We start from the raw sequence: 55,801 nt of genomic DNA, 5'->3' as shown, positions 1-55,801 counted from the left end.
TGGCGAGGGCGTCTGCCATTGTCACGGCACCGTAGCCAGCCAGTGCGGGTCCGTTCTTTGTCCGTGGGATGACGCCGTAGCCTTCTCCGCGGGGTAGGTGGATCAGCATCGTGAACCGTGTCGTCCGCTCGACCAGGGTGCCGATCGCCGATCGCTGCAAACCAATCACCAAGTCCCCTTCCCAGTGCCCGGGAACGGCGCGATCGGCGACTTCAGGAGGGCGCTTGCTGATGAGCGTCTCCTCAGTGACATGAGCCCAGGACTGCCGCGTCGACCGGGCTCTTGGTACGCGCAGGGCACGACCCGTGCGCAGGTGCAGAACGAGTTCGCGTTTGAGCGCTCCGCGGCCCTGAATATATAGCGCCTGGTAAATCGCCTCATGGGAGATCCGCATGGACTCATCATCCGGGAAATCGGCCTTGAGCCGGTTCGAGATCTGCTCCGGACTCCACGCCGTCACCCACTCGCGGTCGCCCCGATGCGGCTTGTTCCTGCCCTTCCACTCAGGCGCACCAGGGCCGGCGACGATACGACCGTCAGGCGCCCGGACAACACCGGCAAGCTTGTCCTGCACGTACTGATGCAGCCGCTCATTCGTTACAAGTTTGGCGGTCTTCGGCCGTTGGGCGAACCGTTCTGCCTTCCATTGCGCGACCGACGCACGGTAGTCAAGCTTCCCAGCGCGAGTAGCTGCGTTCCGGCGCAGCTCCCTGGAAATCGTTGACGGGCTCCGCTTCAGTTCCTGGGCGATTTTCCTCACGCCGGTGCCCTGCGCATTCAATAGCGCGATCTCCTCACGTTCTTCGAACGAAAGGTACCGGCCTTTGAGCGGGGCAAGCAGGAACGTCGGCATGCCGCCACGATCCCGGAACCAGCGGGTTCCGGCCGCCTGCGACACGCCAACCAATATCGCCGCCCGCTCGCTCGTACACCCCGTCGCGATCTCACGCCAGAACGCCCGCTCGGTATCCCGCCTTAATGACGGCTTCCCCGGCGATTTCATGACAGGCCTGCCCGTCGCCACTTTCATCCAACCTGCTGGCCTGCCCATCGCTACCTCCGAAATCGAGGTGTTGCGACGACCGGTTGAATCCGTCCTGCGTTCGGCGCTCAAAGTGCTCTCCGACTCCCATCCGGGGCCTTGGGGCCTTGGGTGGCGGGGCGGCCCCGAACACTGTCGCGGTGGCGTGGAGTGACGGTTCGGCACTGGGGCCGGTAGGGGGCGAAGTGTCAGCAATGATCGCTTCCTTGGCGGAGCAGATCGCGTGGGATGTCCGGGCAATGACGCGCAAACCGGATCTGTTTGCGGCATCGCTGGCTGCCTATGACCGGCTTCGCCCTCTTGATCCAATGATCCATCATGCCGGCTGTCGCCGGCGGTGAGCACTTGATCCTCCCCGCGAATCTTGAGGCAATCCAGCGCTCCATGCACCTTGACACAGCTAGCCTCGCCACGGCTGTTGCCGAATCCGAACAAGCAAGACGGCGGAACCTGGCCATCTTCAGTACCGCTGACATCGTGCTCCTGCCGGTAGCCGTCGTTCCTGCCTGCGACGTGGCCGGGAAGCTGGACATTGACGGCCAGTCCATTTTCGGCTGGGACATCATGGGCCAGTGCCGGGCCGTGACCGAGCTCGGCGCACCTGTTGTTTCGCTGCCGGGGGCGGTGTCAGCCGAGGGGCTGCCCCTCTCCGTGCAGGTTGTCGCGGCCCCTGGTGCGGATGCGCTCGCGCTGGACTTTGCCGAATGGCCCCAGAGCTTCCCCGCCGTGGGCCCGCTCAGCGGCCCAATCCTTCGGTTGAGCTCGAGTACCAGTGGGAGCTTAGGGGCGGACGGGTGTGGCTGCCCCGTGTCCCACCACCGTTGTCCAGGGGGCAGCCGATCCACGACGTCACGACGCCAGCGGTGACATAGGGGGCGGCGGCTGCAAAGGCTTTTGCCGCCTCAAGTGCCTTTTCGCCGGTGAAGATCAGCAAACTTTGAAGGGTCCTTCGCCAACTGCCCTGCCCAGCAGGAGCTCGCCGCGTTCGACTGCTTCCCACCCCGCCCTCAGGTGGTCTGCCCGTACTGTTCGCGGCTTTCGAGGTAGTTGTCGGCGTAAGTGTATTCGAGCACGGCGTGCATGCCTGTCTCCATATCGTTCAGTGGTTTCGTTCGTTGTAGACGTAGCCTACCCAGCGGGACTTAGCCGGAAACCGCGGCCACTTCAACCTGGACCCTGCATCCCGGAACTTCTGCACTTGGGCGGGGTCGGCGCCGTCGTCTGTCACCAACGCCGGCAGCGCCGGGCGGGCCCAGGCATGAAGCGATCGCACAGCCCAAGGCTTTGAAGAATCGGCCAAAACAACAAATGGACCGGCCGCGCCTTGCCGTGAGCTCCTTGAGCCGGGTCTGGGCGTGGTCGGCCTCGCAGATGCCATCCTCGGCGGTGACGGCGTCGGCGCCCAGGAACACCCGGTCAAAGCTCATCCGCTCCAGCGCCGCCTCGGCCAGCGGCCCCACAAAACTCTGCGCCCCGGTCCAGTCCATGTTCTTCCTGGCCGGCGCCATCGCCGGGCCCGTGATCGGCCGGTGGAGCGACTTCATCGGCCGCCGCGCCGCCCTGCTGCTGGTTCTCGGCATCATGGGCGCCGGCACAATTCTCTGCATCACCGCGCCCACGCTGGAACTGCTCATCACCGGCCGTTTTCTGCAGGGCGTCTCCAGCGCGGTCTTCGCCCTGGCCTACATCGTCCTCAGCGAGAACCTGCAGGCAAAGGTCTTCGGCACCTCCGTGGGCATCATCGCCGCCATCAACGGGGGAGTGGGCGGCGTGGACGGCTACGTGGGCGGGCTCATGGCCGAGACCCTCGGCTTCCGGTCCATCTTCGTCGTCGTGCTTGTCCTCACCGCCATTGCCGCTTTTTGTATTTTCCGCCTGGTGCCCGCCGGACGGCCTGGTGGGGTGCGCGGCGCCATGGACTGGTGGGGCGCCGGCTCCCTCTCGCTGTTCCTGGTGTTCCTGACGTACTTCGTGTCCGACGGTGCGGCCGCCGGCTGGACGTCGCCCACCGCCCTGGCCCTGCTGGCCGGCACCGTTTTGTCATTTGCGGGATTCTGGTTCATCGAGAAGCGCCGCAGCCACCCGCTCATCGCCGTGCATCACCTGCGCTCCCGCCAGGTCTGGCCGGTCATCGCCACCACCGTCCTCACCCTCGCCGGCATCTTCGCGGTCATCAACTTCACCGTGGTGCTGCTGAGCCAGGACCCCGACGGCGGCTTCGGGCTTTCCGCCTCCGTCTCGGCGCTGCTGTTCCTCACCCCCGCCGCGCTGATTGGCGTCTTCGCCGCACCTTTGGCGGGGTGGCTGGCTGACCGGCGCGGATGGGTGCGTACGTTGCGGCTGGGGACGTCGCTGAGCCTGGTGTGTGCAGTGGCGACCGCGCTGTTTTCTTCCAGCCCCGTGGCGGTGTTCATCGCCGTTGCCTGCCTGGGCATTTTCTACAACGGTTTCTTCCTGACCGCCATCAACGGGCTCTCGGTGCTTTTGTCGCCGAAGGAGGCGCCGGCTGCCTTGCCCGGCATCAACGGTGCGTCGTTCGGGATCGGGGCGAGCCTCGGCGTCGTGCTCGTGGCGCCGTTCGCCGCGCAGGCCACGGCCGCCGGGTACGCCACCGCCCTCTGGATCTCGGTGGGCATCACCGCCGCCGCGTTCATCGTCAGCCTCTTCGTCGCCGCCCCCAAGGGCGAGACGGTCTAACCCCGCTATCTGTTTCGAAGGAATCTATTATGACTGCCCCCGTTTACCTGGACTGCGACACCGGCATCGACGACGCCCTCGCCCTGGCCTACCTGCTCGCCGCCCCCGCCGCCGACCTGGTGGGGATCGGGGCCGTCAGCGGCAACGTCAGTGCCGCCGTCGGTGCACGCAACACCCTGGACCTGCTGGCTTTGGCCGGGTCTGCTGATGTGCCGGTGGCTGTTGGTGCCCATGATCCGCGGGCCGGTTCCTTTGGCGGCGGGTCACCGTGGGTGCACGGGGATAACGGGATCGGGGAGGTCTCCCTTGAGCCTTCTGCCGCTGCTGTTGTGGGGGAGTCCGCGGCCGAGATGCTGGTGCGGTTGGCTCATTCTTATCCCGGTGCTTTGCGGGTGGTGGCGATCGGGCCGCTGACCAATATCGCCGAGGCGTTGCGGCTGGAGCCTGCGCTGCCGTCTTTGGTGGAGTCGGTGACCGTGATGGGCGGGGCCGCGCTGGCGCCGGGGAACATCACACCGGTGGCCGAGGCGAACACCTGGCACGACCCCGAGGCCGCCGCCCTGGTGCTGGCCGCCGACTGGGACGTGACCCTGGTGCCGCTGGACGTGACCATGGCGTCTGTGCTGGAGGAGTCACACCGGCAGACTCTGCTTTCTTCTGCGGGGGCGGTGCCGCGGGCGCTGGGGGAGATGCTGGGCTACTACTTCCGGTTCTACGAGGGCATCTACGGCCGGCCCTGCTCCGCCATGCACGATCCGCTGGCGGCGGCGCTCGCTGTTGGCGCTGTTCAGCCCGCTTTGGCACCCGTGGTGCGTGCCGCCGTCGACACCTCTTCCGGGCCCAGCCGCGGGCAGACCGTATGCGACATGCGCGGGTTGTACGCGGGGTACCCGGAGGTGAAGGGCGCGCGGTGCCGGGTGGTCCTCTCGCTCGAGGAGGACTTCGCCCCGCACCTGGTGGAGACGCTGCTGACCCCGGTGGTTGAGCCTGTGCCCACCGGGAGCTGACGCCGTCGAGCCCAAGCCTCTCGAACCCACCCACCATCGAGAGTTTTTGTCCAGATATGCAGGCTCCATGCCGCCCAACCCTGCATATTTTCTCAAAAACTCCGCGGTGGAGGACTTAGAAGTTAGTTCTGCGAGCCGATAACCGAATACGCGATCAGCACCATGTGGGTTCATACCGCGGCGCGCCGCAGCAGGAAAATCCGTCCATGGCGGGTTAGGCTCATCGGTGGATAAACCGGCAAAAAGCACCGATGAGCCTAACCCGCCATGGAGTTAAAAGACGTAACCCCGGCGATATGGCTAACCAGTGATCGTTCCGGGGTCTTCGTAAGTAACTATAGGTAAGGGCATGGGGGATCGCAACTTCGGCACGGCTCGTGAATATGAGGAGCTCCGCGAACTCCTTACCGCCGAGCGCATGGGCTCATACTTCCAGGCTTCAGCCGGGGACCTCCTTGGGGCCTTCGCACTATACGAATGGAACATGTCCGCCTCAGCGGCGACCATGCACACCGTGGGCATGGTCGAGGTGTTAGTCAGGAACGCGCTCGACCGGCAGTTGACTACTTGGTCGGCAAGCAAACGGCCGGGAACGGATTGGCTCGATCTTCCGGTACTTGGCGACCGGGCGCGGAAAGATATCGCCGAAGCGCGACGACGGGCATCGCAACGTAATGGCACCCCCACTCACGGGAAGGTCATCGCTGAATTATCTCTGGGATTCTGGCGCTACCTGGTAGCGTCCAGGTATCTGACGGCGCTCTGGATTCCCGCCGCTCAGTACGCCTTCCCCAACGGCCCGGCAGATCCGCGGGGCCGCCGAGTCCTTACTGAGAAGTCGCTCAAGAACCTCCACTTCTTGCGCAACCGGGCGGCACATCACGAGCCCATCCATAGACGCGACCTGACAGGGGACTTGCGAACAAGTGCGGAGATTGCCGGATGGATAAGCCCGACTGCGAGGGACTGGGTGCTCGCTCGTTCTACTTTGACGGACGTTATGGATGCACGGAGGAAGCTGCCAGCCGTGTAAGGCCAGCGGAGACATGGGTTTTTCCTCACTGCTATCAACGGGCTCTCGGTGCTGCTGCCAGCCAAAGAGGTCCCCGCAGCCGCTGCCCGCCAGGGTGTCCGGAACCAGTTAGGCGTGCATCACTGACCGGTGTAAAGGTGGACGGGTGAATGCCGACATCAACTTCTATTTCGATCCGGTCTGCCCCTTTGCCTGGATGACCAGCAAGTGGGTGCGGCAGGTGCAGGCGCAGCGCGGGTACACCGTGGACTGGCGGTTCATCTCGTTGCGGCTCATCAACGCCAGCGTCGACTATGACGCCCATTTCCCGCCTGAGTACGAGGCCGGGCACACGGCCGGGCTCCGGCTGCTGCGGGTGGCGGCCCGGGCACGGGCGGAGCATGGCCGCGAGTCGATCACCCGTTTGTATGAGGCGTTCGGGACGCACATCTTCGAAGTTGCCCCCGACACGGGAAACCAGCTCACCGCAGGTGAGGTGCGTGAGCAGCGCGGGACGCGCGAGTTCGTTGAGCCGATCCTCGCCGAGGCCGGCTTGCCCCTGTCGCTGGCGGGAGCCCTGGACGACGAGTCCTGGGACCAGGAGATCCGGCAGGAGACGGATGAAGCGCTTGGGCTGACGGGGAAGGACATGGGCACGCCCATCATCCATTTCGAGCCGCCAACCGGGGTGGCCTTCTTCGGGCCGGTGATCAGCCGGCTGCCAGACGAAGAGTCGGCCGCCGAGCTGTGGGACCACGTGGTGGGGCTGGCACGCTTCCCTGGTTTCGCCGAGCTTAAGCGAAGCCTGCGTGAGCAGCCGCAGCTACCCGCCTTTGGAGTCACCGACGGTACGGTCGGCCGGCAGGAGGACTGGCACGGCGGCAGCCGGCGGCAGAAGAAGTGACTCCCAGTAAGGATGGACCCATGAACCAGAGCAGCACCCGCCAATACGAGGAGTCCGTTACGGTCCGGGCATCTGCCGAGACGGTCTACGACTTGGTCTCGGACATCGCCCGAACCGGCGAGTGGAGCCCGGTCTGTAGAGCATGCTGGTGGGACGACGAGAACAGCGCCGGCCAAGTCGGTGCCTGGTTCACGGGCCGCAACGAACTGCCCCACCGGACCTGGGAGACGCGGTCGCAGGTGGTGGCCGCGGAGCGCGGCCGCGAGTTCGCCTGGGTGGTGGGCGGCAAGTTCGTCCGCTGGAGCTTCACCATGGCTCCGGCTGATACCGGGACGACGCTGACCGAGTCGTGGGAATTCCTGCCGGACCGGATAGCCATGTTCGAGGAGAAGTTCGGTGACAAGGCCCCCGAGCAGATCACTGACCGCACCCAGCAGGCGCTCCACGGCATCCCGGTAACGCTCGCCACGATCAAGCAGATCGCCGAGTCCATCGCTGCTGATCAGGAGGCCCGGTCCTAGGACTGGAACTGCTGCATCACCGAGAGGTGACCGGCGCGTGCCGCGACCAGGCATTTGGCCAGGTAGAAGGGATGGCTGCCGTTCCGGACGTACTGGGTCAGGACCAGCACCGAGTCGGACGGGCGCAGATCCAGCAGCTTCGCCCGGCTGGGTCCCACCTGGCTGAGGCTGATCTGGCACTCGCCCGGCCCGGCCAGCCTGCCCAGCTGTTTGTTGAGCGCGGCAAGCAGGGTGGTGCCGCCGTCGTCCTCTATTTCGAGTGGCGCGGCGGCGCCCTTGCCGAAGCTGACCGGCTGGGCGGTGACGTTTTCCTGCAGGTGGGCGATAGCCTCGCCGTCGCGGATCAGGACGGATTCCCAAAGCCAGCAGTCACTGCCGGGCTCGACGCCGATGCCGGGGGCGACGAATTCGGAGGCAGCTTGCCGGACCACCTGGGTGCGTTTGACCTCCGCCTGCTGTCCGGGGCTGCCGAGGACGTCCTCGAACGGCTGGATGCGCTCGATGCCGATGCGGGGGAGCGTGTCCGAGACGAAGCGCCCGACGCCGCGCCGCGCCCTGATGAGGCCGTCCTCCTCGAGCAGCATGAGGGCTTCGCGGACCACGGTGCGGCTGACTTTCATGTCCGTGCCGAGTTCGGTTTCGGTGGGGATCATGGAGCCGGGGGTGAGGAGGCCGTTGCGGATGGCTTCGGCGATCCGCGAGTACACCGCGACGCGCAGGGGTGCGCCGGGCTGGGCGGCCACCGGCTGGGACAGGAACCGGGCGGCGTCCTGGTGCACGTTATGCCTCGCTTGGTGGTGGTTGGTCCGGGGATTCCAGCCTAGCAAGTGCTACCCGTTTGTTGGACAAGCACTGGTGGTTCGCGAACTCCATCATCAGCCGTTGCGCCCACGGACGCCGGCAGCACAGACTTGAACCCCAGCGCCGGTGCTCCGGCCCGGCCTGCTGAAGTGACAGAAAATAGCGTGGCGAGAGGAAGACAAAGCCATGGGAGCGCACGTACAAAGTGGGGACGTGGCCATCTGGACGGAGCAAATGGGCAAAGGGCCGGATGTACTGCTGATCGGCGGCCTCGGAGATACGGTCGAGTCGTGGCAGTTCCAGTTGGATGGTTTGTCTGGGGACTACCGGCTCACTGCCTTCGACAACCGGGGCGCGGGCCGCACCGCCAATCCGGATGGCGTGCTGTCCGTTGATGTGCTGGCGGACGATGCAGCCGAAGTCCTCAGGGCGCTCGGCATCGGTTCTGCCCACGTGGCCGGTTTTTCCGGCGGAAGCGTCATTGCCCAGGAGTTGGCCCTGCGTCACCCCGGACTCGTCCGAAGCCTGGTTCTGCAGAGCACATGGACGGCCATGGATCCATACCTCAAAACCTGGTCACACTTCATGAAGTCGCTGGTACGGGAGGCGTCCAGCGAGCGGTTATTTCTCGAAGGGCTTTTCCTCAGCGTTTACACACCGCGTGCGCACAACGACGGCACGGTGAACCAGGTCATTGAGGAGGTGTTCGCGTTCCCGCACAAGCAGAGAAGCGAGGATGTGGAAGCTTTTATCGATGCCTTGATCGATCACGACACGAGCGAACGGCTTCCCCAATTGAACGTCCCCACGCTGGTGCTGGCAGGCGGCATCGATGTCATTACCCGTCCCGAGCTCTGCCGTGCCGTGGCGGACAAGATTCCCGGCGCGGTATTCGAAGTTATGGAAGGCGAAGCGCACCAGCCATTCCAAGAGGTTCCAGACCGCTGGAACGAACGCGTGCGGGCCTTCTGGCGGGGTCTCGACGCCGGCGCGTGACCTTCACTTCTCCAGCATTGGCAGCTCCGATGGATTTACCGTTTTCGCCAGATCAGGAGAGTAGAGCGCAACTGCTGGCCGATCGGTGAGGGTGAGCCGGTCATCCTCCGACCGCAGCCACCTCAACCGTAACCCCGGCGTCCCGGAACTTCTGCACCTGCCCGGGGTCGGCGCCGTCGTCCGTCACCAAAGTCCAAGGGAGTGCCAGCCGGGCCCAGGCATGGAACGGCCGGAGGCCGAGCTTCGAAGAGTCCGCCAGCACGTAGACCTCCCGGCCGCGCCGGGCCATGAGTTCCTTGAGCCGGGTCTGGGCGTGGTCGGCTTCGCAGATGCCGTCCTCGGCGGTCACGGCGTCGGCACCCAGGAACACCCGATCAAAGCTCATCCGCTCCAGCGCCGCTTCGGCCAGGGGTCCCACAAAGCTCTGCGAGACACTCCGCAGCCGGCCGCCCAGGCAGTCCACCTCGATGCCCTCGGAATCGGCAAGTTCCTGCAAAGTGTTGATGCCCGGCGTGGTCACGGAGAGCTTCTCAAACCCGCGCAGTTCGTGGGCCAAAGCGCCTGCGGTGGAGCCGGCGTCGAGCAGGATGTTCTCCCCGGGCCGGATCACGGCCGCCGCCCAGCGGGCGATCGCGTGCTTCTGCTCGAACGCCTCGCCGGTGCGCTGCCTCAGCGACGCCTCCGGGTGCGCGCCCAGGGCCATGGCCCCGCCGTAGGTGCGGGCCAGCCGGCCCTGGCCGTTCAGCAAAGCCAGGTCGCGGCGGATGGTGGACGCCGTCACTTCAAACCGGGCCGAGAGTTCCTCCACGGATGCCAGACCCGTGGTAACGGCAAGGTGATAGATCTCCTCGCGCCGCGCGTTTGCGCTGAGCATTCCCGGTCTCCTTCCCGTGGCAGTGGTAACCATGCTAGTTCCGGCCCCCGCCCAGTCCCCGCAGCAACGCCTACACGGCGACGGAGGGCCGGGTGGCCATCTCCGCTGCCTGGTGCAGCGCCTCCACCATGGACCGGGAATCGGCGATCGCCTTGCCGGCAATGTCGAAAGCGGTGCCGTGGTCCACGGACGTGCGGATCACCGGCAGGCCCACCGTGATGTTCACGCCGGCCTCGATGCCCAGCACCTTCACCGGCCCGTGGCCCTGGTCGTGGTACATGGCCACCACCAGGTCGTAATCGCCCCGGCCGGCCAGGAAGAACAGCGTGTCCGCCGGCAGCGGCCCCACCGCGTTGATCCCGGCAGCCTGCGCCGCCTTCACGCCGGGCTCGATCTTTTCCGCTTCCTCACCCTGGCCGAATAGGCCGTTCTCGCCGGCGTGCGGGTTGATGGCGCAGACGCCGATCTTCGGGTTGGGGATGCCCGCGCGGACCAGCGCCTCGTGGCCTCGGAGGATGGTGCGCTCCACCAGGTCCGGGTTGATCTTGCGGATGGCATCCATCAGACCGATGTGCGTGGTCACGTGGATCACCCGGATCTTGGGCGTGGAGAGCATCATGGACACTTCCTCCGTGCCCGTCAGGTGCGCCAGCAGCTCGGTGTGCCCGGGGAAGATGTGCCCGGCGGAGTGCAGCGCCTCCTTGTTCAGCGGCGCGGTGCAGATGGCCTGCACCTTCCCGGCCATCGCCAGCTCGCTGGCCACCCGGATGTACTCGTACGCGGCGTGCCCGGCCACAGGGGAGAGCTGGCCCCACGGCAGGTCCTCCGGCAGCAGCGCCAGGTCGATCACGTTCACCCGGCCCGGCGCGAACACCGCGTCCTCCACGTTTTCGATGCTCTGGATGTCCGCCTCGATCCCCAGGACGTCCGCGGCCTGGCGCAGGCGCAGCGCGTCGCCGATCACCACGGGCCGGCACTCGGCGTTGCTCTGCGGATCCAGCACGGCGGCCACCACCACCTCCGGCCCCACCCCGGCGCCGTCGCCCATGGTCACGGCCACGTAGGGGAGGGCGGTCTGCTCGGTCTTGCTTGCTTCGGTTGTCATGAGTACTCCAGATTGTTCGGAAGTCTTGCTGGGAAGGTTGCTGGTGGGAGCTTGCGCGGATCGGCCGCGGCGCTCCCGGATTTCGTCGTAAAGCTGTAGGAGGGCCAGGTCATCGCCGAAGCTGCCGGGCTTGGTGCCTACCAGCGTCCCGTCATCGGCGCGGCTGAGCACCGCCCCGTGCTGAACGGCTGCGAGCGGCACCAGGCTCTGGTGCCCGACGGCGTCCAGGACTTCCCGGGCGGTCTCACCGCCGGTGAGGATCAGGTCTGCTTCCAGTCCCTTTGCTGCCTTGGCGGCGAAGGAGGACAGCGCCTGCACGATGCTGGCGGCGCGTGCCGGATCCACTTTTCCTGCCGCCAGGGTGACAGCCACGTCGGTGCCCGCACCCAGCGCCACCCTTGCTTCTTGCAGCTGCGGACCGTACGCACCAGAGGCGCCGGCGTACTGCGGGTGCAGCCTGATGACTTCGAAGCCGCAGGCTTCCAGCTGGGCCAACTGCGCCTGCGCAGTTGTGGAAGCGGAGCCGACGACGGCGAGCACCGGCCTCGCGGTTTCATGCGGTTCCGCTGTGCTTGCGTCCGTCGGTGTCACACGTTGCGCATTTCGCGCAACTTGCGCAGTCAGGCGCTGCGCGAGGACATCTGCGGTTCCGCCCGTACCCACGAGCACGATGCGGCGGTCGCCAGCCTGGAAGTCCAGTTCCAGCAGGGCGTCCACCACCTGCTCCAGGTCCTGCACGGTTTCGCCGTCGGTCGCCACCAGCTGAGGCCGGTCAGATGCCAGCGCTGCTGCCAGTTTGGAGGGAAGCGAACCGGACCGGACCCCGGCCAGGTTCAGGGTCCGCACCGAGGCCGGATCTTCCGGGCGCAGCAGCGACGGAATGTCGGCGGGCGGGGCCGAAAGCTCTGCCCGCCACAGGTCCGTCTCCGCCAGGGGAGTGCCGGCCACCAGCGGCCGCCCGTCCACGACGGAGCGCTGCAGCTCGGGGAGTGCGCCTGCAACTACAGCATGGAAACCAAGGCTTGTCAGGGCAACCACTTCGGCGCGCACGTTCCCCCGCCACAGGGAGTCCATCTTCTTGAACATCACCTGCGCACCCCAGGCTTCGGGGGCGGAAAAGGCTTCCTTCACCAGCGCCTGGGCGGCTGACTCGGGAAGCCCGCGCGAATGCGTATCGGCGACCACAACGTCGGAAGCGGGCCTTACGAAGGAGGTCTCGCCGTCGTGCGTTCCCGAAGTAGTACCTGTGCCCAGCAGAACCTGCGAGGAGAGCCCGTGCCGGACAAAGCAGTAGCCGACCTCGGCGGCGCCGGAGAAATCGTCGGCCTGCACAAATACGGAAGCCACGTTGCTCCTCTCGTCCGTAGTCGGTTGGATTCCCGCCATGTAGCGGGAAGCTCCCCATCATCATGACACGGTTGCGCGAATCACGCTAGAGGGGTTGCGCAATTTGCGCAGGAGTGGCAAAGTGATGGACACAACATTCGGCGCAGCCACTCCGGCCGGCAGCCGTCCCCCGATCTACCGAGAGGTCAACGATGACCGTTCTTCCTCAAGGAAGTGAGATTTCCCGCCGCCGCCTGCTGCAGTTCGGCGCGGCCGCAGGGTTTCTGCTGGGCACCGGCAGCCTCGCTGGCTGCGCCGGCCCCACCGGCCTTCCCGGACCCAGCACCCTGACCCTGGCACTGAACCGCTCCCTGGTCAGCCTGGACAACAAGCTCAACCAGTTTGACGCCGCCGTCACCGTGCAGCGCGCCGTCCGCCAGGGCCTCACCGCCATCGGCCCCGAAACCAAGCCCGTGCTGGTCCTGGCCGAACGCTTCGAGATGACCGGCCCCACCGAATGGACCGTCCGGTTCCGTGAGGGCATCCGCTACTCGGACGGCAGCCCCGTCAAAGTGGAGGACGTTGCCACCGCACTGAAGATGTACCAGCAGGTTCAAGGCTCCTTCGTGGCCGGCTTCTTCCCCGAATTCCCCGAGGTGGTGCCGGTGGATGACCGCACCTTCAAGATGGTGTCAAAGAAGCCCATCCCCATCCTGGACTCGCTCATGAGCATGATCCTGATTACGCCCGCCGCGCAGAACAAGCCGGAGGAACTGCAGGAAGGCGTGGGCACCGGCCCGTACCTCGTCACCAAGTTCAACCGCGGTGCCGGCACCTACAGCCTGGCCCGCAACGAGAACTACTGGGGTCCGGCGCCGCAGGTGGACAACGTGGAAGTCCGGTTCCTCCCCGAGGAATCCAGCCGAGTGATTGCCCTTCGCAGCGGCGAGGTGGACGTCATCGACTCCATCACGCCCGACTCCAGCGAACAGCTCGCCGGCCTCCCCGGCGTCGAGCTCCAGGAAGCGTCCAGCCTCCGCCTGAACCAGATCTTCTTCAACTTCCGCAAGCCCGCCGGCCACCCGCTGGCCGATCCCCGCGTCCGCCAGGCACTGAGCATGGCCATCGACGGCGAGTCCCTGGTCCGCGACGTGCTGGTGGACTCCGTTACCCAGGCCGAGGGCGTCACACCCTCCAGCCTCACCGGCTACTACAAGACCGGCGAGTACGTCTACGATCCCGAGAAGGCCAAGGCCACCCTCGCCGAGCTCGGCGTCAAGGACCTCACCCTGAAGATCATCTGGGAAACCGGCGAGTTCGCCTCCGACACCTCTGTGATGGAGGCCCTGGTGGAGATGTTCGGCAAGATTGGCGTCAAGGCCGAGCTGCAGCAGTTCGAACCCGGCGGCAACATCCTGGCCTGGCGCCAGGGCAAGCAGGGCGACTGGGACCTCCTCGGCAACGGCTACCCCAGCCCCACGGGCCTGGCCATCACCATGCTGCAGGGCATGTACGCCGGCACCCCGGAAAAGGAAGCCACCCGCGACACCTACCAGGGCTACGTGATCCCCGAGGTCACCGCCAAGATCCAGGCCGCCTCCGCCGAAGCGGACCCGGCCCGCCGGACCGAACTGCTCAACGAAGCCCAGCAGGCAGTGTGGGACACCTGGCCCTGCGCCTGGGCATTCGTCCCCAAGTCAGTCCTCGCCCACCGGGAGCGGGTGTCCAACATCAACCTGGCACCCACCAACTCCTACCCCCTCGTTGATGTCCGGCTGGAGGCCTAAGCCATGACGAACTACATCCTCAAGCGCCTGGGACAGGGCCTGCTCACCGTGTTCCTCACGGTGTCCACCGTGTTCATCCTGATCCGCATGGCCCCGGGCGATCCCGCCGTCTCCTACGCCGGCCCGCTGGCCAGCAACGAACAGCTCGCGAAGGTGCGGGAGCAGTTCGGCCTGGACCGGCCCGTGCTGGAGCAGTACTGGATCTTCCTCCAGCAGCTGTTCACCGGCAACCTGGGCCAGTCCTACTCCTTCCAGGCCCCCGCCATGCAGGTGGTCTTCGAACGGATGCCCTACACCCTGACCCTGGCCACGTCCGCCATCCTGCTAACCGCCGTCGTCGCCATCCCGTTGGGTGTGTGGATGTCCCGCCGTCCGGACACCGGCAAGGAATTCGGCGTCAACGTGCTCACCATCGCCGGGCAGTCGATGCCCGATTTCTGGACCGGCATTATGCTCCTCACCGGCTTCGCCGTGCTGATCCCGCTGTTCCCGGCCTCCGGCTTCGCCACCTGGGGCGGGCTGGTCCTTCCCACCATCACCATCGCCATCCTGCAGATCGCCCTGATCTCCCGCATGGTCCGGCGCGAAATGACCAACAACCTGGCAGCACCCTTCCTCACCGTGGCCCGCTCCCGCGGCGTCAAGAACTCGGTGCTCACCTGGCGCTACGCCATGGGCAACTCCGCCATCCCCGTCTTCACCGCCCTGGGCACCCGGTTCGCCGCGATGCTCAACGGCGTGGTGGTGGTGGAAGTGGTGTTCGCCTGGCCCGGCGTCGGCTCCCTGATTGTCCGGGCCCTCGAAACCCGCGACTACCCCCTCATCCAGGCGACCGTCCTGGTCACCGCGCTCCTGGCCGTGGCCGTGCAGCTGCTGATCGACCTCGCCTACCCGCTCCTTGATCCCCGTGTTCGTCTTGGAAAGGCGGCAACAGCATGAGCCTCGACACCGCAACACCTGCTGCAGCGCAACCGGCCCGGCAGCCCAGCCCCTCCGCCGTCACCAAGGCGGACATCGCCCGGGCAGGCGCCACCCGGCGTCGTAAATCCGCCCAGTGGAAGCTCATCATCGGCACCGTCTGCACCCTGCTGGTGATCATCCCGATCATCCTGGCCCAGGTGCTGCCGCTGCCGGACGCTAACTTCCAGGACCTCTCCGCCCGCCGCCTGCCGCCGCTGACGGACGGGCACCTGTTCGGCACCGACCAGCTGGGCCGCGACCTCCTGTCCCGGGTGCTGCACGGCGGCCAGGTCTCGCTGACCATCGGCCTGCTGGCCGTCCTGGTCTCCGGCGCCATCGGCGTGATCCTCGGCGCGGCCGCCGGCTACTACGGCGGCTGGGTGGACACCATCGTCTCCCGCGTCCTCGAAGCCCAGATGTCCCTGCCGCTGCTGATGATGCTGCTGCTGGTGGTGGCCCTGTTCGGCCCCTCCATCCCAGTGATCACCTTCGTGATCGCCATCGCCCAATGGCCCGAAGTAGCCCGCCTCACCCGCTCCATGGTGCTGGTGGAACGCGAAAAGCCGTACGTCTCCGCCGCCCGGATCCTGGGCCTGCACAAGATCCAGATCCTGATCCAGCACATCATCCCCAACGTCATCAAGCAGGCAACCCTGGTGGTGCTGCTCCTGCTGGCCCAGGCCGTGCTGCTCGAGTCCGCGCTGTCCTTCCTGGGTGCCGGCCCGCAGCGGCCCTTCGCCACCTGGGGCCGGATTATCTCCGACGGCCAGGACTACATCACCACCTCCTGGTGGATGGTCACCCTGCCCGGCCTGGTCATCGTGCTCATGGTGGTGGGCGTCAACCTGCTGGGCGACGGCCTCCGAGACCGTCCCCGCCGCAAGAAGAAGGGTGCCTGACATGACCGCTTCACCTAAGTTCACCGAGCAGCCGCTGCTGGAGGTCCGCGACTTCCAGGTGGAGCTGATCACCGACGCCGGCATCATCCGCGCCGTGGACTCCGTCAGCTTCAGCATCCACCGCGGCGAGACGGTGACCATCATCGGCGAGTCCGGTTCCGGCAAATCGACGACGGCGATGGGCATCCTCCGCCTGCTGCCCGAGGACCTGGCGGTACTGTCCGGCACCGTGATGATTGACGGCGTCGACATCTCCGCCGATCCCAAGGCCATCGACAAGGTGCGCGGCAAGACCCTCGCCCTGATCCCGCAGGACCCCATGACGGCGCTGAGCCCGGTGCATTCGATCGGCAGCCAGCTGTTCGAGGCCATCCGGATCGCCGGGGCCGCGTCCGCCAAGGACAAGGATGCGCTGCAGGCCCGGGCCGTCCGGCTGCTGGAGCAGGTGCACATCCCCACCCCGGAGAAGCAGCTGAAGAAGTACCCGCACCAGCTCTCCGGCGGCATGCTGCAGCGTGTGCTGATCGCGATTGCCCTGGCTTCCGAGCCGCAGCTGCTGGTGGCGGATGAGCCGACGTCGGCCCTGGACGTCACCGTGCAGGGCGGCATCCTGGACCTGCTGCTGGAACTGCAGGAACAGCGCGGCATCGGCATCCTGATGATCACCCACGACCTCGGCGTGGCTCGGCTGATCTCGGACCGCATCCACGTGATGAAGGACGGCAGCTTTGTGGAGTCCGGGGAGGTCCAGCAGATCGTTGACCACCCCGCCACCGAGTACACCCGCACCCTGCTGGCCGCCGTGCCCGTGCTGGGGCCGTGGGACGAAACGCCCTCTTCCGGTGGCGCGCACGCCGCCTCCGCAGGAGGCTCCTCAGCCACCACTGACCCAGCCCTCACCCAGACCGGAGCAAAGCCATGACGAAGCCGTTCCTCGCCGTCGACAACCTGGTGGTGGATTACCACGTGCCGGGCGGCACCTTCCGGGCCGTGGACGACGTCTCCTTCTCCGTGGACAAAGGCAAAACGATCGCCGTCGTGGGTGAATCCGGCTGCGGCAAGTCCACCATCGCCAAGGCGCTCATGCGGCTGGTGACCCCCACCAGCGGGCGCATCGAACTGGACGGCACGGACATCGCGGCCATGAGCGAAGCGAAGCTGCGGCCCATGCGCTCGAAGTTCCAGATGGTGTTCCAGGACCCGTACGGCTCGCTGGACCCGCACATGACCGCGCAGGAGATCGTGGCTGAGCCGCTGAAGCTGCAGGGCGTCCGGTCCAAGGCGGAGCGGCACAAGGCTGCCGCGAAGCTGATCGACCAGGTGGGCCTGCCCGTCCGCTCGCTGGAGAAGCACCCGGGGGAGTTCTCCGGAGGCCAGCGCCAGCGCATCGGCATCGCCCGGGCGCTCGCGTCCAAGCCCGAACTGCTGGTCTGTGACGAGGCCACCAGCGCCCTGGACGTCTCCGTGCAGGCCCAGGTGCTGCGGCTGCTGAAGTCCATCCAGGACGAAACCGGCATCACCTACGTGTTCATCTCGCACAACCTCGGCGTGGTGCAGGAAATCAGCGATACCGTCATGGTGATGCAGAAGGGCAAGCTGGTGGAACTCGGCTCCACCGCGTCCGTCCTGACCAGCCCGAAGGAGGACTACACCCGCAAGCTACGCCGCGCGGCACTGGACCCCTCCACCATGACGGGCATCAAGCCGCGGCACATTGTCCGCTCCCTGGCCCTCGCGAACCAGTAGAACTAGCCCAACTCCTAACTCTCCAACGAACGCAACCCCAAGGAATCAACGCATGAGCACGCAGCCCGAAGGCGCCCAGGTGGACGGCCTGAAACTTCCCATCTCCCGGCTGGTCCTGGGGACCATGACCTTCGGCGACACCGCCGATGAGGCCACGGCCGGCCGGATGGTGGAAGAAGCACTAGCCGCCGGCATCACCACCATCGACACCGCCAACGCCTACGTGGGCGGGGTCACCGAGGAGATGCTGGCCCGGCTCCTGAAGGGAAAGCGCGACGGCGTCATCCTGGCTTCCAAGGCCGGCATGCCTCATGCGGATGCCGGCTCCAACCCGCCGCTTTCGCCCGCCGGGCTGCGCGCCAGCGTGGAGGGGAGTCTGCGCCGGTTGGGTGTGGACAGCATCGACCTGTTCTACCTGCACCAGCCGGACCGGGTTACCCCTCTGGCCGACACTCTGTCCACGGTGGCCGAGCTGGTTGACGAGGGGAAGATCGGGGCGCTGGGTGTGTCCAACTTCGCCGCCTGGCAGATCGCCGACGTGATCCATATGGCGCGTGAAGTGGGGGCGCCGCGGCCCGTCGTCGCGCAGCAGCTGTACAACCTGGTGGCACGCCGGCTGGAGGAGGAATACCTCGAATTCGCCGTTACCCACAACGTCCACACCATGGTCTACAACCCGCTGGGCGGCGGGCTCCTGACCGGCAAGCACAGCTTCGACGCTAAGCCCACCGAGGGCCGCTACGGCGATTCCAAGCTGGCCGCCATGTACACGCAGCGCTACTGGGACCGGCAGCTGTTCGACGCAATTGAGGAACTCTCCCGGATTGCGGACGGCGCAGGCGTCACCCTGGCTGAGCTCTCCCTGCGTTGGCTGGCCTACCGGGACGGCGTGGGATCCATGCTCCTGGGCGGGTCCAAGGTGGAACAGCTCCGCGCCAACATTGCCGCCGTGGCCAACGGGCCGCTGCCGGCCGACGTCGTGGAAGCCTGCGACGCCGTGGGCACCTCGCTGCGAGGCCCCATGCCCGCCTACAACCGCTGACCTTTTTCTTACTGACTGAACCGACTTCTTTGCTGAACCGATACTGAACTGAAGGACTCTGATGACCTCCGAACTGGCCCTCGAATTCGCCCGCAAGATCCGCGCCCGTGAACAGGCCGTGGGCTACTGGGCGGTGCTGGACGCGCCCGTGGCCACCGAACGCATCGGCCGGCTCGGTTACGACTACGTGGCCCTGGACGCCCAGCACGGCCTGCTCGGCTACTCGGGAGTCCTGAACGGGCTGATGGCCATCGACGCCGGGCACACCGCCGTCGGCATGGTCCGGGTGGAGGCCAACGACTTCACCGCGATCGGCAAGGCACTGGACGCCGGCGCCGTGGGCGTCATCGTCCCGCTCATCAACAACGCCGCAGACGCAGCCGCCGCCGTGGCGGCAGCCAAGTACCCGCCGCTGGGCGGCCGCTCCTATGGGCCCATGCGCTCGGCCCTGCGGATCGGCCCGAAGCCGGCTGACGCCAATGCCGCCACCCTGGTCTTCGCCATGATCGAGACGCCGGAGGGGCTGGCCAACGTCAAGGAAATCTGTGCCACCCCTGGCCTGGACGGCATCTACGTGGGCCCGTCGGACCTTGCCATCGCCGTGGGCGGTGCCTTCCCCGGGGACCCCGCCGTCGACGCCGAATTCAACGCCGCCCTGGAGACCATCGCCCAGGCCGCAGCCTCCGCGGGCATCGCCGCTGGCATCCACACCCCTGCCGGCACTGTGGCCAACCAGCGACTGAAGCAGGGCTACACCTTCACCACCATCGCCTCGGACCTGACGCACCTGGAACAGATCGCCAAGTCCCACCTCGACGCCGCTACTTCCAAGGACCAGTAACCATGACAAACACCACCACCGACGCGTACAGCACCATCACCCCGGACGGGGCCGTGAAGCGGGCCGACGGCGCGGACTTCGCCTACCTGCCCGCCCCTACCGTGCAGAGCCACGCCGCCAACCTCCTCACCCTGCCGGACGGCCGGCTGGGCTGCGTCTGGTTCGGCGGCACCCAGGAGGGCGTGCCGGACATCTCCATCTGGTTCTCGGCGCTGGAGCCCGGCAGCAGCCAGTGGTCCGAACCGGAACAGCTCTCGAACGACTCCACCCGCTCGGAGCAGAACCCCATCCTGTTCACCGCCCCCGATGGTGCGTTGTGGCTGCTGTACACCGCGCAGAAGGCGGGCAACCAGGACACCGCCGAGGTCCGCCGTCGTATTTCCACGGACAGCGGCCGCACGTGGGGTGAGGTGGAGGCGCTGTTCCCCGCGAACGAAACCGGCGGCGTGTTTGTCCGCCAGCTGCCGGTGGTGCTGCCGTCCGGCCGGCTGATCGTGCCGATCTTCCGCTGCATCACCACGCCGGGGGAGAAATGGGTGGGCAACAGCGACGACAGCGCCGTGATGATTTCGGACGAAGCCGGTGCCACCTGGACCGAGCACGTCCTGCCGGGCAGCCTGGGCTGCGTCCACATGAACATCCAGCCCGTGGCGGACGGCTCGCTGCTGGCCCTGTTCCGCAGCCGCTGGGCGGACTCGATCTACGAGTCCCGCTCCACGGACAGCGGTTCCACCTGGAGCGAGCCGGTTCCCACCGAGCTGCCGAACAACAACTCGTCCATCCAGTTCACCACGCTCGCCGACGGCCGTCTGGCGCTGGTGTACAACCACAGCCGGGCGGGGGAGGACACGGAGCGTCGGCTGTCCCTCTACGACGAGATTGACGACGACGGCCTGGCCGAGGAGCAGGGGCAGGTCGCTGAGCCGGTGCCTGGAGCTGTCTCTGCTTCCGACGGCGAGCGGCGCGCCTTCTGGGGGACACCGCGCTCGCCGATGACGCTGGCCATCTCCGAGGACTCCGGCCGGTCCTGGCCCATCCGCCGGAACCTCGACGTGGGGGACGGGTACTGCCTGTCCAACAACTCCCGCGACGGACTCAACCGCGAGTACTCCTACCCGTCCATCCACCAGGGCCCGGACGGTGCATTGAACATCGCGTACACGTACTTTCGGCAGGCCATCAAGTTCGTGCGGGTGGACCCGCAGTGGGCGTACGAGGGCACTGAAACGCCGGGCGGCCTCGAGGACGGTTCGATCAATGACTGAGCCGGCTGAATCGATGCCGGCTGAGCAGCATGCGGTGGTCACGGGCTGCAGTTCGGGCATCGGCCTTGCCATAACCCGCCGCCTGCTGGCGGACGGGTGGGCCGTGACGGGATTGAGCCGGACCCCGACATCGCTGGACGGAAAGTTCGAGTGGCTGCGGGCGGACCTGTCCGAGCCCGAGTCCCTGGTGGACGCTGTTGCGGGGCTGCGGCCTGCCGATGCACTGGTGCACGCAGCCGGGTTCCAGCGGACCGCCCACCTGGGTTCTCTTGACCCGTCCGCACTGGCGGGGATGTTCGCGGTCCATGTGGCGGCCGCATCCGTGCTGGCCAACGCCCTAGTGCCGTCCATGCCCGACGGCGGCCGGATCGTTCTGCTGGGCAGCCGCACCTCCACGGGGATGCCGGGCAAAAGCCACTACGCCGCGACGAAGGCCGCGCTCATGGGACTCGGCCGGACCTGGGCGCAGGAGCTCGCGCCGCGCGGGATCACCGTCAACGTGCTGTCGCCGGGCCCCACCGACACCCCGATGCTGAAGGACCCCGGCCGCGCCGCAACCCCGGTCAAGATGCCGGCGCTGGGAGCCCTGGTGGAGCCGGAGGACGTAGCCGCCCTGGCCGCGTTCCTGCTGGGCCCGCACGGCAAGTCCATCACCGGCCAAAACTACGTCATCTGCGGAGGCGCTTCCCTCTAATCCGACGCCTCATCACTTCCTGCCCCTTTTCCCCAAACCCCCTGTCACCTAACGCCGCTTTTCCGGAGACGCCCTATCACCTCCTGCAGGTTTTTCGGCGACGCTCTCGCACTTCCCAAGTGCCGGCCAAGCCGTTACATGTAACGATGGATCATGAGTGTCAGGGATCGCGCTGCACGGCGCCGGATTGCTATGCGTGAGCGTGGCCTCCGGCAGATTCAGATGTGGGTGCCGGACACTCGTACTGAGGAGTTCAAGCGTGAAGCGCCGCGGCAGGCACTGGCTGTTGCTGCCGCGGACCGTGCGCGGGACGACCAGGACTTCATCGAGGAGATTTCGGAAGACTGGCCGGAGTGAACCGTCCGCCGCGCCAACCTTGGGCAGCGGACAGGACAAGTTGATGCCAAGACGATGTCGGCGGGCTACGGAAGCGGCTGCCTCTCACCGACGGCCACGGCACCGTCAAGCGGGACGTAGGTGAGGCCTCGCCGCTCCAACCGCATTTGTTGCCCGGGAGCAGGGATCCGTGCGCCTTTGGCTCGGTTGCACCGGCTGCAGGCGGCAACGAAATTTTGAAGGCTGGTGGATCCGCCCTTGGACCAGGGATAGAAGTGGTCGGCGTGCTCGGCCGCACGGGAGCACCGGCGGCCAAAACCCGTCTCCATCTCACATACGCCGCCGGCCCGCGCCATCCCTGCGCGGCGCTGTACTCGGCGTCCTGAGCCATCACGGGCACCCGGTCGCCCCGCCGCGGCGAGCCACATCGATGAGGGCACCGACGAGTTCGGGACCCATCGCCAGTGCTGCATCGTTGTGGTTCGCCGCCGCTACCTCCACCTCGATGACGTCGTTTCCAGCGTCCCGGGCCGCCTGAGCCACGTCCCGGCTCTGCTGTGCGGGCACGATGGTGTCCGCGCTCCCGTAGACCACGGCCGTGGGGATGCCCGCTCGCACTACGTTCTCGCGTACCGGGTAGTGATCGCGAAGCATCCAGCCCACCGGCACACCGTAGGCTGCCCGGCCGACGTCGGCGAGCGAGGTAAAAGGTGAGCGCAGCAGCATCGCGGCCGGAGGGTGCTCGGTGGCGAGCTCCGTGACCACCCCGGCGCCAATGCTCTCCCCGAAATAGACGAGCGCGCCCGCCGGTACTGCTGCCGCACCTGTCAGGAACTCGCGAGCGGCGCGGACATCGCGCGCGAGACCTTCCTCGGACGGGTACCCGGGATTCGCCGCGTAACCGCGATAGTCGAAGAGCAGCACGCCGAACCCGAGTTCGCTGATCGCTCGTCCCAGCCCTGCCCGATAAGCCCGGTTGCCGCCGTTGCCCGGTGCGACGAGCACGGTCGCGCGGCAGCCGGCTGAGGCTGGCAAGTACCACGCGCCGAGCTCAAGGCCGTCACTCGTCGTGAGCGCGACTTCCTTGGCTCCGGGTAACAGCTCGGCGGCCGGGCGTGGCTGGCGGCGATCGGGAAAATAAACGAGTGTGCGTTGGAAGAACCATGCCATGCCAATCAGGAGCCCGACGACGATGAACACGGTCGCGAGCGGCATGATCCATCGCACCGCTAACTTTTGCGCCACCGTCTTATGATCGCAGAGCGGTTCGCGCCCGCACACGTCACGATCCCTCTGCTTATCAGCGCCGACGCTTCCGGGGATCAAGCGCTGGGCTGTGCAGATCGGGCATTGGCAGCACGCCCCAGGCCGTCCGACTATCTTGTGGCTACCCGCGTGCTGGGCCGGTCTGGCCGGAGAACTTGTCCGACGGACGCTACTCGGCAGGCCCCAGGTACTTCCTGGCCGTTGCCACCTTCATGTACATCCGCAGATTGCTCCTACCGGTGGCAGCAAAGCCGTGGCGTCCGTACCATTCGACCAGCCCGGCGTTGTCCGCATCGACCACAATGATCTGGCCACCGCCTATCTCTGAGGCACGGATGATCGTCTCCAGGGCTGCCCGCAGCAACTGCGAGCCCCACTGGTTTAAGTGATCGCCGCGCTTGGTGCGGTCGAGGGCCAGCTTGGCCAAGAGCCAGCCTGGTGCACTGCGGAGCGCTTTCCGCTGGAGTGGCTTCGGCATATCATCGCGAATTACGAGGGTGGGGCAGATTGCGAAGTACCCCATAACGTGCGCCTGAGTGCCAGGCGCTTCCTCCAGAAACAGGTAGACCATGCTCGCCCCGGCCTCGACCGACTGCAGGGCATGGTCCGTCAGCCACTGGTTGTAGGCCGGTTCGCCGCAGTCAAAAGCCCCCAGATCATACCCGGGGGTGAGCCTGGCGATGCGGAGCGACGATTCGCCAGTCACCCGATCAGTCGGGGAAGTTTGGCCAGTGCCGCAAGTCCCTCGGACTCGTCGGGGGTATCGAGGGAAGCCATCATCACGTCGAAGACCTCCGGGGCCATCAGCGTCATGTCCGCCCGCGAGACAACCTTCTGGGCAGCCTGCCGTGCGGCGTCGGCCACGAACGCGGATTTGGTCACGTGGAGCAATTCGGCCGCCTCCGTGATCAAAGCGTCAGTGCTCTCGTCCGTGCGCAACTCAAGCCGGCGTGATTTTGTATTAGGCATAGAAACCTCCAGCAACAACTGTACGGCACTTGTACGGTTGCTGCTAGTTTCTCGGCTTGGCGCGCTGACCCGAGTTCAATTACTGCAATCGGCCAGGAACGACAGGTAGCGTGCATCGCCCCGGCCAACTAGCCTGCCCAGAGCCTCCACGGCCTCGAAGTCCGAAGCACCCATGTCCGTGGACAGCCATCTGATAAGCAGCTCGGCATCGCCGCTGGTCCGCACGGCCGATCCCATAGCAAGGTCCAGCCGGTCCCGAAGCAGCTGCACTGCCAGAACACCGGACCGGCTGAGCAAGGGAGCGGTGTACGCCTCCAGCGCCTCGGCAACGCGCCCCTCGCGCAGCAGCCGCAGCACCCGCCCCGAATCCGAGCACCCGGCCAGGGCAGCAGCAAGCCGGTAGGGGTTCGACTCCACTGCATCGCCCAGCATCGACCGCACCCGGAACATTTCCGTCCGGATGGCCTGGGGTGTTCCCGCATCGCCGTGGAGTTCGTACGCCAGCTCCTCGGCGCTCCACCCCTGCGACCGCGAGTCCAGCAGCGCCAGGATCTCCGCCCGGCGCAGCGTCAGCGGCACCCTGCTCCCGTCGGCAAACACCGCCGCTGGTTTATCACCCAGCAGTTCCAGCGACGAAACCGCAACACCAGGGCTGACACCCTGCCGGGACTCACGCGCGGAAGACGACGCACCCAAGAAGGCGCCGCCGTCGGACGTTCCCAGCAGTGACTCCGCCACCCGGACCGCGCACCGGACCATCCGCAAGGTGTCCGCGCTGATCGTGTCCAGCGGCCCGGAGACGTCCAGGATACCCAGCAACGCGCCCGTCAAAGGGTCCGTGATGGGCGCCGCCGTGCAGGCCCAGTCGTGGTGGGTGCGGACCAGGTGCTCGGCGGAGAACAGCTGCACCGGCCCGCCGGTGACCAGCGCCTCGCTGATGGCGTTGGTGCCGATCCCCGCCTCGGACCAGTCCGCGCCTTCGGAGAACTCCAGCCGGTCCGCCCGGCGCAGCGCCTCCCGGCTGCCCACCCGCCACAGGATCTCGCCGGTCGCGTCGGTGAGCACCAGCAGGTGCCGGCCGGAACTCGAATCGTCGGCCAGCAGGTCCTGCAGCGCCGGCATCACCCGCTGCAGCCGGTGCTCCCGCCGCAGCTGCAGCACCTCGGACGGATCGTGCAGGTGCCGCGGGCTGTGCTGGTCCGGGCTGATGCCCAGCGCCATGGACCGGCGCCACGACTCCGCCAGCGGCACGGGGATCTCCGGGCGCGGGACACCGGAGATGACCAGCTCGTGCGCGCGGCGCAGGGCACGCGCGTACTTCGCCGGTTCCGAGAACCTCAGGCCGTAGTCCACCGTCTCCTCCTCACCGCCGGCGTCCTTGCCGGCAGTGCCCGTGTAACGCGCTTGTTACCCCCGCCGCGTTCCAATAGTGATGCAGCTCACGCCCGACCCAGCATACCGCAGGGACCCCGGCGGACCGGAGCCGCCCGCACCACCTGAGGAACCGCACACAAAGGAGTGGAGATGACCGAAACACCCACCGCCGCCGCGCAGGCCTGGCTGGCCAGCCTGGACGGCGCACTGCAGCGCCGCGACGTGGACGCCGCGCTGGACCTCTTCGAGGACGACAGCTACTGGCGCGACTTCGTGGCGTTCACCTGGAACCTGAAAACGCTGGAGGGCAAGGCGGAGATCCGCCGGATGCTCCAGACCACGCTGGACCACGTGCAGCCGGCCAACTGGGCGCTCGCCGAGGACGCCACCGGCAGCGCCGCCGCCGACGGGACCGTGGAAGCCTGGATCACGTTCGAGACCGGCGCCGCCCGCGGCTACGGCCACCTCCGGCTCCGGAACGGCAAATGCTGGACGCTGCTGACCACCATGCAGGAGCTGAAGGGCTTCGAGGAGAAGAAGGGCCCGCGCCGCGAGCAGGGCGTGGCACACGAAATCATCCGCGGCCGCCGCTCCTGGAAGGAACTCAAGGAGGAGCAGGAGGCGCGGCTCGGCTACGAGGAGCAGCCCTACTGCGTGATCATCGGTGGCGGGCAGGGCGGCATCGGCCTCGCGGCGCGGCTGCGGCGGCTGGGCGTGCCCACCATCGTGGTCGAGAAAAACCAGAACCCGGGCGACTCCTGGCGCAACCGCTACAAGTCCCTGCACCTGCACGACCCCGTCTGGTACGACCACCTGCCCTACCTGAAGTTCCCGGACGACTGGCCCGTCTTCGCCGCCAAGGACAAGATCGGCGACTGGCTGGAGCACTACACCCGGATCATGGAGCTGAACTACTGGTCCGGCACCGAGTGCGTGGGCGCGGAGTACGACGACGGCGCGCAGGAATGGGCGGTCAGCGTCCTCCGGAACGGGTCGCCTGTAACCCTCCGGCCAAAGCAGCTCGTCTTCGCGCTGGGCGTCTCCGGCTACCCGAACATCCCGGCGTTCGACGGCGCACAGTCCTTCCTGGGGGAGCAGCGGCACTCCTCACAACACCCCGGCGGCGGGAACTGGACCGGGAAGAAGGCGGTGGTGATCGGCTCCAACAACTCCGCGCACGATATCTGCGCGGACCTCTGGGAGCACGGCGCCGACGTCACCATGGTGCAGCGCTCCTCCACGCACATCGCCCGCAGCGAGTCATTGATGGACCTGGCGCTGGGGGACCTGTACTCGGAGAAGGCGCTGGCTGCCGGGGTGACCACGGAGAAGGCCGACCTGCTCTTTGCCTCGCTGCCCATGCGCATCCTGCCCGAGGCGCAGGTTCCCGTCTATCAGGAGATGGCGAAGCGGGACGCGGAGTTCTACTCGCAGCTGGAGGCCGCCGGGTTCGAGCTGGACTTCGGCGTGGACGGGTCCGGCCTGTTCCTCAAGTACCTGCGGCGCGGCTCCGGCTACTACATCGACGTCGGCGCCTCCCAGCTGATCATCGACGGCCGGGTGAAGCTGAAGTCCGGCCAGGTTTCCAAGATCACCGGCAATGCCGTGGTGATGGACGACGGCACCGAGCTGGAGGCCGACCTGATCGTCTACGCCACCGGGTACGGCTCCATGAACGGCTGGCTGGCGGACCTGGTTTCGCCCGAAATCGCGGACCGCGTCGGCAAGTGCTGGGGCTACGGCTCGGACACGCCAAAAGACCCTGGTCCGTGGGAGGGGGAGCTGCGCAATATGTGGAAACCAACCAATGTCCCCAACCTCTGGATCCACGGCGGCAACCTGCACCAGAGCCGGCACTACTCCTCCTACCTGGCGCTGCAGCTCAAGGCACGGATGGAGGGGCTGGAGACGCCGGTGTACGAACTGCAGCCCAGCCACCACACCCGCTGAACGGCTGGTTAGGGCCCGCGGGTGAGCCTGTCAGGAACAGGAGCTGGATCTGGGCATTCCGCCCATGCAATGCCATTCTGGAGACGGTCATCTGGAGAAGAGTCTCTAAAACGCTTGGGGGAGCAAAGAATGACACATAAACGGCGCTGGCAGCTGGCCGCCTTCTGCACCTTGGTGGTGGCGGTGACGCCCTACGTCCTGATCAAGATTGCATGGCTGGCCGGCTCGGACTTCGGCATGAGGGCGCGTAGCGGCGTCGGCGAGATGGGAACCATGCGCTTCGTCACCGGGAACATCATCACCATCGGCATGGACGTCCTGGCGGTGGTGCTCGGATTGGCGCTGATCCAGCCGTGGGGGCGGCGCGTCCCCGGGTGGCTGGTCTTCATCGTTGCCGGCGGCGCCACCGGGCTGCTGGCCCCGATCCTTCTCGGGCTCCCGCTGGGCAGCCTGCTGCAGTTGGCAGTGGAAGGCAATGTCAGTTCTGGAGGCGAGGGAAACCTCGAGGGCTGGACGTTCGCGATCATCTACGGCGGGTTCGGCCTGATGGCCCTCGCCCTTGCGTTCCTTTTGGCGCTGTACGCGGAGGACAGGTGGGGGACGGTTCTTGCCGCCGGAGTGCGTCCTCCCCGATAGGCCTGGGTCAGGGGCATCGCGGGTATTGGCATGCTCAGCTTTGCCGCCGCCATGCTCTCCTGGGGCGTTGTCGGTCCGGGAACCAGCGGGCCGCTCGGCATGGACGCGATCGCACAACGCACCGTCCTGGTCGTCACCGGTATCGCCGCGCTTGGAGGGTTCCTGGCGCCGCTCCTCCTCGGGGGATCGGCATCGCGCGCCCGTGTGGCGGCGCTGGCCACGTGGGTGGGATGCGCCACCACCGCGCTGCAGGGTCCCGCTGGGCTCCTGCTGGCGCAGGGCGGCGCCGTGACGCCGCTGGCCGCGGTGGTCGCCGCCGTCGGAACCCCCGCCGCAGCGCTCTACGGCGTCTCGGTGCTAGCCAACACCCGGCGCGCCGCGGCCGCTGAATTCCCAACAGACCCAGCCAAAGGTCCCTACAGGCCAGGCATACCCGGCCCGGGGATATTCGCGGCCGGGCCGCCGCCGTCGCAGGGGCCCGAGGGCTCTGAAGATCACGTTCACAGAATGAACAGAATGAAAGGATCATCATGAAGGCAGCACGTTTCCACGGCCGCGAGGACGTCCGGATCGAGGACATCCCGGAACCGGAGCTCCGCGCCGGGGCGGTGAAGATCGACGTCGCGTGGTGCGGCGTCTGCGGCAGCGACCTGCACGAGTATCTGGAGGGGCCCATCTTTGTCCCCGCCCGCGGGCACCCGCACCCGCTGTCCCACGAGGACGCGCCGATCACCATGGGCACGAGTTCTCCGGGACCGTGTCTGAGATCGGCGAAGGGGTAGAGGGGCTCGCGGTGGGGGACAACGTCGTCGTCGAACCCTACTTCGTGGACGGCACCTGCGACATGTGCCAGGCGGGCAGCTACCACCTGTGCCGGCAGATGGGCTTCATCGGACTCTCCGGCGGCGGCGGGGGCCTGAGCGCGACGATTGTGGTGGACCGGCGGTGGGTGCACCCCATCGGCGACATTCCTCTGGACGAGGCCGCCCTGATCGAGCCGCTGTCCGTGGCCCACCATGCGGTGGAGCGCAGCGGCGTGAAGGCGGGCGATACCGCGCTGGTGGGCGGCTCGGGGCCGATCGGGCTGCTGACCGCCGCTGTCCTCAAGGGCCTGGGCGTGACCACCATCGTCAGCGAGCTGTCCCAGGCCCGGAAGGAGAAGGCCACCTCCGCCGGGGTGGCGGACCAGGTGCTGGACCCGAGCCGGGAGGACGTCCCGGCGCGGGTGCTGGAGCTCACCGGCGGGCGCGGGGCCGACGTCGCGTTCGAGTGCGCCGGCGTGAACGCCGTACTGGACACCATGCTCGACGCCGTCCGGCCCGGGGGAGTGGTGGTGAACGTGGCCATCTGGGGTGCGCCGGCCACCGTGGACATGCAGAAGCTGGTGCTCAAGGAGATCGACCTACGCGGCACCATCGCCTACGTCCGCGACCACCCCGCCGTAATCCGGATGGTGCAGGAGGGCAGGGTGAACCTCAAGCCCTTCATCACCGGCCGGATCGCGCTGGAGGACCTCGTGGAGCAGGGCTTCGACACCCTCATCAACCACAAGGACACGGCGGTGAAGGTGCTGGTGCACCCGTAGGGGTGCGACGACGGCGGGAGGCAAGTCCCGCCGTCGTCGTTCCAGCCTTTCCTGCTGGCCTGGCAACGGAATCCCGGCGCTCTTGGCCGGTTGCACCTGGCGCACGCCGCGACCGCAAAACGGTCATAGGCCGCGCAGGAAAGCCAGGCCTCTGGCGGCCAACTCGTCCTGGTCCGGGGCCAGCGGCCGCCAGATTGAGGCCGCCACGGCAATCGCGGCATTGTCCGCAGTGAAACTTTCAATGTTCAACGGGCCGCTGTAGCCCACCTCGTCCAGGGCGTGCAAGAAGCCTTCCCAGTCGGTCTGGTCACCCCCGGGGGCGCCGCGATCGTTCCCGCAAACCTGCACGTGAACCACGTGTTCGCCGGCCGCCCGGACCGCGGCGGCCAGCGAACGCTCTTCGATGTGCAGGTGGTAGCTGTCCAGAGCCAGCCCGACGCCGTTGCCCAGCAACGGCTCCAGCGCCTCCAGCGCCTGGTCCACCGTGTTGATCAGGGATGTCTCATACCGGTTCAGCGGTTCAATGCCCAGCACCACGCCCGCTTCCCGGGCCCGGGCCGCCACCGGTTCCAGGTTGTGGCGCAGTTCGGCGTAGGCCTCCCGACGCTGCCCGGGCGACATCCGCCAGACCCGGCCGGTCTGGGCGTAGAACGGACCGCACACAGTGGGCGAACCGATGCTGGCGGCCATGCTGATGCAGTCCATGAGGTAGGCCTGCGTCTTCTCCACGGATGCCGGGGCAGCGGACACGAGGTCCCGCCCCGGCGCCATGGCACCGACAAGAAACGGTGTCAGCCCCGTGGACTCCAGGCACTCACGGACCGCGGCGGGCGTGAAGTCGCCGGCGTTTTCCAGCGGCAGTTCGACGGCGTCAAACCCCATCGCGGCGATCCTCGCCAGGTGTCCGCCCAGGTTGGCGTCGGTCAACGGAGAATCCCAGACCCACGTGCTGATCCCGATAAGACGCCTCACGCTGCTCCCCTCAATGCCGGCCGCAGGGCACTGTCAGGGCATTTGCCGCCTTTGCCAGACGTCCGGGTAGCCGGGGAGGTCTTCTCCGCCGAACTTTGCGTAGTGCCCGCCGGGCATCCCCTCATTGCGCTGCAGCCAGTCGTCCAGTTCGTCGGCGAGGATGGGCTCTTGCGGGAGAACCCATTCGGCCGGGATCTGCTCACCCTTGAAGATCTTTTCCATGGCCAGCAGCGGGGTCCGCCACTGGAAGTTGGAGTAGACGGGGGCCATGGCATCGATTCCGGTTTCCTTCCACTTGGTCAGGAAGCTCATCTCATCCTCACCGGTCATCACCGGCAGGTCCTTCCCTGCATCCTCAAAGGCCTCGAGGGCAGCCACCGCACCGTCTCCGGCGTCCATCCAAACGCCCTGGACGTCACCGGTGGCGAGTTCATCGGAGATGATTTTCTTGATCTCGGTGGGGTCCGCTCCGGTGAAGTAGTCCCTGGCCTGGATCCCCTTTTCCTCGAAGATCTTCTTTGCCGCAGCCCAGCGGTGTTCCAGCACGTCCACGCCGGGAAGGATGCGGAGGGCCACCACCTTGTCGCCGGACTCCAGCCTGTCGGCCAGGAACGTGGCGGTGTCTATGCCCCAAGCAAAGCCGCCGATCGGGTGGATGAACGTGGTGGCGCAGTCGGTTTCCACGCCGCGGTCAAACACCACCACAGGCTTGCCGGTCTCGCAGGCACGTTCCACGGCCTGGGTCAGTGCCGCCGTCGAGTTGGGCGATATGACGAACCCATCACAGTTTCCCTCGTCGATGAAGTAGTCGATGTCCGCGATCTGCGTGTTGTCGTTGTCCTTGGCATCCCGGGTTTCCATCTCGGAAATGACCCCCGCGTCCTGCAGGACCTTGAGTTGCTGGTTCATGGTGATCCAGCCGGTCTGGCGCCACGGGTTCGAGATGGAGGCGTTGGCGAAGCAGACCTTCTTTGGTCCGGATGAGGCGAACTTCGCGGTGTCCGTCATGTCCCCGGCAATGTACTGCAGATAGGGCTGTTCCGCGTCCCCTTCGAAGGTCGCCGATCGTTGCTCAAACTGGTCATCGTACAGCTCCTGGTCAAACCAGTCCTGGCTGGCCGGACTGGTTGCTGCGGGCGAGCCGTCGCCCGGCGCCGTCGTTTCGGTAACCGACGGATCCGTGGTGGTGCAGGCTGTCAGCACCACCAGCGGCAACGCCGCCCCAAATGCGATCGTGCGGAGAGGGTGTTTGCGCATCAGAATCGATTTCCTCCTTGTTCGGTGCCCTCGTGGGGCATGGGTGCTGCACTTAGCCGGTGCCGTTCTTCATGGGCAGCGGAAGTGGCTCCCTTGCGTTTGCGCTGCCATGACTTGGACGCTGCTGCCACAGCGATGATGATGATGACCCCCTGGACCGTGTCCCGCCAGGTGGCCTGGACACCCATGAAGTTCAGGAGGGTAAACAGCGCCTCGAGGGCGAACGCGCCCGCCGCCGCGGACAGGACCCAGCCGCGTCCGCCTCCCAGCACCACGCCACCGAGCACGACGGCGGTGATCGCCGTGAACTCGTAGCCCCGCCCCACCGACGGGTGGACCCCCGCATAGCCCACCAGCAGGATGCCGGCCACGGTGGCCGACAGCGACGAGATGATGAAGGCCCGTGTCCGCACCCACCAGACGCGGGAACCGGACAGTTCGGCAGCCCTTGGATTGTCTCCGACGGCGATGAGCATGCGGCCAAAGGGGCGGCGCATCAGGACCACGGCCAGGATGGCCACCGCCGTCAGGATAATGACCGGGTAGGGAATGATGTCCAGGACCGGGACATCCTGGATACCGCCGCGCCCGATCTGGCGGAAGCTATCCGCCGGGTTCCCCTGGGCAGCGCCGCCGGTCCAGTAGAGGACCAGTCCGAGCAGGGCCAGCATCATGCCCAGCGTCACAATGAAGCTGGGCACCTTCAGCAGCGTTGTGATCAGTCCGTTCACCAGCCCGATGAAGGCACCGAGCACAAACATAAGGACCAGGACCGGTATCACCCTGGAATCGTCCTGCCGGATGAGGTTGCCGGCGACGATGACCTGCATGGTCACCACCGATCCCATCGACAGGTCGAATTCGCCGCCGACAATCACGAAGTACTGGCCGACGGCGGCGATGGCGATCGGGGCTGTCCTGCCGGTGAACCGGATGAAGGAGCCCGGCTCCCCGAAGGAGGGATTCAACGCGATGATGGCGGCCAGGAGACCGATCAACAGGATAAAAACGGCGCCGCCCGGAGTGCGCACGGCCCGCAGGAGCCGTTCGGAACGGCTGGCACGGTTCTGCCGGAGGACTGTGCTGCGCCCGGAGGGGAGTGCCGTGCTCATGGCCGCTCCGCGGATACAGCCTGCGCCGCAGGCGCTTCATTGGAGTCCTTCGAGCTGAACCGCTCCGGTCTGTTCACGATCCTGCGCCGGGCATACACGGCGACGGCGACCACAATCACCACGCCCCTGACCACGTCCTTGAGGAAGGGGTTAATCTGCATGACGGACATGATGTTGTCCAGCATGGCGAAAATGAGGACGCCGCCGAGGGTGCCGGTGATGCTCCCTTTGCCGCCGGCCAGCAGGGTGCCGCCGAGGACCACCGCGGCGATGGAGAGCAGGTCGTAGCCGCCCTGGGACCCTACCGTCGGGCTGCCCACGCCCAGCCGGCTGGCGAGGAGCAGCCCCGCCATTCCTGCCAGCACCGAGCAGATCACATGAGCCGCGATGACCGGCACATCGACGCGTATTCCGGAGGTCCGGGCGACAGAAATGTCGCCGCCGACGGCGTAGAGGTGGTGGCCCATCCGCGTGCGGTGGAGCAGCAGCATGGCCAGGCCCGCGCAGGCCAGCATAATGATGGTCGAGATGGGAACAGGCCCCAGGCCGGTCGCCCCGATCAGCCGGAACGAGAGCGGGGTCTGTCCAAAGCTGCCCTTGAAATTTGTGGCGAGGTAGCCGCTGATGATCAGGCCCATGCCCAGGGTGGCGATGAACCCGTGCACATTGAGCCGGGCCACGATCAGCCCGTTAGCCAGGCCGATGACCGCCGCGGCACCCAGCGTGAGCAGCACGCCGGGCAGGACGTTGCCCGGGTTGTTGGCCATCACCCCGGCGGCAATAAGGCTGGCCAGGCTGGTGACATAGGGAACCGAGAGGTCCAGGCTGCCGGCCAGGATGACCAGCGTCTGTCCGATGGCTATGAAACCCAGGACACTGGTTCCGGTCAGGATGCTGGAGATGTTGCCTTGGCTGAAGAAATTCCGCCCCACTGTGCTGACAAGAACGGCACCGACGATCAGCGTCAGCAGCGCCACCAGGTAGACGATCTGGGTGGAGGACAGGCGCTCGATTAGGCTGGCCCGTTGTTTCATGTTCCTCCTCCGGGTGCGGTCCTGGCGCCGGTTCCCAGCTGCAGGATGGCTTCCTCCGATGCCCCGGCCGGGAGCTCGCCGGCGAGGCGCCCGTCGCGCATGACCAGGATGCGGTCGGACATGCCGATGACCTCAGGCAATTCGCTCGAGACCATCAGGATGGCTTTGCCTTCGGCTGCCAGCTTGCGCATCAGCCGGTACACTGCCACTTTGGCTCCCACGTCTATGCCGCGGGTCGGTTCATCCAGCAGGACCAGGCGGGGGCTGATGGCCAGCCACTTGGCAAGGACCACTTTCTGCTGGTTCCCGCCGGAGAGATATTGCACCTCCTGGTCCAGGTCCCGGGCCACGACCTCAAGGGAGGAGAACACGCCAGGGATCTCGGTCCGGACAGCTTGGGTGCGGCGCGGGAAGACCGATCTGATAACGGTCAGCGCGTTGTTCAGGATGGATTGATTAAGGCTCAGGCCCTCGGCTTTGCGGTCTTCCGTGATGAGGGCCATGCGCGCCCGGACGCCCTCCCGCGTCGACTTGGGAAGGACGTCCCGGCCCTCCACCTTCATGGTGCCGCGGGTAAAGGGGGCGGCGCCGAAAATGGCGTGCAGCAGTTCAGTCCGGCCGGAGCCCTGAAGACCGGCCACTCCCACAATCTCACCCGGTTGGACGCTGAAGCGGATTCCGTCCAGCTGGCCGTTTCCGGCATCGTGCAGCTCGAGCATGGGCTTTGCGGGGACGCCGGCACCGCTGTCCGTCTCCGGCAGTTTGTCAGGGAAGAAGGCTGAAATGGGCCTGCCAACCATCAGCCGGACCAGCTTTGTATCGTCGAGTTCCGAGGCGGGGCCGGTGCTGACCACGCGGCCGTCCTTCAGGACGGTGATGACGTCGCACAGGTCGAAGAGTTCCCGAAGCCGGTGGGACACATAGAGGATGCCCGTTCCACGTTCCCGGAGGCGGGACACGATCTGGTAGAGGAGCTCAACTTCGGCGCCGGCCAGTGCGGCGGTGGGCTCGTCCATGGAAACGATCCGGGCGTCGTAGCTGACAGCCTTCGCAATCTCCACCACCTGCTGCTCAGCGACGGTCAGGCTCCGCACCTGCGCGGTGGGCCGGATGGCGGTGATCCCGAGCGACTCCAGCAACTCCGCCGTTTTGGCATTCATCAGCGCCTTGTTGACTAGGACTCCGCGGCGGGGCTCCCGGCCCAGGTAGATGTTCTCCGCCACGGTCCGGTCAGGAAGGAGATTGAACTCCTGGAATACCGAGGAAAGCCCGGCTTCGTGGGCCTTTGTGGGGTGGCTGAAACTGACTTCCTGGCCCTCCAGAAGCACCGTTCCCGCATCCGGCTGGTAGACCCCCGCAAGGACTTTCATCAGGGTGGACTTTCCGGCGCCGTTTTCGCCAACGAGCCCGTGGACCTGGCTCCGGTGAAGGGTAAGGTGGGCGTCTTCCAGCACGGGGATCCCGAAGAAACTTTTGGTCAGTCCACGGACTTCCAGGAGTGGCGGCGGGGCCGCGGAACCTTGAGGGAGCCCACCGCGGACTGACGCCGCGCCAGTCCGTTCGTGGTTCTCCATCGGTTCGCCCACGCCTAACTGTTACAGGGCGGGTTCTGTTCCGTCAAGGGATAAGCGATTGCTTACTACTAAGGCCGATTGGCAGCGTTTTGGCTGTTGAGGGGCGGGGCGGCCCGCAATGAGAAGGCCGGCGTTCAACGGGGTTGCGGGTCACGTGCTGGACCAGTCAGGAGAACGCCGCGGCCCGGGGGAGTGGTGCGAACGTGCCGTCTGGGGTGCGCCGGCCACCGTGGACATGCAGAAGTTGGTGCTCAAGGAGATCGACCTGCGCGGCAGCATCGCCTACGTCCGTGACCATCCCGCGGTGATCAGGATGGTGCAGGAGGGCACGGTGGACCTCAAGCCGTTCAGCACCGGCCGGATCGCGCTGGAGGACCTGGTGGAGCAGGGCTTCGACACCCTCATCAACCACAAGGACACAGCGGTGAAGGTGCTGGTGCACCCGTGAGGCACGACGACGGCGGGCGGCGAGTGCCGCCGTCGTACCCTTCCTGCGGTAGGGAGCGCCGTTGTAGGGTCAGGGCGTGATAGTCCCCGATATCTCCCAGGACGCCGTGGCGGTGGCGGATCACTACGACGAGCTCGATCCCGTGTATCGCCGGGTGTGGGGGGACCATGTCCATCACGGGCTGTGGGCGACGGGTTCCGAGACGCCGGGCGAGGCCGTCGAGGCGCTGGCAGACAATGTCGGCGACCGGCTGCGCCTTCTGCCCGGCCAGTCGTGCGTGGACATCGGCTGCGGCTATGGCGCCACTGCCAGGCGGCTCGCGGCGAAACACAGGGTCAGCGTCACCGGCTTCACGCTTTCCACCGAGCAGGCCCGCTACGCTGCCGCTTATCCCGTACCGGACGTCGACATCCATGTCCGCGACTGGCTGGTCAACGGCCTGGCCAATGCTTCCGTTGATGCGGCCTGGGCGATCGAGTCCAGCGAGCATATGGTCGACAAGCCGGAATTCTTCGCCGAGGCGCACCGCGTGCTCGCGCCCGGCGGCCGCCTGGTGGTCTGTGCGTGGCTCGCCGACGCTGGTGCCAGTGGCTGGAAGGTCCGGCACCTGCTGGAGCCCATCTGCCGCGAAGGGCGGCTGCCGTCGATGGGCACGCGCGAGGAGTATGAGGCGATGGCAACGGCGGCGGGCTTTGCGGTCACCGGCTATGAGGACGTTAGCCGCCGGGTTGCCCGGACATGGTCCATCTGCGCCGGCCGGCTGTTGAAGGCCCTGCTTGTCGATCGCGAGACCCGCCGCGTCGCCCTTGGCGCACGCAACCGCAGCACCGTTATGAGCATTCCTCGCATGATCCTGGCCTACCGCACCGGTGCCATGCGCTACGGGATCTTTACACTGACCAAGGCCTAGGTGGGCAGCCTTCTATCCGGCGTTCCTGTCCCCAGCTAGACCTTCTTTGAGCCAGAGGGTGTCGTCCTCCACCCGGTCCAGTTCATCCGCTGCAAAGTAGGCGTGGCCCGTCAGGAGGCCGGATTTGTCGACTTCCACATAACCGATCCGCAGCAACCTCTCCGCGGTATGGTGGGGCAACTTTGAATTCGCAGCAAAAGTCGCAATCCCGGTGTTAACCAGGCCCCCTGTTTCCGGGTCGGTCTGCCCTTGCGCGGTAATCGCCTCCGGATCACCCATTCTCAGGTCTTTGACCTTGCCGACCTTTTTCCCATCAGACGCCACGACATGCATTCCTTCACGCACCTTTTCGATGACCTCCATGGCTCCTCCTTCGGGCCGCAACCAATGGGGATAACAGCCAGTGTAGGACTGCCGGCGCGCCAGTGTTAGAGGGGGAAATGGGCTGGTGCAGGGGCCTGTCCTTGCTGGCCAGCGGCGAGACGTTTTGAGGGGGCCTTCCCCCTATGCAACCGGCGCCCGGGCGCGGAAGATGACCCTTATGAAAAAGCTCGTGCTGGCTGGCTTTGCCGCTGTTGTCATGGTTGTTGGCACCCTGTTGGGCGCCGTCGTCCCGGCCGGTGCCGCGCCCGACCCCGCCATTACGGCGGGGCAGATCCTCGTAAAGTTCCGCGACGGCGGCGCGGCCGCGGGCGTGCTGCGACAGCACGGACTCACTGACGGTCCCGGGGTCGGCAGCACCGGCGCACGCGTCATCACCGTACCGGCCGGGAAGGAGCTTCAGCTCATCGAAGCCCTGAGCAGGAACCCGGTGGTTGAATATGCCGAACCGGACTACGTGGTCACGCCGGCCTCAAACGACACCTACTTCAAAGACCAGTACGCATTGCAGAACAATGGGCAACCATTCACCAACACGGCCGGCACCATCGAGATAGCTGCCGGCACGGTGGATGCAGACGTCGACGCGGTCGAAGCGTGGAAGATCACCACCGGCAACGGCATCAAAGTGGCTGTCCTCGATTCCGGCGTCGCCACCGACAACCCCGACATCAATCCGAAGGTCGTTGCACGGGCCAACTTCACCACTTCGAGAAACAACGAGGACAACTACGGCCACGGCACGCACGTTGCCGGCATCGTTGCCGCGACGGCAGATAACGGCATTGGTGTCGCCGGCGTGTGCTCAGGCTGCACCATTCTTGCCGGCAAAGTCCTTAGCGACTCCGGGATGGGGTCCAGCTCAGGTCTCGCGAACGGCATCAACTGGGCGGTCAAGAGTGGCGCGAAGGTCATCAACATGAGCCTTGCTGTGGGATCTTCAACCACTCTGCAAACTGCGGTCAATAACGCCTGGAACGCGAACGTCCTGCTCGTTGCTGCAGCCGGCAACGGAGGTAACACCACCATGATGTATCCGGGCGCGTACGCCAACGTCATTGGCGTGGGGGCGACCAACAACGAGGACAAGAAGGCGTCGTTCTCCACCTATGGCCCCTGGGTGGATGTTGCAGCGCCGGGGGTTAGCGTCTACTCCACGTTCCCCAACCACAGGTTTGTTATTGCCCGGGAGTACAACCGTTCTCAGGGTTATGACATCGGCAGCGGCACGTCGATGTCTTCGCCCATTGTTGCTGCAGTTGCCGCGCTCGCCTGGAGCGCCAACCCCGGCGCGAGCAACTCGGTAGTCCGAGCCAAGGTCGAATCCACCACGGACCCCGTTGGCGCAATTGGGACTGACTGGGCACATGGTCGCGTGAACGCAGAGCGCGCCGCGACGTGGCCTTAGGCCCCGGAGCGCTCTGTTACAGTCAGGCTCCATGACGGAACTTTGCCCCGACACTGCCCGCACCGTCGGTTTCCTCCACACGGCGGAGGTCCACGTGGCAACGTTCGAGGCGCTGGCCCGGGAGCTTCTGCCCTCCGCCGCCGCTGTCCACCGCGTGGATCCCGAGGCACTCGAGCTTGCCCGGCAGGACACGACGCCGGAGGGCGTGCGGGCCGTCGTCGCCGACCACCTCGCGGCACTCCGCGGAGACGGGTGTGGGGTGGTCCTCTGCACCTGCTCCACGCTGGGCGGGATCGCGGAGGAACTATCGGGGGACGGCGTGAAGGTCATCCGGATCGACCGGCCGATGCTCCGCCGGGCCGTGACCCTCGGACCGCGGGTCGGCGTCCTGGTGGCCCTCACCAGCACCGTTGGACCAACCACCCGCCTCCTCGCCGAGGAGGCTGCGGAAGTGGGAAGGGACATCACCGTCGAGGTCAGCGTGGTCGAAGGTGCGTGGGACGCTTTCCTGGCCGGCGATTCGGATGCTTATCACGCAAGCATCGCCAAGGCGGCGCGTGCGCTCGCAGGCCGTTGCGACGTCGTCGTCCTCGCCCAGGCCAGCATGGAACCTGCTGCCGCCCTCCTGGCCGGATTGGAAATGTCTGTCCTCACGAGCCCGCGCTCCGCGGTCGAAGAGGTCGCGGCCGTCTTCCGTGAACCCACGTTCGGCCTTACGCACGCGGATGTAGCGCGGTCAGGGGAGCGGCTGCCGTTCGCCGACGCTGACGAAAGCGTCGGACGCGACGTAGTCCCGCCGTCGTCGTTCAAGCCGTTGCTGCTGGCCCGGCGACGGGATCCGGGCGCGTTTGGCCCGGTTGCACCGGGCGCAGGCGGCGACGAAGTTCTGAAGACTGGTGGATCCGCCTTTGGACCACGGATAGAAGTGGTCGCCGTGCTCGGCGGGGCGGTTGCACCGCCGGCCGAACCCGGTTTCCAATTGCCACGATGCCGAGCGCGACGGCGGCGACGCCGGGCAGTGAAGCCGCAGCGACGACGCCGCTGACCAGATTGCCCAGAACCTCCCCGACGGTGGAAGGTCCCGTGCCGGCAACAGGTGCGGCTTTCGGCATGAGCGCGTTCATCACGGCGACGGCGAGCCAGACCACCACGGCTGAGTAGGCCAGGCGAAGGCCCTGGCGAGTCCAGTAGATGCGGCTAAGTTCCTGCATGTATTTCCCCCATTTCAGTTCACTGGAGGCGCGCGGCCTGCCAATCTAGGGGAATCGTATAGGCGGGACGTAGGCTGCTGTCCCAGCTTTAGCTCAGTTTTCGCCGAGCTTACGGCCACGCGGGATTGGCCTGCCGGCTCGGCTGCAGCCATGGGAGGTGGCTTTGAACGGAGTCTCTGGTCTGAGCGGACCGCACTGGCGCAGGGTTATGGCGGCGCTTGCGAAGCAGGATGCCCGGACCGCGTATGCCCAGATTGTGCTCGGCGAGGATGTCCTCCCGGGGCTGAAGGAACAGCGGCGTTCGAAGGCGGTCGGTGCCCTGCTTGAGGCGGGCCTGGTCGAGTGGTCCGGGAACAAGGGCCTTGAGGCCACGGACGCGGTCTTTCGGGATCTCCTGTCGCAGCACCCGAAGCGCCAGCCGAAGACCGGGGTGGACCGCTTCCTGCGGCTTGGCCGGATCGACCGGTACCCGGCCAGCCCCGCCGACCGGCGTGAGCTTCTGGCGTGGGTGGTGGGCCAGGCCATCCGGCCTGGGGAGGACCTGACCGAGCGGCAGGTGAACGAGCGGCTCCTGAACTACACGGACGACGTCGTGTTGTTGCGCAGGTATCTCGTCGACTTCGAGCTGTTGGAGAGGACGGCGTCGGGGTCCTCGTACCGGCGGCCAGCCGACGAGCCTGCGTAAAGACCGCATGCGAGAATGACGCCATGACCCACGAACAGCACCACTTCACCGCGCCGCAAGCCACCGCCGACTCCGGGTTTGAAGCCGCCTACCAGGCCGCGCAGAAGAGCCTGGCCGAAGGCGGTATCCCGATCGGAGCCGCTCTCGCCCGCGACGGCATGATCGTGGCAAGGGGGCATAACGAACGGGTCCAGAATGCAGATCCGATCGCGCACGGGGAAATGTCCGCGCTCCGTGCCGCCGGCCGGCAGAAAAGCTACCGGGACACCACGCTCTACACCACCCTGGCCCCTTGTGCCATGTGCGCCGGGACCATCATCCAGTTCAAGATTCCCCGCGTGGTGGTGGGGGAGGCAAGGACGTTCGACGGCGAACTCGAGCTTCTGCGGTCACGCGGGGTTGAGGTGGTGGTCCTGGATGATGAGCGGTGCGTGGACATGATGCGGGGTTTCCAGTCCGCCCACCCTGAACTCTGGGCGGAGGACATCGCCGAGTAGGTTCACGCGGATCGCATGACCCGCGGCCTAACCCTCTTCCGAACCCTTCGGCGCCTGCTGCTGGCTGGTGGTCCACTTGGCGTGCTCCTGGGAGATCAGGCCCTCGATCCGCTCCGCCAGCTGCCGGTGCCGGTCAGCGCCGAGGTAGGGTCCGGCCTTGGCCAGGTACAGGTAGCGCTCGTGCTTGAGGGCCTCCGCGGTGGAGCGGTACGTGATCCAGCGCTCCTGGAACTGGTAGAGGTGCTGGGCGCCTTCCAGGACCACGATGACGGCGGCCAGCGCGCCGGTCGCGAGGGCCGGGCTTCCGATGCCGGCCACCACCGGCAGTGCCGCCGCGACAGCCAGCTCCAGGAGCTTCAGCCATTTGTAGCGCCGCTGGTTGTCCCCGCTCCTGCTGTCGTACCAGCTGATCTGGTCCTCCAGCCGGTCCCACGTGGGATCCGCCGTGGCAGGCGGAGGGACGGCCTTGATCCTCCGCGCCCGCACGGGTCCTTCCTCACCGCGCTCCATCCGCTTCCCCTTCAATCGACGCCGGCTATTCGGCCAGGACGAAGAACTCCTGCCACCTGTCAGGGCAGAAGCGTTCCCCGGCCAGCACATAGCAGGGCCAGATTGTCCACGAGCCGGCGCTGTCGATCAGGACCCGGCCCTGGGTGTTGACGGTTTCGCCGGGCTCGAGGACCTTCCCTTCGTTCATGTCCTCGGTATCCCGGTGTTCGTCAGCGGGGTCCCGGACCCCCACAAACGTGTACTCCAGCTCCAGCCGCTGGTCGGTCGTGTTCGTCAGGGCATAGCTCACCGTGACGGTGTCACCCACGCGGGGAGACTCGGGATCGCGCCGGCTTGCCGCCTGCAGCCCCGTCAGGCGCAGCCCGTCCTCGCTGGTCACCGGCGAGGAGTCGATTTCGATCCCGCCCCCGGCCTGGACCGGCGCTCCGCCGCCGGAGTTGGCATCCGGCGACGATCTCGGCTGCAGGTTCGCCACGAGAAGGACCACCAGCAGGACCACGACGACGGCGGCCGCCCCGGCCAGGACCAGCGCCCGCGTGGGGAGGCGCCGGCGCTGCCTGTCCCCGAGTTGGGGCGCGGCCGGAACCGGCATGGGCGCCTCCTGGTCCAAGACGGCGGTGGCAGCGTTTCCCGCCCCGGCCGCCATCCCGCCGTCGTCCTGGTTTCTCCGCACCTCCGCAAGGGTGGTGTCCAGGACCTTGAACAGCCGGCTGGTATCGAACTCGAAGCGCGCAGGGCTGAACTCCAGGGCCTGCCGGCGCGTTAACCGTGCCAGGCTCTCCGGCAGCTCATCGGCCCGCGGCATCCTCGCCTTGTCCACCAGGATGGGGATCACCCGGACGTTGCGGGTCAGGGCGGCCTGGACCTCGAGGCGCACAAAATCGTCAGGATCGTCGAGCCGGCGCCGGCCATGCTCATCAGCAATGGTGAGCCACTCATCGCCGATCAGCACGAGCACCACGTCGCAGGACCCGACGGCCCTGGTGATCGCCTCCACGAAGTCGTCGCCCAACTGGATGGAATCGACGTCCTTGAAGACCTGCCCGCCGCCGTACCGGTCAGCCAGCCGGTCGTACAGCCAGCCTGCCGGGTACGCAGTCTCTTCCCGCCGGTAGCTGATGAAGATCCGGCCCGTAGCATTCGGGGGAGAATCTGCCATTGCCCACGCCCTTATGACCGAGCCAGACCCCCGAGGGTATTACACCGCCGGGGGCGTTACTGGCGCGTTACCGCCGGGCGGAGCGTCCCCCAGCCGGTTGGCAGGGCGTCAGCTGATGGCGGTCATGACGTTCCAGCCGTCGCCGACTTTGATGCGCCAGCCGAAGAGGCCGTTGCCGGTGCCGGGGTAGGTCCACAGGGTGCCGTTGGAGTCGCGGGCGACCAGGTCGGGTTTGCCGTCGCTGGTGAGGTCGCCGGCGGCGCTGATGGCGGTCATGACGTTCCAGCCGTCGCCGACTTTGATGCGCCAGCCGAAGAGGCCGTTGCCGGTGCCGGGGTAGGTCCAGAGGGTGCCGTTGGAGTCACGGGCCACGAGGTCCGGCAGGCCGTCGCCGGTCAGGTCCCCGGCGGCGCTGATGGATGTCATGACGTTCCAGCCGTCGCCGACTTTGATGCGCCAGCTGAAGAGGCCGTTGCCGGTGCCGGGGTAGGTCCAGAGGGTGCCGTTGGAGTCACGGGCGACGAGGTCGGGTTTGCCGTCGCTGGTGAGGTCGCCGGCGGCGCTGATGGCGGTCATGACATTCCAGCCGTCACCTACTGCGACGCGCCAGCCGAACAGGCCCGTGCCCGTGCCCGGGTAGGTCCACAGTGTTCCGCCGGAGTCACGGGCCAGAAGATCCGACTTCCCGTCTCCCGTGAAATCCCTTGCAGCCGGGAACGGGGCAGGCACCGGGCCGATGTTGAGCAGGCGGTTCGGAGTACCGGCCGAGGCATTGGTGATGACGCCGAGAGTGGCTGTGGAGGAGAGCTCGGCCGTCACCTCCGCCGGCGTGGCTTCGGGAATCCTGGACAGAATAACGGCCGCAGCACCGGCAGCGTGGGGAGCTGCCATGGAAGTCCCGCTCACGGTGGCCGCCGCGGTGGTGGATGAATGGATGGCAGAGGTGATGCCAACACCGGGCGCATACAGGTCAACGCAGCTGGCGTGGTTCGAGAAGGTGGCCTGCCGGTCGGAGGAATCGCTTGCTGTGACAGTAAGTGCTTCGGGCACCCGCGCCGGGGAACTGGTGCAGGCGTCCGCTGCGGAATTTCCGGCGGCCACCACAGCCGTGATCCCGTCGGAAATGACTCCCTGGACGGCAGTGTCCACCATGGTGCTGGCGGGACCGCCGAGGCTCAGGTTGGCCACCGCGGGAGACCCGGCGGGGTGGTGGGCAACGATCCAGTCGAGGCCGGCCACGATGTCGGACATGTAGCCGTTGCCGTTGCAGTCGAGAACCCGGACCGGCACGACGGTTGCGGCCTTGGCAACCCCGTAGGTCTGGCCGGCGACAATTCCGGCAACATGGGTGCCGTGGCCGTTGCAGTCGCTGCTGCCCCGGCCGTCCTCAACAGCAGTCCAGCCTGCCGCCACCCGGCCCCCGAACTCCTGGTGCTGGGCGAGGACACCGGAATCTATGACGTACGCATTGACGCCTGCCCCGGAGGACGGAGGCGTGAAGGTGCCGGAGAGCGGAAGAATGCTTTGGTCCACCCTGTCCAGGCCCCACGGGGGCGATTGCTGGGTATCGAAGACCTGGACCGGCTCATCCGGTTCGACGGCGGTCACGCGGGGCGAGCGGGCCAGGGCGGCTGCCTGTGCTTTGGTGGCTGTCACCGCGGCTCCCCGGACCGCTGCGGAGAAGGTCCTTCCGACCTGGACGCCATTGGATCGCAGGGACGCGGCCTCCTGGGCGACGTCGGTACCTTTGCTGAAGCTGACAAGGTACCGGCCGCTTTCTGCGGGCCGGGGCACCACAGGTTTCTCCGCCGTCGGGATGGATGCGGCGGCGGGCTGGGCTGCCAGCGCCACCGCGGCAACGGCCGCCAGCACCGCGCCACGAGAGCTTCCAAATCGCTGAGGGAATGACATTGGGATCTCCTAAGAACCGATGCGTCCTGGGGTGAACAGGCGCGCATGCTTTCGCAGGCTGTGCCCGGCCGGGCCAGGAAAAACTTGTCCCTGGCCACGCCCTCTGTCTATTCCCCCCAGCAGCTCCGGCTGAGCCCGGAGCCTGTGCCGCAGCGCAAGGCCCCCTCCCCAGAAACCAACACTGCGAACCCGGCAATCTTAACAAGGCCGGCCCGCGGGGCACTACCCGGGAGTGCTGGCTTTACCGCCGTTCAGTCCGAGGCCCTCCGACCTTCAGCGGTTTTCCCCCCTCACCCTCTCGCAGGTACTGCTTCTTCCCCGCCCTTCCTCCAGCGTTACATGCAACCATTGGCTTATGAGCGCCAGGGATCGCGTTGCCGGCCACCGCATCGCCATGCGGGAGCGGGGTTTCCGGCAGATACAGATGTGGGTTCCTGACGCGCGCACGGAGGAGTTCAAGCACGAGGCGCAGCGCCAGGCGCGGGCGGTCGCCGCGTCAGACCGCGCCGGCGACGACCAGGACTTCATCGAACAGATATCGGAAGCCTGGCCGGAGTGAACCGTGGTGAGCTGTGGACCGTGTCCGGCGGAACTTATGCACAGAAGCCGGGCCCGGCACTCATCGTCCAGGACGACCTTTTTACCGCGTCGGAGTCGGTGACACTCCTCCCGCTGACCTCATTCCTGACGGATGCCCCACTGCTCCGATTGACCGTAAACCCCAGTCCGCTGACGGGGCTGGAACGCATCAGCCAGATCAGGGTGGACAAGCTCACCACAGTCCGCCGCGCCAATCTCGGGCAGCGAATCGGCCGGATCGATTCAGAAACCATGGTTTCCGTGGAGCAGTCCCTCGCGGTCTTTCTCGGTCTGGCCCGCTGACCTTAGCGAAACGGCGGGGAGCCGGCTCCTGACGCTGGCCTCCCGCCGTCGTCGTGCCCCGTTTGCGTAACTTTTCGCTGGGCCTACCCACCCGGTCCGCGCCCTCTCAGGCTCAGCAACGCTTTGGCCACAAAAGTCACGCATTCTTGCCCACGCTTGACAGCCTGTCCGGAGCTTACGAGGATCAGAGTGCCGGCGTAGCCGGCAAGTGGTCCGGGTGTCGAAGGGTTATTGGATGGGGTCAGCACTTCCTCGTGGCAGATGCTTCCGGGGTGCGGCCACAGCCCTCGCAGCCGTCCTGGCAATAACCGTTTCGGGCTGCACCGGCGATCCAGAGCCGCCCCCGCCAACTACAGCACCGGTTGATGTGCGTATCGCTGCTGTAGGTGACATGAACGGCGAGGAGAACATCGACCCGGAGAGTCCCTCAGGCCGGAACGCCGCGGCGATCACCGAACTGGTGGAGAACAACGAGATCGACGCATTCCTGGGGCTCGGCGACTTCCAGTACGACACCGCCTACTGCGAAGACCTGGTGGATTTCTGGACCCCCCTTTGGGGTGGGACGATGAGCAAGCTGTACTGGGTGACGGGCCCCAACCATGACTGGGAACCGGGCCGGAACGAGGACCTGGACAACTTCATGAACGGCCAGTGCCCGGGCTCCACCGCGAAGGCTGCGATCAACCAGGAGCTGGGGTTCATCGGGAACGGGAAGGCGTATTCGAAGGAATTCGGGAACTGGCACTTCGCCTTCCTGCCGTCCGGGCAGTGGCGGTACAACCCCCGGGAGGCCCGGGCGCTGACGAGGTGGCTGGACCGGGACCTCGCTGCCGCCAAGGAGGATGGCAAGCACCTGGCCGTGGTGCATCACGAGCCGTACTTCACGTCGGACACGGAGGCGCATGAGCGGGCCGATGACCACAAGCCTTGGATCGACGTGATGTGGGAGCACCGGGTCCGCCTGACCCTGTCCGGGTCGCAGCACAACTACGAGCGTTCCTGTGCCGTGAACAACAGGGACCGGTGTGACGACGACGGGATCACAGCGTTCCAGGTGTCCACGGGCGGCATCGAACTCCGGCCCTTCACCAGCAGCCCGCGGTACATTGAGAAACGGTTCAGCGACACCCACGGGTTCCTCCGGCTGACGCTGCGGACCGACGGGTCCTTCGACTGGAACTTCGTCCCGACAACCGGGGAGAGTACGGACGAAGGGTCGCGTCCGGCACCGGAGCCGGACGACAACTAGGGCGTGTCTCCTAAATTTCGGACTCTGTAGCCGGAATGCTTGATGGGTGTCTCGTACTTCTGTTTTGACCGACGGGCAGGGCAGTGGGCCCGCGTTCAGCCGCTGCTTCCGTCCTCTGTTGGCCGCCGGGGTCGTCCTTTCCGGGACGACCGCCGTGTGGTCGAGGGCATCATCTACCGGTACCGGTGCGGAATCGCCTGGCGGGACGTGCCAGCGGGGTTCGGCCCGTGGCAGACCATCTGGAAGCGTCTCCGCCGCTACAGCGGTGACGGCACCTGGGACACCATCCTCGCGGCGCTGCTGACAACTGCGGATGCCTGCGGTGAAGTCGACTGGTCGATCTCAGTCGACTCGACAGTGAATCGCGCCCATCAGCATGGCACCTACCTTCCCCGCACCACAGGGGGCCAGCTCGAATTACATGAATCTGTTTGCTGAGCCCGACGATCACGCAATCGGACGCTCCCGCGGCGGACCCAGCACCAAAATTCACGCCCTCGTCGACGGTAAAGGCAGACCGCTGGTGCTGCTCATTGCCCCAGGACAAGGCGGAGATGCACCCATGTTCACCCACCTGATGGAGCAGTTGAAGATTGCTCGTTGCCGTCCAGGCAGACGACGCACCCGCCCGGACCGTGTTCGCGGTGACAAGGCATACTCGTCCCGGGCAATTAGGACGCACCTTCGCGACCGCGGCATCATTGCTGTCATCCCGCAACGATCCGATCAGATCGGCCACCGAAAACGACGAGGATCCGCCGGCGGCCGCCCTCCAGCCTTCGACAAGGAAGACTACAAAGGCCGGAACGTCGTCGAACGCAACTTCAACATCTTCAAGCAATGGCGAGCCCTGGCAACCCGCTACGACAAACTCGCCCTCACCTACCGCGGCGGAGCAGTCCTCCGAGCCATCAGCATCTGGCTGACAGCTTTAGGAGACACGCCCTAAGTTGTGGTGCTCTGGCCTGCAGCACGGGCTTGTTGGTGGCGGTAGAGCCTTGCGCGGCTCCAGCGAACGAGACGCGCTGCCTCCTCGGCGGTGCGCCCCTTGGCGCGGGACTGTCCGATAAACGGTGTGTGGAGGCCGGCCGGTTTTCATTATTGAGTGGTTCTTTCGAACCGGCCCGCGAAGGTAATCGCGAACGCGTTTAGCGCAGGCTTCCATCTCATCACCCAGCGTGCCCGGCCACCGCCGGTGGGATCAAGAGATCTGGTAACCAGGTACAGGCATTTCAGGGCAGCGGTTTCATTCGGAAAGTGCCCGCGGGCCCTGACCGCCCTTCGGTAGCGGGCGTTGATCGACTCGATTGCGTTCGTCGTGCAGATCACCCTCCGGATCTCCACGTCATACTCCAGGAACGGCACGAACTCAGGCCACGAGGCTTCCCAGAGCCGCACGATGGCCGGATATCGCTGGCCCCATTCGGCGGTGAACTCCTCGAACCGGTCCTTCGCCGCTTGCTCGGACGGGGCCGTATAGACGGGCTTGAGCGCCTTGACGATGCCGTCGCGGTGCTGGCGTCCGGCGTAGCGGAAGCTGTTGCGGATCAAGTGCACGATGCACTGCTGCACGACCGCACGCTCCCAGGTGGTCGTGATCGCCTCCGGCAGGCCCTTGAGCCCATCGCAGACGGCGATCAACACATCTTGCACGCCGCGGTTCTTCAGCTCGGAGAATACCTGCAGCCAGAACCGTGCACCCTCGCCGCCGTCGCCGGCCCAGATGCCCAGAATCTCCCGCTCCCCGTTGGTGGTGACCCCCATGACGACGTAGAACGGGGTGTTGCGCACCTGCCCGTCACGGACCTTGACCACGACCGCGTCAACGAAGAGCACCGGATAGATCGGATCCAAAGGCCGGGCAGACCATTCGGCCAGTTCCCCGGCGACTTTCTCCGTGATGCGGCTGATGGTGTCCTTGGAGACCTTGGCGCCATAGACCTCTTCGAAGTGGGCTGCGATTTCCCCGGTGGTCAGCCCACGGGCGGAGAGCGAGAGCACGATCTGATCGATCCCGTCCAGCCTCCGTTTCCGCTTGGGAACGATCACCGGCTCGAACGACCCGTCCCGATCCCGGGGCACCTCAATCTCGACCGGGCCGATCTCGGTCAGCACGGTCTTTGACCTGGTGCCGTTGCGCATGTTCGCTGCGACCGGTGTCTGGCCATGCTCGTGCCCGAGGTGCTCGGTCAGCTCGGCTTCCAGTGCCGTCTCGAGCACGTTCCTGGTGAGCTGGTTCAGCAGCCCGCCCGGGCCGACCAGGCTCACGCCCTGTTCCTTGGCCTGCGCGAGCAACCGCTCCGCCAGTTCCTTCTGATCGATGATCTCTCCCGACACAGGATCGATCATCACCCCTGTCATCTCGGTCGTGGACTCCGACACGGCCGTCTCCTTTCGGATCAGGCCGGACCCCACACACCGTTATTCAGACAGTCCCCTTGGCGCGGGCCTTTTGGGCGATTGCGAGTGGATGTTGGTGAAGAGACGACAGGAACGAGAGAAGAAGACGTGCACTGTTTGCCGGCTTTCTTTTCTCGTTCTGCGCCGTGCGCCAAATAGCGCTGCTAAAAGGACGCCATTTATCGCTGACGGTCACACGGAAGGAGTGCCTCTTCGATTTTTTTCGGAGGCTTGCCGAAGGCAGGTGGGAAACGGTCGTTTTTGATGGGGGCCTTCGAGGTTCTCTAGCTTTTGCCAGCCGCTGCCCTGTTCCTGATGGTGTCGACCTTGTTTGGCATTGGTTAAAGAGTGTGCGCCAGAAGTTGGGCTGGTACTCCGGGCGCTGGAATGGATTACCCGGCGGGAGAACCGAGTCGTCTGCGTGGCGATCTGGCGCCGGGGAAACCGGATGCAGAAAAGTCCAGATCGAATCCGTCCGTCGCTCGTGAACCAAAGATTGCCAGTTCCCTAGAGACAGCACGAAGGCCCATCATTATAGGTACAGAGCGCTGCGATTCGAATCGGAGGCTGCCATGATCCAGGCCCTGCTGTGTAAGTTGAACATACGGCACTAATGGCACGTCGAGCATGCTGATGATGCAAGCGTTTATAAACGCTGCCGTCGATGTGGCAAGGATGATGACGAACGCAGCAAGGGAAGAGGAGGCGACTTCAGCCCATGGGCAGGGCCTGCAGGAGGGTGAGGTTACTCAGCAGGCCTAGCTAGTGGTCTCGGTCTCAGTTTGTTTGATTGCTTTCGAGTGCGGAGTATCCGCGGGCCACTTAGCGAGGACTACGGGTCGGTCGTGGCAGCTGCCGCCTCCGTTGGTGGAAGACGGCAGCCGCCGGTATTTAGTGTCGGGCTGAGGTCAGCATTGGTTGCGTCGTTGCTCTGCTGTTGAAGGGTTGTTGTAGCAGGTCCCGCCCTGGCTGCGGACATCCGTAGTAACCATGGGCGCTCCTGGGGCTTCGGTTTCGACGACATCAGGTTCGATGTCCTCCCGGGTCACGGTGACAATCGGTTCCGCGGGAACGGTCGTCGTCGTTACCTCTTCTCTTGTTTCCCCTTCCGTGACCGTGACCACTGGGGTGGTCGGTGCGCACTCGGTGTCCGATTCATCGGGACCGGGACGGGTTCCTGTGGTCACGATTGGAGTACCGGGAACAACTGCCTCAGTTACTAGTGGCGTTCCCGGGGCGGTTGATGTGCTGACTACCGGAGTGCCGGTGGGGGTGGGGATATCGGTGCCGCGGGGGAAGTTGTACGTGGTTGTCGTCGTGGTCGTGCTCGTGGTTGTTGGCTGTGTGGTGGTCGCCGTCCGCTCAGTCTGTTGGGTCGTCACCGTTGCGATCACCGTCTTGTAGGTCGTAGTGGTGCACACTTCACGCTGCTGGGTACCGGTGAAGACTTCGGTGAAAGGGGTTGTCGTGGTAACGAGCGTTTCCCGCGGTTGTGTTGTCGTGATGACACGTTCCTGGGGGGTGGTCGTTGTTGTGACAATCGTTGTGGGGGTAGTCGTAGTGGTGAGAACAGCCCTCTCACACTTCTCCACGGGCCTTGACGACCGATCGTTATTCACTCTTCGGCAGTTTGTGGTCGTCGGGGTTTGAGTGCTCGTTGGCGCTCCCGCCTCGGTCCGGGTTGTGGTGGTTGGGATGCCGGGAACAATGACGTCCTCGCTGACAGCGTCGCCGGCATCGCGCTCTTCCTCGGTGACGTCCGGGGTGCCGGCGCGCTCGGTCCGGACAACAGTCTCTTCACCGACGTTGCGTTCTTCGGTTGTTACGGTGGGGTTTGGCTGCCTCTCTGGCCCGGAGGTGTCGACGGTAACAGGATCGCCCACCGCCCGGTCCTCGCTATAAGTTGTTGTTGGAGTTCCTGATGGAACGTTGGGAGTCACGACAGTGGTCGTGACCGTGCAGATCTGGTTGCTGCCGGTGCCGCTAAGGGTCCCCCCCAAGGCAGTGCAGGCGGCTTGTCGTTCTGCGGGGCCAGCGAAGGCCGGGTTGGTTGGTGCCAATGCGACGACGAGTCCGATCGTTGTCGCGGCCACCATGGTAGACAAACGCATGATGAGCTCTGTTCTTTTAGGAATGGACCCGCGCGCGCGGGATCTGGCGACCCTAACAACCTGAGTAAACAGCGGCAATGGAATAGTGGCCCCCATTCCATATTCGAGTAGCACCCGGACAGAAACCGGTAATAGGCCTGGGCAGTGACCAAGTACTTGATGTGATAAATGAGTACCCGCCCTCGCGTCACGCGGGTAGGAAAGGTCCCAAACAAAACGCACAACGACCACAAGCAAATTGACGCGTGTCTGCCGACAAATGGTCCGCCACACTGCCGGCCCAGGTCGTCGTTCTTCCGCGCGCAGCCCTTGGCTATAAACAACGGATCGTTGCTTCACATCAGCAGGTGGTGCCCGGTCCATAGGTGTGTCTGCAGTCGCAGGGTGGTTTAGGTACGCGCAGGGCCTGATCTCAACGTGGAAAGCCGGAGCATCAAGGCACGGCACATCCACCGAGCAGCACCCGCACCAGCACGCAGGCACAGGAAGGGGCCGAGGAAGGTCAGCCGCGCGACTGCAGCCCGGGCACGCCGTCCTGGATCTTGAAGGAGGCCTTCGTGGAAACGGGCGCGCCCGGCGTGGTGACGTAGTCCAGCACGCGGAAGTCGGCGGTCATCGCGTCCCTGGTGATTTTGGTGTTCACGTAACCGCGGTTGTCGTTGAAGAACTTCAGGTGCGGGTTCCACGCCATGACTGGGTCCGTGGTGGAGCCGGTGCCGTTGCCGGTTGAGGTGATGGAGGTGCAGACCAGCTCCGAGCCGACCACGGGGGAGGCCGGGTCCTTGTAGTCCACCTTGAGGTCGCAGGCCCAGTTGCGGTGCACGTCGCCAGTGAGGACGACGGCGTTGCGCACGTTCGCGTCGATCCAGCCCTGGGTGATGCGGCGGCGGGAGGCGGCGTACCCGTCCCAGCCGTCCATGGAGACGTCGTCGATCTCGGGGGCGGCGTTGCGGTCCCGTTCGGCGAAGAACACCTGCTGGCCCAGGATGTCCCAGCGCTGGGTGGAGTTCCGGAAGCCGTCCAGCAGCCACTTTTCCTGCTCGGCGCCGGTGATGCTGCGGTCCTCGGCGAGGCGCTCCGCCACGTTCTTCTTCCAGCCGTCCCCGGCGAGCTGGTCGTCGCGGTACTGGCGGGTGTCCATCATGTGGAAGTTGGCCAGCTGGCCCCACTGGATGGTGCGGTAGATCTTCATGTCGAACCCGGCCGGTACGGAGGAGGCGCGCAGCGGCATGTTCTCGTAGTAGGCCTGGAACGCGGCCGCCCGGCGCTGGCGGAAACGCTCGGTGGTGTCGTTCATCTGGCCGGCGTCCGTGTTTTCGGGGACCTCGTCCGCCCAGTTGTTGTCCACCTCGTGGTCGTCCCAGACCACCAGCCACGGCGCGATGGCGTGCGCGGCCTGCAGGTCGGCGTCGGACTTGTACTGGGCGTGCCGCTGCCGGTAGCCGGCCAGCGTGACGGTCTCGGGGCCCTGGTGGTCGCGCGGGTTGCCGCCGCCGATCACGTAGCTGTCCTTCTTGTACTCGTAGAGGTAGTCGCCCAAGTGCAGGACCAGGTCCGGGTGGTCCTCGGCCAGGCGGGTGTAGGCGGTGAAGTAGCCGTGCTCGTACTGCGAGCAGCTGGCGAAAGCCATGGCCAGCGCGGCGGGCGTCTCGTGCAGCGCGGGGCTGGTGAGGGTGCGGCCCACCTCGCTGACGTGGCGGCCGCTGCGGAATCGGTAGAAGTATTCCCGGCCGGGCTTGAGGCCCTTGAGCTCCACGTGGACCGAGTGCGCGGTTTCAATCCGGGCCTGCTCGACGCCGCGGGCTACTACAGTGCGCATGTTCCGGTCTTCGGCCACTTCCCACGCGACGGAGACCTGCCGCGACGGCATCCCGCCCAGGCCGTCCTCGGCCAGCGGGTCCAGCGCCAGGCGGGTCCAGATCACGAAGCCGTCCGGCCACGGCTCGCCCGAGGCGATGCCGAGCATGAAGGGGTCGGTGCGGAGACCAGCGTCGTCAGCGGTGGAAACCGCGACGGCGGCACTTGGCAGGGCGGCGACCAGGCTGGCCCCGAGGCCGGCGGAAATGAGGGATCTGCGGGAAATGTTGTCCATGCCTCCGACCGTAGGAAGGCCGGTTGGACAGGTTCTAAGAAGGACATGAACCGGGAATGAACGCTGAGAAGACTGACAGCCGGGCTCTGCGTTGGAGCTCCGTCCCGGGCGTCCACTGGCTTAACCGAACGTTCAAGCTGCTTGCTTTTTGGGTGTACAGCAGGCCCAGCCGAGCGGGGCCCTGCTGCACACGTAAAGAAGGTTATTCATGAAATGAGCTTGGCGTAGACCACGTAGTTGTCGTCGAATTCGCCCGTTTTCGGGTCGTATCCGTCGCACGTGATAAGCCGTAGCTCAGGTCCCTCCGTATTCCCGTAAACCTTTTCCGTCGGAAATTCTGCTTTCAGGTATTGTTCGCCACGGTCAAATGCAAATACGGCGGTTTTACCGTTTTGTGCGGTGACCTTGATGGTGTCACCATTGCCGAGGCTGCGCAGGTCAGCAAACACCCCTGGGCCACCATCAGTAGCGTTGACATGTCCATAAAGGACAGCAGGTCCCACGTCCCCGGGTGTGGGGGAACCGTTGTACCAGGCCGCCGGAGCTCCTGGCGCGTCGGGCGGAACCTCTAATGATCCATCGTCCCGGAGGCCCAAGCTAATCAGCTCAGACCGTGTGCCGGTGGCTGGAATCTCTAGAGAGACCGGAGCGGAAGCCGCTTTCGCATCAGGCGCTGAAGAGGCAGGTGCCGTGGTGGTGATGGTGTCCAGCGCGCCGACAGCCTGCGTCGGGCTGCTGGAGGCGCAGCCAGTAAGAAGTAGCAAAGCGACCGCCGCAGACGCAGCGTGCCATCTGCGACGGTCGCTTTTTGACCTAATCATGTGTATCGGTCAGTCCGAACGCTATGCCTGGCTTGCCATCCGGCGGCGAACGATCACCGTTCCAGTGGCGGCAGCCGCTGCAAGACCTCCGAGCGCAAGGAGCCCTGCGACATTTTCGGTCTCCTGCGGTACGCCAGTAGGCGCGGCACCAACAGGCTTCCTGGCTACCTGGGCCTGGCTCTGCGCAGGAGCCTGGGCAGCCTCGGAGTTCTCGCATCCGATGCCGTCCCCGTCACTGTCAAGATGCGTGCCGTAGCCCGGGCTGCCGGCCGGGATGTTGTACACGCCCACTGCTGCCGCTGCACTGCAGTTCGGGTATGCCCCAACGGTGGCACTGGCCGGGGTTGCTGTCAGCGCTGAAAGACCAACCACTGCCGCCACTGCCAAGATTGATGTGCTCTTCTTCATTGAATCCCCAATCATCTATATAACTTGGAAAGCCGCTCATGACGGCCGAAGGGGAAGCAAAAACACGACGCCCCCACGGCCCTGTTGAAACTGGCTTCAATTTGGCTTCTGCCATGCAAGTTATATCAATGGGGGGCAGTTAAAGTTCAAATATGACGGAGTTCGCCTGAGAAATAAAATGTCGCATTTGCGTAAAAATAATGGATTGTGTAAAAGGCTTTTTACATCCCGGCTCGCCCGCCGGGCATCACCAATCATGCAGAGACGTTTTTCGCAACCCATTTCCAATAGCAGTGGTGGGATGGTGTTGGCCTCCGCGGGTCCATCTGCTTTCCACTTACAGCCTGCGGCGGTTCAGGGCGTCGAACTGCTCCTGCCAGTCGGCCAGGTCCCGGTCCACGTAGCGCCGGTGCGCCTCGTTCCACTTGGGCATGATATCCGGCGTGAGTTCAGGAGCCGGCGGTTTTGGCGCCGGAGGTCTGCGGGCCGGCGGCGCGTTCCGTAGGGGAGCAACCGGCCTGGGTGCGGGCCTGACGTTGCGGTTCGGGCCGGCAATCGCCTGCGGGCGGCTCGCCGGGCTGACGAGACCGGTTATCCAAAGCATGGTCCGGCAGAAGAGCCAGATCACTCCGAAGAAAACGAAGGCGGCGAAAAGGAGGCCGATCCAAAGCAGGATCCCCATAGCTGAGAAGAGCACAACCATGGCCCATTTTATCTTCTGAACCCCGGTTTTGGGGCGGATATCCGGGTCCGGCCGGTTCAAACCGCAAGGCCTTAGAACTCCAGCCGGAACACCCACAGCAGAACGTCCTCGCCCGGCACGTACCAGTCGCGCTCCGGTGCCCGGCGGAAACCCAGGGACTCGTACAGGGCGTGGGCGCGCTCCATGAACGTGGCGCTGGTGATGCTGATCGCCCCGATCTCAGGCAGCGACCGGGCGTGCTCGATCACCCGGCGGACCACGGCCCGGCCCACACCGCCGCCCTGGAGAGCGGGGTCCACGGCGAGCATCCGGAATTCCAGCTCGCCGTCCACCGCGATCTCGCTGTAGGGCTGGCCGGCGAACGTCAGCGTCACCGCCGCAACCACCGACTCGAACCTCTCGGCCACCCAGACCTCGGCGTGCTGGGC

The 55,801-nt window shown here is 66.0% G+C and carries 53 protein-coding genes and 6 pseudogenes (2 of these 59 running past the window's edge); 30 read left to right on the top strand and 29 right to left on the bottom strand.

The genetic code is table 11. The annotated features are described in order from the left end of the window. Window positions 1-1,030 carry the 5' portion of an IS30 family transposase gene (locus tag AC5RU7_RS12245; RefSeq protein ID WP_494052517.1) on the bottom strand. It extends 347 nt beyond the left edge of the window, so 1,030 of the gene's 1,377 nt are visible here — the first part of the coding sequence; the start codon lies at window positions 1,028-1,030; its stop codon lies off the left edge, out of view. 330 nt (window positions 1,031-1,360) lie between these two features. Here AC5RU7_RS12245 and AC5RU7_RS12240 point away from each other — a divergent pair. Continuing rightward, window positions 1,361-1,669: pseudogene (locus AC5RU7_RS12240) on the top strand (amidase); the annotation flags it as partial. Window positions 1,670-1,822: 153 nt separating this feature from the next. Here the strand turns inward: AC5RU7_RS12240 and AC5RU7_RS12235 are convergent. Both AC5RU7_RS12235 and AC5RU7_RS12230 read right to left on the bottom strand, forming a co-directional pair. Beyond that, window positions 1,823-2,124, bottom strand: a pseudogene (locus tag AC5RU7_RS12235) (YciI-like protein). Between the two features lie 60 nt (window positions 2,125-2,184). Further along, on the bottom strand, window positions 2,185-2,529 hold the full coding sequence (locus AC5RU7_RS12230; RefSeq protein ID WP_494052521.1) for a hypothetical protein: 345 nt from the start codon (window positions 2,527-2,529) through the stop codon (window positions 2,185-2,187). On the opposite strand from AC5RU7_RS12230, the pseudogene AC5RU7_RS12225 reads away from it, so the two are divergent. The 5 genes and pseudogenes from AC5RU7_RS12225 to AC5RU7_RS12205 form a co-directional block, all read left to right on the top strand. Continuing rightward, window positions 2,510-3,739 (top strand): annotated as a pseudogene (locus AC5RU7_RS12225) (MFS transporter); the annotation flags it as partial. The gene AC5RU7_RS12230 and the pseudogene AC5RU7_RS12225 sit on opposite strands and share 20 nt — an antisense overlap. Window positions 3,740-3,768: 29 nt before the next feature. Next, complete coding sequence (locus AC5RU7_RS12220; protein ID WP_494052448.1) at window positions 3,769-4,746, top strand: nucleoside hydrolase; 978 nt, start codon at window positions 3,769-3,771, stop codon at window positions 4,744-4,746. A gap of 349 nt (window positions 4,747-5,095) precedes the next feature. Further along, the gene (locus tag AC5RU7_RS12215) at window positions 5,096-5,779 is read left to right on the top strand and encodes a hypothetical protein (protein ID WP_494052447.1); all 684 of its coding nucleotides are present in this window, start codon (window positions 5,096-5,098) and stop codon (window positions 5,777-5,779) included. Window positions 5,780-5,924: 145 nt separating this feature from the next. Then, window positions 5,925-6,662, top strand: a complete 738-nt coding sequence (locus tag AC5RU7_RS12210; protein WP_494052446.1) for a mycothiol-dependent nitroreductase Rv2466c family protein — start codon at window positions 5,925-5,927, stop codon at window positions 6,660-6,662. Between the two features lie 20 nt (window positions 6,663-6,682). Beyond that, window positions 6,683-7,183 carry an SRPBCC family protein gene (locus AC5RU7_RS12205; RefSeq protein WP_494052445.1) on the top strand — a complete coding sequence of 167 codons (501 nt, stop codon included), beginning with the start codon at window positions 6,683-6,685 and terminating at the stop codon, window positions 7,181-7,183. Here the strand turns inward: AC5RU7_RS12205 and AC5RU7_RS12200 are convergent. Next, the gene (locus AC5RU7_RS12200; RefSeq protein WP_494052444.1) at window positions 7,180-7,962 is read right to left on the bottom strand and encodes a GntR family transcriptional regulator; all 783 of its coding nucleotides are present in this window, start codon (window positions 7,960-7,962) and stop codon (window positions 7,180-7,182) included. The genes AC5RU7_RS12205 and AC5RU7_RS12200 overlap by 4 nt on opposite strands. A gap of 235 nt (window positions 7,963-8,197) precedes the next feature. Between AC5RU7_RS12200 and AC5RU7_RS12195 the strand changes: the two genes are divergently transcribed. Then, the gene (locus AC5RU7_RS12195) at window positions 8,198-8,980 is read left to right on the top strand and encodes an alpha/beta fold hydrolase (RefSeq protein WP_494052443.1); all 783 of its coding nucleotides are present in this window, start codon (window positions 8,198-8,200) and stop codon (window positions 8,978-8,980) included. Between the two features lie 100 nt (window positions 8,981-9,080). Here the strand turns inward: AC5RU7_RS12195 and AC5RU7_RS12190 are convergent, their stop codons facing one another. Together AC5RU7_RS12190 and pdxA are read right to left on the bottom strand one after the other, a co-directional pair. Next, window positions 9,081-9,854, bottom strand: coding sequence for a DeoR/GlpR family DNA-binding transcription regulator (locus AC5RU7_RS12190; protein ID WP_494052442.1), 774 nt, complete (start codon window positions 9,852-9,854; stop codon window positions 9,081-9,083). Between the two features lie 70 nt (window positions 9,855-9,924). Further along, entirely contained in the window at window positions 9,925-12,306 is a 2,382-nt protein-coding gene (pdxA, locus tag AC5RU7_RS12185) for a 4-hydroxythreonine-4-phosphate dehydrogenase PdxA (protein ID WP_494052441.1), read from the bottom strand. A 191-nt stretch (window positions 12,307-12,497) separates the two neighbouring features. On the opposite strand from pdxA, the gene AC5RU7_RS12180 reads away from it, so the two are divergent. The 10 genes from AC5RU7_RS12180 (at window position 12,498) to AC5RU7_RS12135 (ending at window position 21,876) form a co-directional block, all read left to right on the top strand. Then, the gene (locus tag AC5RU7_RS12180; RefSeq protein WP_494052440.1) at window positions 12,498-14,072 is read left to right on the top strand and encodes an ABC transporter substrate-binding protein; all 1,575 of its coding nucleotides are present in this window, start codon (window positions 12,498-12,500) and stop codon (window positions 14,070-14,072) included. 3 nt (window positions 14,073-14,075) lie between these two features. Continuing rightward, entirely contained in the window at window positions 14,076-15,011 is a 936-nt protein-coding gene (locus tag AC5RU7_RS12175; protein ID WP_494052439.1) for an ABC transporter permease, read from the top strand. After that, window positions 15,008-15,931, top strand: a complete 924-nt coding sequence (locus AC5RU7_RS12170) for an ABC transporter permease (protein WP_494052438.1) — start codon at window positions 15,008-15,010, stop codon at window positions 15,929-15,931. Before AC5RU7_RS12175 ends, AC5RU7_RS12170 begins: the two co-directional genes overlap by 4 nt. 1 nt (window position 15,932) lies before the next feature. After that, on the top strand, window positions 15,933-16,853 hold the full coding sequence (locus tag AC5RU7_RS12165; protein WP_494052437.1) for an ABC transporter ATP-binding protein: 921 nt from the start codon (window positions 15,933-15,935) through the stop codon (window positions 16,851-16,853). Further along, window positions 16,850-17,677: an ATP-binding cassette domain-containing protein gene (locus AC5RU7_RS12160; RefSeq protein WP_494052436.1), complete on the top strand. Its 828-nt coding sequence runs from the start codon at window positions 16,850-16,852 to the stop codon at window positions 17,675-17,677. Before AC5RU7_RS12165 ends, AC5RU7_RS12160 begins: the two co-directional genes overlap by 4 nt. Before the next feature lie 52 nt (window positions 17,678-17,729). Continuing rightward, window positions 17,730-18,719, top strand: coding sequence for an aldo/keto reductase (locus AC5RU7_RS12155; protein ID WP_494052435.1), 990 nt, complete (start codon window positions 17,730-17,732; stop codon window positions 18,717-18,719). Between the two features lie 61 nt (window positions 18,720-18,780). After that, a complete protein-coding gene (locus tag AC5RU7_RS12150; protein ID WP_494052434.1) occupies window positions 18,781-19,560 on the top strand; it encodes an HpcH/HpaI aldolase family protein in 780 nt (259 codons plus the stop codon). A 2-nt stretch (window positions 19,561-19,562) separates the two neighbouring features. Then, window positions 19,563-20,825, top strand: a complete 1,263-nt coding sequence (locus AC5RU7_RS12145) for a sialidase family protein (protein ID WP_494052433.1) — start codon at window positions 19,563-19,565, stop codon at window positions 20,823-20,825. A 13-nt stretch (window positions 20,826-20,838) separates the two neighbouring features. Next, window positions 20,839-21,519 carry an SDR family NAD(P)-dependent oxidoreductase gene (locus AC5RU7_RS12140; protein WP_494052516.1) on the top strand — a complete coding sequence of 227 codons (681 nt, stop codon included), beginning with the start codon at window positions 20,839-20,841 and terminating at the stop codon, window positions 21,517-21,519. A 153-nt stretch (window positions 21,520-21,672) separates the two neighbouring features. After that, window positions 21,673-21,876, top strand: coding sequence for an antitoxin MazE-like protein (locus tag AC5RU7_RS12135; RefSeq protein WP_494052432.1), 204 nt, complete (start codon window positions 21,673-21,675; stop codon window positions 21,874-21,876). A 65-nt stretch (window positions 21,877-21,941) separates the two neighbouring features. Here the strand turns inward: AC5RU7_RS12135 and AC5RU7_RS12130 are convergent, their stop codons facing one another. The 5 genes from AC5RU7_RS12130 to AC5RU7_RS12110 all read right to left on the bottom strand — a co-directional run bounded on the left by AC5RU7_RS12130 (window position 21,942) and on the right by AC5RU7_RS12110 (window position 25,443). Beyond that, entirely contained in the window at window positions 21,942-22,184 is a 243-nt protein-coding gene (locus AC5RU7_RS12130) for an HNH endonuclease (RefSeq protein ID WP_494052431.1), read from the bottom strand. A gap of 61 nt (window positions 22,185-22,245) precedes the next feature. Beyond that, a complete protein-coding gene (locus tag AC5RU7_RS12125) occupies window positions 22,246-23,070 on the bottom strand; it encodes an alpha/beta hydrolase (protein WP_494052430.1) in 825 nt (274 codons plus the stop codon). 220 nt (window positions 23,071-23,290) lie between these two features. Next, entirely contained in the window at window positions 23,291-23,827 is a 537-nt protein-coding gene (locus AC5RU7_RS12120) for a GNAT family N-acetyltransferase (protein ID WP_494052429.1), read from the bottom strand. Then, entirely contained in the window at window positions 23,824-24,090 is a 267-nt protein-coding gene (locus tag AC5RU7_RS12115) for a type II toxin-antitoxin system TacA family antitoxin (RefSeq protein ID WP_494052428.1), read from the bottom strand. Before AC5RU7_RS12115 ends, AC5RU7_RS12120 begins: the two co-directional genes overlap by 4 nt. Before the next feature lie 75 nt (window positions 24,091-24,165). After that, window positions 24,166-25,443, bottom strand: a complete 1,278-nt coding sequence (locus AC5RU7_RS12110) for a GAF domain-containing protein (protein WP_494052427.1) — start codon at window positions 25,441-25,443, stop codon at window positions 24,166-24,168. Window positions 25,444-25,614: 171 nt separating this feature from the next. Between AC5RU7_RS12110 and AC5RU7_RS12105 the strand changes: the two genes are divergently transcribed. The 4 genes and pseudogenes from AC5RU7_RS12105 to AC5RU7_RS12090 all read left to right on the top strand — a co-directional run bounded on the left by AC5RU7_RS12105 (window position 25,615) and on the right by AC5RU7_RS12090 (window position 29,635). Then, a complete protein-coding gene (locus AC5RU7_RS12105; RefSeq protein ID WP_494052426.1) occupies window positions 25,615-27,414 on the top strand; it encodes an NAD(P)-binding domain-containing protein in 1,800 nt (599 codons plus the stop codon). A gap of 129 nt (window positions 27,415-27,543) precedes the next feature. Then, window positions 27,544-28,050: a hypothetical protein gene (locus AC5RU7_RS12100; protein WP_494052425.1), complete on the top strand. Its 507-nt coding sequence runs from the start codon at window positions 27,544-27,546 to the stop codon at window positions 28,048-28,050. Between the two features lie 30 nt (window positions 28,051-28,080). Next, window positions 28,081-28,584 carry a hypothetical protein gene (locus AC5RU7_RS12095; RefSeq protein ID WP_494052424.1) on the top strand — a complete coding sequence of 168 codons (504 nt, stop codon included), beginning with the start codon at window positions 28,081-28,083 and terminating at the stop codon, window positions 28,582-28,584. Beyond that, window positions 28,581-29,635, top strand: a pseudogene (locus tag AC5RU7_RS12090) (2,3-butanediol dehydrogenase). Before AC5RU7_RS12095 ends, AC5RU7_RS12090 begins: the two are co-directional and overlap by 4 nt. A gap of 123 nt (window positions 29,636-29,758) precedes the next feature. Here AC5RU7_RS12090 and AC5RU7_RS12085 read toward each other — a convergent pair. Genes AC5RU7_RS12085 through AC5RU7_RS12065 form a run of 5 tightly spaced genes read right to left on the bottom strand, consistent with a single transcriptional unit; the run spans window position 29,759 to window position 35,584 of the window. Continuing rightward, window positions 29,759-30,607, bottom strand: coding sequence for a sugar phosphate isomerase/epimerase family protein (locus AC5RU7_RS12085; protein ID WP_494052423.1), 849 nt, complete (start codon window positions 30,605-30,607; stop codon window positions 29,759-29,761). A gap of 33 nt (window positions 30,608-30,640) precedes the next feature. Further along, window positions 30,641-31,864 carry a substrate-binding domain-containing protein gene (locus tag AC5RU7_RS12080; RefSeq protein WP_494052422.1) on the bottom strand — a complete coding sequence of 408 codons (1,224 nt, stop codon included), beginning with the start codon at window positions 31,862-31,864 and terminating at the stop codon, window positions 30,641-30,643. After that, entirely contained in the window at window positions 31,864-32,976 is a 1,113-nt protein-coding gene (locus AC5RU7_RS12075) for an ABC transporter permease (protein WP_494052421.1), read from the bottom strand. The genes AC5RU7_RS12080 and AC5RU7_RS12075 overlap by 1 nt, the downstream gene beginning before the upstream one ends. Beyond that, entirely contained in the window at window positions 32,973-34,010 is a 1,038-nt protein-coding gene (locus tag AC5RU7_RS12070; protein ID WP_494052420.1) for an ABC transporter permease, read from the bottom strand. Before AC5RU7_RS12070 ends, AC5RU7_RS12075 begins: the two co-directional genes overlap by 4 nt. Beyond that, window positions 34,007-35,584, bottom strand: coding sequence for a sugar ABC transporter ATP-binding protein (locus AC5RU7_RS12065; protein WP_494052515.1), 1,578 nt, complete (start codon window positions 35,582-35,584; stop codon window positions 34,007-34,009). Before AC5RU7_RS12065 ends, AC5RU7_RS12070 begins: the two co-directional genes overlap by 4 nt. A gap of 205 nt (window positions 35,585-35,789) precedes the next feature. Here AC5RU7_RS12065 and AC5RU7_RS12060 point away from each other — a divergent pair. Then, a pseudogene (locus AC5RU7_RS12060) lies at window positions 35,790-36,032 on the top strand (2,3-butanediol dehydrogenase); the annotation flags it as partial. Window positions 36,033-36,108: 76 nt separating this feature from the next. Beyond that, window positions 36,109-36,942 carry an SAM-dependent methyltransferase gene (locus tag AC5RU7_RS12055; RefSeq protein ID WP_494052419.1) on the top strand — a complete coding sequence of 278 codons (834 nt, stop codon included), beginning with the start codon at window positions 36,109-36,111 and terminating at the stop codon, window positions 36,940-36,942. Between the two features lie 12 nt (window positions 36,943-36,954). Here AC5RU7_RS12055 and AC5RU7_RS12050 read toward each other — a convergent pair whose 3' ends face one another. Next, window positions 36,955-37,305: a hypothetical protein gene (locus AC5RU7_RS12050; RefSeq protein WP_494052418.1), complete on the bottom strand. Its 351-nt coding sequence runs from the start codon at window positions 37,303-37,305 to the stop codon at window positions 36,955-36,957. Window positions 37,306-37,474: 169 nt separating this feature from the next. Between AC5RU7_RS12050 and AC5RU7_RS12045 the strand changes: the two genes are divergently transcribed. Continuing rightward, window positions 37,475-38,731, top strand: a complete 1,257-nt coding sequence (locus AC5RU7_RS12045; RefSeq protein WP_494052417.1) for a S8 family serine peptidase — start codon at window positions 37,475-37,477, stop codon at window positions 38,729-38,731. A gap of 22 nt (window positions 38,732-38,753) precedes the next feature. Here the strand turns inward: AC5RU7_RS12045 and AC5RU7_RS12040 are convergent, their stop codons facing one another. Both AC5RU7_RS12040 and AC5RU7_RS12035 read right to left on the bottom strand, forming a co-directional pair. After that, window positions 38,754-38,960, bottom strand: coding sequence for a hypothetical protein (locus AC5RU7_RS12040; RefSeq protein ID WP_494052416.1), 207 nt, complete (start codon window positions 38,958-38,960; stop codon window positions 38,754-38,756). Between the two features lie 507 nt (window positions 38,961-39,467). After that, a complete protein-coding gene (locus AC5RU7_RS12035; protein WP_494052415.1) occupies window positions 39,468-39,710 on the bottom strand; it encodes an HNH endonuclease in 243 nt (80 codons plus the stop codon). Between the two features lie 389 nt (window positions 39,711-40,099). Between AC5RU7_RS12035 and AC5RU7_RS12030 the strand changes: the two genes are divergently transcribed. After that, window positions 40,100-40,627: a DUF2087 domain-containing protein gene (locus AC5RU7_RS12030; RefSeq protein WP_494052414.1), complete on the top strand. Its 528-nt coding sequence runs from the start codon at window positions 40,100-40,102 to the stop codon at window positions 40,625-40,627. A gap of 23 nt (window positions 40,628-40,650) precedes the next feature. Beyond that, window positions 40,651-41,124 (top strand): nucleoside deaminase, encoded by a 474-nt coding sequence (locus tag AC5RU7_RS12025; RefSeq protein ID WP_494052413.1) that lies wholly within the window; start codon window positions 40,651-40,653, stop codon window positions 41,122-41,124. 27 nt (window positions 41,125-41,151) lie between these two features. On the opposite strand, the gene AC5RU7_RS12020 is transcribed toward AC5RU7_RS12025, so the two are convergent. From AC5RU7_RS12020 to AC5RU7_RS12010, 3 genes are all read right to left on the bottom strand, one after another. Further along, window positions 41,152-41,634: a DUF4231 domain-containing protein gene (locus AC5RU7_RS12020; RefSeq protein ID WP_494052412.1), complete on the bottom strand. Its 483-nt coding sequence runs from the start codon at window positions 41,632-41,634 to the stop codon at window positions 41,152-41,154. A 25-nt stretch (window positions 41,635-41,659) separates the two neighbouring features. Continuing rightward, window positions 41,660-42,793 (bottom strand): toll/interleukin-1 receptor domain-containing protein, encoded by a 1,134-nt coding sequence (locus AC5RU7_RS12015; RefSeq protein ID WP_494052411.1) that lies wholly within the window; start codon window positions 42,791-42,793, stop codon window positions 41,660-41,662. 108 nt (window positions 42,794-42,901) lie between these two features. After that, a complete protein-coding gene (locus AC5RU7_RS12010) occupies window positions 42,902-44,704 on the bottom strand; it encodes a S8 family serine peptidase (protein WP_494052410.1) in 1,803 nt (600 codons plus the stop codon). 355 nt (window positions 44,705-45,059) lie between these two features. Here AC5RU7_RS12010 and AC5RU7_RS12005 point away from each other — a divergent pair, with 355 nt between their 5' ends. The 4 genes from AC5RU7_RS12005 (at window position 45,060) to AC5RU7_RS11990 (ending at window position 47,787) form a co-directional block, all read left to right on the top strand. Continuing rightward, window positions 45,060-45,263, top strand: a complete 204-nt coding sequence (locus AC5RU7_RS12005) for an antitoxin MazE-like protein (protein WP_494052409.1) — start codon at window positions 45,060-45,062, stop codon at window positions 45,261-45,263. Further along, window positions 45,260-45,586: a type II toxin-antitoxin system PemK/MazF family toxin gene (locus tag AC5RU7_RS12000; RefSeq protein ID WP_494052408.1), complete on the top strand. Its 327-nt coding sequence runs from the start codon at window positions 45,260-45,262 to the stop codon at window positions 45,584-45,586. Before AC5RU7_RS12005 ends, AC5RU7_RS12000 begins: the two co-directional genes overlap by 4 nt. A gap of 391 nt (window positions 45,587-45,977) precedes the next feature. After that, a complete protein-coding gene (locus tag AC5RU7_RS11995) occupies window positions 45,978-46,838 on the top strand; it encodes a metallophosphoesterase family protein (protein ID WP_494052407.1) in 861 nt (286 codons plus the stop codon). Window positions 46,839-46,880: 42 nt separating this feature from the next. Further along, window positions 46,881-47,787 (top strand): IS5 family transposase gene (locus AC5RU7_RS11990; RefSeq protein WP_494052406.1). Its coding sequence is split into 2 segments (ribosomal slippage): window positions 46,881-47,240 and window positions 47,242-47,787, totalling 906 coding nucleotides; the frame shifts between segments, so codons are not numbered across the junction. Here AC5RU7_RS11990 and AC5RU7_RS11985 read toward each other — a convergent pair. The 7 genes and pseudogenes from AC5RU7_RS11985 to AC5RU7_RS11955 form a co-directional block, all read right to left on the bottom strand. Further along, a pseudogene (locus AC5RU7_RS11985) lies at window positions 47,784-47,897 on the bottom strand (recombinase family protein); the annotation flags it as partial. The gene AC5RU7_RS11990 and the pseudogene AC5RU7_RS11985 overlap by 4 nt on opposite strands. Before the next feature lie 39 nt (window positions 47,898-47,936). After that, window positions 47,937-49,187, bottom strand: a complete 1,251-nt coding sequence (locus AC5RU7_RS11980; protein WP_494052514.1) for an IS256 family transposase — start codon at window positions 49,185-49,187, stop codon at window positions 47,937-47,939. Between the two features lie 959 nt (window positions 49,188-50,146). Continuing rightward, the gene (locus tag AC5RU7_RS11975; RefSeq protein WP_494052405.1) at window positions 50,147-51,121 is read right to left on the bottom strand and encodes a hypothetical protein; all 975 of its coding nucleotides are present in this window, start codon (window positions 51,119-51,121) and stop codon (window positions 50,147-50,149) included. A gap of 730 nt (window positions 51,122-51,851) precedes the next feature. Then, window positions 51,852-53,441 carry an alkaline phosphatase D family protein gene (locus AC5RU7_RS11970; RefSeq protein WP_494052404.1) on the bottom strand — a complete coding sequence of 530 codons (1,590 nt, stop codon included), beginning with the start codon at window positions 53,439-53,441 and terminating at the stop codon, window positions 51,852-51,854. Between the two features lie 206 nt (window positions 53,442-53,647). After that, window positions 53,648-54,262 (bottom strand): sortase domain-containing protein, encoded by a 615-nt coding sequence (locus AC5RU7_RS11965; protein ID WP_494052403.1) that lies wholly within the window; start codon window positions 54,260-54,262, stop codon window positions 53,648-53,650. Between the two features lie 21 nt (window positions 54,263-54,283). Then, the gene (locus AC5RU7_RS11960; protein ID WP_494052402.1) at window positions 54,284-54,670 is read right to left on the bottom strand and encodes an excalibur calcium-binding domain-containing protein; all 387 of its coding nucleotides are present in this window, start codon (window positions 54,668-54,670) and stop codon (window positions 54,284-54,286) included. 774 nt (window positions 54,671-55,444) lie between these two features. Next, window positions 55,445-55,801, bottom strand: the 3' portion of a protein-coding gene (locus tag AC5RU7_RS11955; RefSeq protein ID WP_494052401.1) for a GNAT family N-acetyltransferase. 138 nt of this gene lie beyond the right edge of the window; only the last 357 of its 495 coding nucleotides appear in the window; its start codon lies beyond the right edge, outside the window; its stop codon occupies window positions 55,445-55,447.

The organism is Arthrobacter sp. K410C (assembly GCF_059090105.1).
The sequence above is the reverse complement of the archived record's forward strand: the minus strand, read 5'-3'. Positions and strand labels throughout refer to the sequence as shown.

Bases quoted from the DNA above. Each gene is read 5' to 3' on its own strand.
- AC5RU7_RS12045 (WP_494052417.1), top strand. From the start codon at position 37,475: ATGACCCTTATGAAAAAGCTCGTGCTGGCTGGCTTTGCCGCTGTTGTC.
- AC5RU7_RS11965 (WP_494052403.1), bottom strand. From the start codon at position 54,262: ATGATTAGGTCAAAAAGCGACCGTCGCAGATGGCACGCTGCGTCTGCG.
- AC5RU7_RS12155 (WP_494052435.1), top strand. From the start codon at position 17,730: ATGAGCACGCAGCCCGAAGGCGCCCAGGTGGACGGCCTGAAACTTCCC.
- AC5RU7_RS12205 (WP_494052445.1), top strand. From the start codon at position 6,683: ATGAACCAGAGCAGCACCCGCCAATACGAGGAGTCCGTTACGGTCCGG.
- AC5RU7_RS11995 (WP_494052407.1), top strand. From the start codon at position 45,978: ATGAACGGCGAGGAGAACATCGACCCGGAGAGTCCCTCAGGCCGGAAC.
- AC5RU7_RS12165 (WP_494052437.1), top strand. From the start codon at position 15,933: ATGACCGCTTCACCTAAGTTCACCGAGCAGCCGCTGCTGGAGGTCCGC.
- AC5RU7_RS12015 (WP_494052411.1), bottom strand. From the start codon at position 42,793: ATGGCAGATTCTCCCCCGAATGCTACGGGCCGGATCTTCATCAGCTAC.
- AC5RU7_RS12230 (WP_494052521.1), bottom strand. From the start codon at position 2,529: ATGGACTGGACCGGGGCGCAGAGTTTTGTGGGGCCGCTGGCCGAGGCG.
- AC5RU7_RS12220 (WP_494052448.1), top strand. From the start codon at position 3,769: ATGACTGCCCCCGTTTACCTGGACTGCGACACCGGCATCGACGACGCC.
- AC5RU7_RS12130 (WP_494052431.1), bottom strand. From the start codon at position 22,184: ATGGAGACGGGTTTTGGCCGCCGGTGCTCCCGTGCGGCCGAGCACGCC.
- AC5RU7_RS11960 (WP_494052402.1), bottom strand. From the start codon at position 54,670: ATGAAGAAGAGCACATCAATCTTGGCAGTGGCGGCAGTGGTTGGTCTT.
- AC5RU7_RS12025 (WP_494052413.1), top strand. From the start codon at position 40,651: ATGACCCACGAACAGCACCACTTCACCGCGCCGCAAGCCACCGCCGAC.
- AC5RU7_RS12100 (WP_494052425.1), top strand. From the start codon at position 27,544: ATGACACATAAACGGCGCTGGCAGCTGGCCGCCTTCTGCACCTTGGTG.
- AC5RU7_RS12095 (WP_494052424.1), top strand. From the start codon at position 28,081: ATGCTCAGCTTTGCCGCCGCCATGCTCTCCTGGGGCGTTGTCGGTCCG.
- AC5RU7_RS12135 (WP_494052432.1), top strand. From the start codon at position 21,673: ATGAGTGTCAGGGATCGCGCTGCACGGCGCCGGATTGCTATGCGTGAG.
- AC5RU7_RS12160 (WP_494052436.1), top strand. From the start codon at position 16,850: ATGACGAAGCCGTTCCTCGCCGTCGACAACCTGGTGGTGGATTACCAC.
- AC5RU7_RS12125 (WP_494052430.1), bottom strand. From the start codon at position 23,070: ATGCCGCTCGCGACCGTGTTCATCGTCGTCGGGCTCCTGATTGGCATG.
- AC5RU7_RS12190 (WP_494052442.1), bottom strand. From the start codon at position 9,854: ATGCTCAGCGCAAACGCGCGGCGCGAGGAGATCTATCACCTTGCCGTT.
- AC5RU7_RS11980 (WP_494052514.1), bottom strand. From the start codon at position 49,187: ATGATCGATCCTGTGTCGGGAGAGATCATCGATCAGAAGGAACTGGCG.
- AC5RU7_RS12070 (WP_494052420.1), bottom strand. From the start codon at position 34,010: ATGAAACAACGGGCCAGCCTAATCGAGCGCCTGTCCTCCACCCAGATC.
- AC5RU7_RS12050 (WP_494052418.1), bottom strand. From the start codon at position 37,305: ATGGAGGTCATCGAAAAGGTGCGTGAAGGAATGCATGTCGTGGCGTCT.
- AC5RU7_RS12115 (WP_494052428.1), bottom strand. From the start codon at position 24,090: ATGCCTAATACAAAATCACGCCGGCTTGAGTTGCGCACGGACGAGAGC.
- AC5RU7_RS12010 (WP_494052410.1), bottom strand. From the start codon at position 44,704: ATGTCATTCCCTCAGCGATTTGGAAGCTCTCGTGGCGCGGTGCTGGCG.
- AC5RU7_RS12005 (WP_494052409.1), top strand. From the start codon at position 45,060: ATGAGCGCCAGGGATCGCGTTGCCGGCCACCGCATCGCCATGCGGGAG.
- AC5RU7_RS12180 (WP_494052440.1), top strand. From the start codon at position 12,498: ATGACCGTTCTTCCTCAAGGAAGTGAGATTTCCCGCCGCCGCCTGCTG.
- AC5RU7_RS12140 (WP_494052516.1), top strand. From the start codon at position 20,839: ATGCCGGCTGAGCAGCATGCGGTGGTCACGGGCTGCAGTTCGGGCATC.
- AC5RU7_RS12170 (WP_494052438.1), top strand. From the start codon at position 15,008: ATGAGCCTCGACACCGCAACACCTGCTGCAGCGCAACCGGCCCGGCAG.
- AC5RU7_RS12150 (WP_494052434.1), top strand. From the start codon at position 18,781: ATGACCTCCGAACTGGCCCTCGAATTCGCCCGCAAGATCCGCGCCCGT.
- AC5RU7_RS12215 (WP_494052447.1), top strand. From the start codon at position 5,096: ATGGGGGATCGCAACTTCGGCACGGCTCGTGAATATGAGGAGCTCCGC.
- AC5RU7_RS12080 (WP_494052422.1), bottom strand. From the start codon at position 31,864: ATGCGCAAACACCCTCTCCGCACGATCGCATTTGGGGCGGCGTTGCCG.
- AC5RU7_RS12175 (WP_494052439.1), top strand. From the start codon at position 14,076: ATGACGAACTACATCCTCAAGCGCCTGGGACAGGGCCTGCTCACCGTG.
- AC5RU7_RS12075 (WP_494052421.1), bottom strand. From the start codon at position 32,976: ATGAGCACGGCACTCCCCTCCGGGCGCAGCACAGTCCTCCGGCAGAAC.
- AC5RU7_RS12020 (WP_494052412.1), bottom strand. From the start codon at position 41,634: ATGGAGCGCGGTGAGGAAGGACCCGTGCGGGCGCGGAGGATCAAGGCC.
- AC5RU7_RS11970 (WP_494052404.1), bottom strand. From the start codon at position 53,441: ATGGACAACATTTCCCGCAGATCCCTCATTTCCGCCGGCCTCGGGGCC.
- AC5RU7_RS12145 (WP_494052433.1), top strand. From the start codon at position 19,563: ATGACAAACACCACCACCGACGCGTACAGCACCATCACCCCGGACGGG.
- AC5RU7_RS12065 (WP_494052515.1), bottom strand. From the start codon at position 35,584: ATGGAGAACCACGAACGGACTGGCGCGGCGTCAGTCCGCGGTGGGCTC.
- AC5RU7_RS12105 (WP_494052426.1), top strand. From the start codon at position 25,615: ATGACCGAAACACCCACCGCCGCCGCGCAGGCCTGGCTGGCCAGCCTG.